The 56117-nt window shown below is 68.5% G+C and carries 54 protein-coding genes and 3 pseudogenes (1 of these 57 running past the window's edge); 34 read left to right on the top strand and 23 right to left on the bottom strand.

The annotated features are described in order from the left end of the window. Window positions 1–1237 carry the 3' portion of a methyltransferase family protein gene (locus ID574_RS52790; protein ID WP_188196667.1) on the top strand. Its footprint begins 326 nt before the window's first position, so the window shows 1237 of its 1563 coding nt (coding positions 327–1563); its start codon lies beyond the left edge, outside the window; its stop codon occupies window positions 1235–1237. Window positions 1238–1477: 240 nt separating this feature from the next. Here the strand turns inward: ID574_RS52790 and ID574_RS52785 are convergent, their stop codons facing one another. Both ID574_RS52785 and ID574_RS52780 read right to left on the bottom strand, forming a co-directional pair. Continuing rightward, window positions 1478–2398, bottom strand: coding sequence for a dihydrofolate reductase family protein (locus ID574_RS52785; protein WP_188196666.1), 921 nt, complete (start codon window positions 2396–2398; stop codon window positions 1478–1480). Next, on the bottom strand, window positions 2398–3600 hold the full coding sequence (locus ID574_RS52780) for a helix-turn-helix domain-containing protein (protein ID WP_188196665.1): 1203 nt from the start codon (window positions 3598–3600) through the stop codon (window positions 2398–2400). Before ID574_RS52780 ends, ID574_RS52785 begins: the two co-directional genes overlap by 1 nt. A gap of 666 nt (window positions 3601–4266) precedes the next feature. Here ID574_RS52780 and ID574_RS52775 point away from each other — a divergent pair. The 8 genes from ID574_RS52775 to ID574_RS52740 all read left to right on the top strand — a co-directional run bounded on the left by ID574_RS52775 (window position 4267) and on the right by ID574_RS52740 (window position 10691). Continuing rightward, on the top strand, window positions 4267–4437 hold the full coding sequence (locus tag ID574_RS52775; RefSeq protein WP_188196664.1) for a hypothetical protein: 171 nt from the start codon (window positions 4267–4269) through the stop codon (window positions 4435–4437). Continuing rightward, a complete protein-coding gene (locus tag ID574_RS52770) occupies window positions 4434–5261 on the top strand; it encodes a hypothetical protein (RefSeq protein WP_188196663.1) in 828 nt (275 codons plus the stop codon). The genes ID574_RS52775 and ID574_RS52770 overlap by 4 nt, the downstream gene beginning before the upstream one ends. 150 nt (window positions 5262–5411) lie before the next feature. Beyond that, window positions 5412–6872 (top strand): ATP-binding protein, encoded by a 1461-nt coding sequence (locus ID574_RS52765; RefSeq protein WP_188196662.1) that lies wholly within the window; start codon window positions 5412–5414, stop codon window positions 6870–6872. Further along, on the top strand, window positions 6869–7309 hold the full coding sequence (locus ID574_RS52760) for a roadblock/LC7 domain-containing protein (RefSeq protein ID WP_188196661.1): 441 nt from the start codon (window positions 6869–6871) through the stop codon (window positions 7307–7309). The genes ID574_RS52765 and ID574_RS52760 overlap by 4 nt, the downstream gene beginning before the upstream one ends. After that, entirely contained in the window at window positions 7306–7662 is a 357-nt protein-coding gene (locus ID574_RS52755; RefSeq protein ID WP_223168003.1) for a DUF742 domain-containing protein, read from the top strand. The genes ID574_RS52760 and ID574_RS52755 overlap by 4 nt, the downstream gene beginning before the upstream one ends. Beyond that, complete coding sequence (locus tag ID574_RS52750) at window positions 7643–8236, top strand: GTP-binding protein (protein ID WP_223168002.1); 594 nt, start codon at window positions 7643–7645, stop codon at window positions 8234–8236. The genes ID574_RS52755 and ID574_RS52750 overlap by 20 nt, the downstream gene beginning before the upstream one ends. Next, on the top strand, window positions 8233–9477 hold the full coding sequence (locus tag ID574_RS52745) for a cytochrome P450 (RefSeq protein WP_188196660.1): 1245 nt from the start codon (window positions 8233–8235) through the stop codon (window positions 9475–9477). Before ID574_RS52750 ends, ID574_RS52745 begins: the two co-directional genes overlap by 4 nt. Continuing rightward, on the top strand, window positions 9474–10691 hold the full coding sequence (locus ID574_RS52740; protein ID WP_188196659.1) for a cytochrome P450 family protein: 1218 nt from the start codon (window positions 9474–9476) through the stop codon (window positions 10689–10691). Before ID574_RS52745 ends, ID574_RS52740 begins: the two co-directional genes overlap by 4 nt. A gap of 781 nt (window positions 10692–11472) precedes the next feature. Here the strand turns inward: ID574_RS52740 and ID574_RS52735 are convergent. Beyond that, window positions 11473–12843 carry an NsdA family TPR-like regulatory protein gene (locus ID574_RS52735; RefSeq protein WP_188196658.1) on the bottom strand — a complete coding sequence of 457 codons (1371 nt, stop codon included), beginning with the start codon at window positions 12841–12843 and terminating at the stop codon, window positions 11473–11475. Window positions 12844–13006: 163 nt separating this feature from the next. On the opposite strand from ID574_RS52735, the gene ID574_RS52730 reads away from it, so the two are divergent. The 5 genes from ID574_RS52730 (at window position 13007) to ID574_RS52710 (ending at window position 20832) form a co-directional block, all read left to right on the top strand. Beyond that, the gene (locus ID574_RS52730; protein WP_188196657.1) at window positions 13007–13180 is read left to right on the top strand and encodes a hypothetical protein; all 174 of its coding nucleotides are present in this window, start codon (window positions 13007–13009) and stop codon (window positions 13178–13180) included. A 103-nt stretch (window positions 13181–13283) separates the two neighbouring features. Then, window positions 13284–16316 (top strand): lantibiotic dehydratase, encoded by a 3033-nt coding sequence (locus ID574_RS52725; protein WP_188196656.1) that lies wholly within the window; start codon window positions 13284–13286, stop codon window positions 16314–16316. Further along, the gene (locus ID574_RS52720; protein ID WP_223168001.1) at window positions 16313–17590 is read left to right on the top strand and encodes a lanthionine synthetase C family protein; all 1278 of its coding nucleotides are present in this window, start codon (window positions 16313–16315) and stop codon (window positions 17588–17590) included. Before ID574_RS52725 ends, ID574_RS52720 begins: the two co-directional genes overlap by 4 nt. A 21-nt stretch (window positions 17591–17611) precedes the next feature. Further along, on the top strand, window positions 17612–19660 hold the full coding sequence (gene fxlM / locus ID574_RS52715; RefSeq protein ID WP_188196655.1) for a methyltransferase, FxLD system: 2049 nt from the start codon (window positions 17612–17614) through the stop codon (window positions 19658–19660). Window positions 19661–19686: 26 nt separating this feature from the next. Continuing rightward, on the top strand, window positions 19687–20832 hold the full coding sequence (locus tag ID574_RS52710) for a hypothetical protein (RefSeq protein ID WP_188196654.1): 1146 nt from the start codon (window positions 19687–19689) through the stop codon (window positions 20830–20832). Between the two features lie 17 nt (window positions 20833–20849). Here the strand turns inward: ID574_RS52710 and ID574_RS52705 are convergent, their stop codons facing one another. Further along, window positions 20850–21020: a hypothetical protein gene (locus ID574_RS52705; RefSeq protein ID WP_188196653.1), complete on the bottom strand. Its 171-nt coding sequence runs from the start codon at window positions 21018–21020 to the stop codon at window positions 20850–20852. A gap of 100 nt (window positions 21021–21120) precedes the next feature. Between ID574_RS52705 and ID574_RS52700 the strand changes: the two genes are divergently transcribed. After that, window positions 21121–21771: a GNAT family N-acetyltransferase gene (locus ID574_RS52700; protein ID WP_188196652.1), complete on the top strand. Its 651-nt coding sequence runs from the start codon at window positions 21121–21123 to the stop codon at window positions 21769–21771. On the opposite strand, the gene ID574_RS52695 is transcribed toward ID574_RS52700, so the two are convergent. Continuing rightward, complete coding sequence (locus ID574_RS52695; RefSeq protein WP_188196651.1) at window positions 21712–22452, bottom strand: class I SAM-dependent methyltransferase; 741 nt, start codon at window positions 22450–22452, stop codon at window positions 21712–21714. The genes ID574_RS52700 and ID574_RS52695 overlap by 60 nt on opposite strands. Before the next feature lie 376 nt (window positions 22453–22828). On the opposite strand from ID574_RS52695, the gene ID574_RS52690 reads away from it, so the two are divergent. Together ID574_RS52690 and ID574_RS52685 are read left to right on the top strand one after the other, a co-directional pair. After that, on the top strand, window positions 22829–22996 hold the full coding sequence (locus ID574_RS52690; protein ID WP_188196650.1) for a hypothetical protein: 168 nt from the start codon (window positions 22829–22831) through the stop codon (window positions 22994–22996). Continuing rightward, on the top strand, window positions 22942–23640 hold the full coding sequence (locus ID574_RS52685; protein ID WP_188196649.1) for a 3'-5' exonuclease: 699 nt from the start codon (window positions 22942–22944) through the stop codon (window positions 23638–23640). Before ID574_RS52690 ends, ID574_RS52685 begins: the two co-directional genes overlap by 55 nt. 95 nt (window positions 23641–23735) lie before the next feature. Here the strand turns inward: ID574_RS52685 and fxlM (ID574_RS52680) are convergent, their stop codons facing one another. Next, complete coding sequence (gene fxlM / locus ID574_RS52680) at window positions 23736–24962, bottom strand: methyltransferase, FxLD system (protein WP_188196648.1); 1227 nt, start codon at window positions 24960–24962, stop codon at window positions 23736–23738. Window positions 24963–25175: 213 nt separating this feature from the next. Between fxlM (ID574_RS52680) and ID574_RS52675 the strand changes: the two genes are divergently transcribed. The 3 genes from ID574_RS52675 (at window position 25176) to ID574_RS52665 (ending at window position 29277) form a co-directional block, all read left to right on the top strand. Continuing rightward, a complete protein-coding gene (locus ID574_RS52675; protein ID WP_188196647.1) occupies window positions 25176–26414 on the top strand; it encodes an MFS transporter in 1239 nt (412 codons plus the stop codon). Window positions 26415–26498: 84 nt separating this feature from the next. Next, window positions 26499–27011: a P-loop NTPase family protein gene (locus ID574_RS52670; protein WP_223168000.1), complete on the top strand. Its 513-nt coding sequence runs from the start codon at window positions 26499–26501 to the stop codon at window positions 27009–27011. A gap of 1078 nt (window positions 27012–28089) precedes the next feature. Further along, window positions 28090–29277 carry a DUF1173 family protein gene (locus ID574_RS52665; RefSeq protein WP_188196646.1) on the top strand — a complete coding sequence of 396 codons (1188 nt, stop codon included), beginning with the start codon at window positions 28090–28092 and terminating at the stop codon, window positions 29275–29277. 208 nt (window positions 29278–29485) lie between these two features. Here ID574_RS52665 and ID574_RS52660 read toward each other — a convergent pair whose 3' ends face one another. Beyond that, window positions 29486–29818 carry a histone-like nucleoid-structuring protein Lsr2 gene (locus ID574_RS52660; protein WP_188196645.1) on the bottom strand — a complete coding sequence of 111 codons (333 nt, stop codon included), beginning with the start codon at window positions 29816–29818 and terminating at the stop codon, window positions 29486–29488. A 1103-nt stretch (window positions 29819–30921) separates the two neighbouring features. Here ID574_RS52660 and casA point away from each other — a divergent pair. After that, on the top strand, window positions 30922–32769 hold the full coding sequence (gene casA / locus ID574_RS52655; protein WP_188196644.1) for a type I-E CRISPR-associated protein Cse1/CasA: 1848 nt from the start codon (window positions 30922–30924) through the stop codon (window positions 32767–32769). Window positions 32770–32828: 59 nt separating this feature from the next. On the opposite strand, the gene ID574_RS52650 is transcribed toward casA, so the two are convergent. Both ID574_RS52650 and ID574_RS52645 read right to left on the bottom strand, forming a co-directional pair. Further along, window positions 32829–33518, bottom strand: a complete 690-nt coding sequence (locus ID574_RS52650) for a hypothetical protein (protein ID WP_188196643.1) — start codon at window positions 33516–33518, stop codon at window positions 32829–32831. Window positions 33519–34235: 717 nt separating this feature from the next. After that, window positions 34236–35033 carry a DUF6042 family protein gene (locus ID574_RS52645; RefSeq protein WP_188196642.1) on the bottom strand — a complete coding sequence of 266 codons (798 nt, stop codon included), beginning with the start codon at window positions 35031–35033 and terminating at the stop codon, window positions 34236–34238. 1386 nt (window positions 35034–36419) lie between these two features. Here ID574_RS52645 and ID574_RS52640 point away from each other — a divergent pair. Together ID574_RS52640 and ID574_RS52635 are read left to right on the top strand one after the other, a co-directional pair. Continuing rightward, window positions 36420–36755: a hypothetical protein gene (locus tag ID574_RS52640; protein ID WP_188196641.1), complete on the top strand. Its 336-nt coding sequence runs from the start codon at window positions 36420–36422 to the stop codon at window positions 36753–36755. 164 nt (window positions 36756–36919) lie between these two features. After that, the gene (locus ID574_RS52635) at window positions 36920–37087 is read left to right on the top strand and encodes a hypothetical protein (protein ID WP_188196640.1); all 168 of its coding nucleotides are present in this window, start codon (window positions 36920–36922) and stop codon (window positions 37085–37087) included. 63 nt (window positions 37088–37150) lie between these two features. Here the strand turns inward: ID574_RS52635 and ID574_RS52630 are convergent, their stop codons facing one another. The 3 genes from ID574_RS52630 to ID574_RS52620 all read right to left on the bottom strand — a co-directional run bounded on the left by ID574_RS52630 (window position 37151) and on the right by ID574_RS52620 (window position 40639). After that, a complete protein-coding gene (locus tag ID574_RS52630; RefSeq protein ID WP_188196639.1) occupies window positions 37151–38746 on the bottom strand; it encodes a hypothetical protein in 1596 nt (531 codons plus the stop codon). A gap of 8 nt (window positions 38747–38754) precedes the next feature. Continuing rightward, the gene (locus ID574_RS52625) at window positions 38755–38979 is read right to left on the bottom strand and encodes a hypothetical protein (protein WP_188196638.1); all 225 of its coding nucleotides are present in this window, start codon (window positions 38977–38979) and stop codon (window positions 38755–38757) included. Window positions 38980–39226: 247 nt separating this feature from the next. After that, the gene (locus ID574_RS52620; RefSeq protein WP_223167999.1) at window positions 39227–40639 is read right to left on the bottom strand and encodes a competence protein CoiA; all 1413 of its coding nucleotides are present in this window, start codon (window positions 40637–40639) and stop codon (window positions 39227–39229) included. A gap of 142 nt (window positions 40640–40781) precedes the next feature. Between ID574_RS52620 and ID574_RS52615 the strand changes: the two genes are divergently transcribed. After that, window positions 40782–41240 carry a DUF6401 family natural product biosynthesis protein gene (locus ID574_RS52615; protein ID WP_188196637.1) on the top strand — a complete coding sequence of 153 codons (459 nt, stop codon included), beginning with the start codon at window positions 40782–40784 and terminating at the stop codon, window positions 41238–41240. A gap of 164 nt (window positions 41241–41404) precedes the next feature. On the opposite strand, the gene ID574_RS52610 is transcribed toward ID574_RS52615, so the two are convergent. After that, window positions 41405–42337 (bottom strand): hypothetical protein, encoded by a 933-nt coding sequence (locus ID574_RS52610; RefSeq protein WP_188196636.1) that lies wholly within the window; start codon window positions 42335–42337, stop codon window positions 41405–41407. Window positions 42338–42507: 170 nt separating this feature from the next. Between ID574_RS52610 and ID574_RS52605 the strand changes: the two genes are divergently transcribed. Both ID574_RS52605 and ID574_RS61135 read left to right on the top strand, forming a co-directional pair. Then, window positions 42508–43563, top strand: coding sequence for an AbiJ-related protein (locus ID574_RS52605; protein WP_223167998.1), 1056 nt, complete (start codon window positions 42508–42510; stop codon window positions 43561–43563). Window positions 43564–43734: 171 nt separating this feature from the next. Beyond that, entirely contained in the window at window positions 43735–43887 is a 153-nt protein-coding gene (locus tag ID574_RS61135; protein WP_223167997.1) for a hypothetical protein, read from the top strand. A gap of 41 nt (window positions 43888–43928) precedes the next feature. Here the strand turns inward: ID574_RS61135 and ID574_RS52600 are convergent, their stop codons facing one another. Together ID574_RS52600 and ID574_RS52595 are read right to left on the bottom strand one after the other, a co-directional pair. Further along, on the bottom strand, window positions 43929–45254 hold the full coding sequence (locus tag ID574_RS52600; RefSeq protein ID WP_188196635.1) for a hypothetical protein: 1326 nt from the start codon (window positions 45252–45254) through the stop codon (window positions 43929–43931). A 202-nt stretch (window positions 45255–45456) separates the two neighbouring features. Then, window positions 45457–45678: a hypothetical protein gene (locus tag ID574_RS52595; protein ID WP_188196634.1), complete on the bottom strand. Its 222-nt coding sequence runs from the start codon at window positions 45676–45678 to the stop codon at window positions 45457–45459. Between the two features lie 82 nt (window positions 45679–45760). Here ID574_RS52595 and ID574_RS52590 point away from each other — a divergent pair, with 82 nt between their 5' ends. Next, the gene (locus ID574_RS52590) at window positions 45761–46624 is read left to right on the top strand and encodes a DUF4145 domain-containing protein (protein ID WP_188196633.1); all 864 of its coding nucleotides are present in this window, start codon (window positions 45761–45763) and stop codon (window positions 46622–46624) included. Between the two features lie 124 nt (window positions 46625–46748). Here ID574_RS52590 and ID574_RS62130 read toward each other — a convergent pair. From ID574_RS62130 to ID574_RS52575, 4 genes and pseudogenes are all read right to left on the bottom strand, one after another. Beyond that, window positions 46749–47072, bottom strand: a pseudogene (locus tag ID574_RS62130) (IS1096 element passenger TnpR family protein); the annotation flags it as partial. A 53-nt stretch (window positions 47073–47125) separates the two neighbouring features. After that, a pseudogene (locus ID574_RS63240) lies at window positions 47126–47299 on the bottom strand (plasmid pRiA4b ORF-3 family protein); the annotation flags it as partial. Between the two features lie 1117 nt (window positions 47300–48416). Beyond that, window positions 48417–49157 carry a hypothetical protein gene (locus ID574_RS52580; protein ID WP_188196631.1) on the bottom strand — a complete coding sequence of 247 codons (741 nt, stop codon included), beginning with the start codon at window positions 49155–49157 and terminating at the stop codon, window positions 48417–48419. Between the two features lie 252 nt (window positions 49158–49409). Next, window positions 49410–49556 (bottom strand): hypothetical protein, encoded by a 147-nt coding sequence (locus ID574_RS52575; protein WP_188196630.1) that lies wholly within the window; start codon window positions 49554–49556, stop codon window positions 49410–49412. 92 nt (window positions 49557–49648) lie between these two features. Here ID574_RS52575 and ID574_RS52570 point away from each other — a divergent pair, with 92 nt between their 5' ends. From ID574_RS52570 to ID574_RS52555, 5 genes are all read left to right on the top strand, one after another. Then, window positions 49649–50059 (top strand): heavy metal-responsive transcriptional regulator, encoded by a 411-nt coding sequence (locus ID574_RS52570; RefSeq protein ID WP_188196714.1) that lies wholly within the window; start codon window positions 49649–49651, stop codon window positions 50057–50059. A 309-nt stretch (window positions 50060–50368) separates the two neighbouring features. Next, window positions 50369–50578, top strand: a complete 210-nt coding sequence (locus ID574_RS52565) for a hypothetical protein (RefSeq protein ID WP_188196629.1) — start codon at window positions 50369–50371, stop codon at window positions 50576–50578. A gap of 225 nt (window positions 50579–50803) precedes the next feature. Next, window positions 50804–51136, top strand: coding sequence for a helix-turn-helix transcriptional regulator (locus ID574_RS52560; protein WP_188196628.1), 333 nt, complete (start codon window positions 50804–50806; stop codon window positions 51134–51136). Then, a complete protein-coding gene (locus ID574_RS62125; RefSeq protein ID WP_262496166.1) occupies window positions 51133–51258 on the top strand; it encodes a hypothetical protein in 126 nt (41 codons plus the stop codon). Before ID574_RS52560 ends, ID574_RS62125 begins: the two co-directional genes overlap by 4 nt. Window positions 51259–51355: 97 nt before the next feature. Next, window positions 51356–51748 (top strand): ATP-binding protein, encoded by a 393-nt coding sequence (locus ID574_RS52555; RefSeq protein WP_188196627.1) that lies wholly within the window; start codon window positions 51356–51358, stop codon window positions 51746–51748. A gap of 95 nt (window positions 51749–51843) precedes the next feature. Here ID574_RS52555 and ID574_RS52550 read toward each other — a convergent pair whose 3' ends face one another. Continuing rightward, the gene (locus ID574_RS52550) at window positions 51844–52194 is read right to left on the bottom strand and encodes an STAS domain-containing protein (protein ID WP_188196626.1); all 351 of its coding nucleotides are present in this window, start codon (window positions 52192–52194) and stop codon (window positions 51844–51846) included. A 347-nt stretch (window positions 52195–52541) separates the two neighbouring features. Between ID574_RS52550 and ID574_RS52545 the strand changes: the two are divergent. Then, window positions 52542–52748 (top strand): annotated as a pseudogene (locus ID574_RS52545) (recombinase family protein); the annotation flags it as partial. 273 nt (window positions 52749–53021) lie between these two features. On the opposite strand, the gene ID574_RS52540 reads toward ID574_RS52545, so the two are convergent. From ID574_RS52540 to ID574_RS52530, 3 genes are read right to left on the bottom strand one after another with little or no spacing between them, the layout of a single operon-like run. Further along, window positions 53022–53723, bottom strand: coding sequence for a zf-HC2 domain-containing protein (locus ID574_RS52540; protein ID WP_188196625.1), 702 nt, complete (start codon window positions 53721–53723; stop codon window positions 53022–53024). Continuing rightward, entirely contained in the window at window positions 53707–54219 is a 513-nt protein-coding gene (locus tag ID574_RS52535) for an RNA polymerase sigma factor (protein ID WP_188196624.1), read from the bottom strand. The genes ID574_RS52540 and ID574_RS52535 overlap by 17 nt, the downstream gene beginning before the upstream one ends. A 44-nt stretch (window positions 54220–54263) precedes the next feature. Next, window positions 54264–54773 carry a hypothetical protein gene (locus ID574_RS52530; RefSeq protein WP_188196623.1) on the bottom strand — a complete coding sequence of 170 codons (510 nt, stop codon included), beginning with the start codon at window positions 54771–54773 and terminating at the stop codon, window positions 54264–54266. Window positions 54774–55370: 597 nt separating this feature from the next. On the opposite strand from ID574_RS52530, the gene ID574_RS52525 reads away from it, so the two are divergent. Continuing rightward, window positions 55371–55607 carry a hypothetical protein gene (locus ID574_RS52525; protein ID WP_188196622.1) on the top strand — a complete coding sequence of 79 codons (237 nt, stop codon included), beginning with the start codon at window positions 55371–55373 and terminating at the stop codon, window positions 55605–55607. Window positions 55608–56117 lie beyond the last annotated feature (510 nt).

Raw genomic sequence — 56117 nt, 5'->3', positions numbered from 1 at the left:
CGGCATCCCCCATTCCGCCCACACCGCAGTGATGAGAGCCGCATTGCGGCGGCGGCGCCCAGTTCGCGACGCGGCAACCGTCCGCCGGCTGCCCAGGCCCGACGACCGGCACCCGGAAGAGCCCATCGCGGCGAGCCTTCACCGGCTCGACCTGTACGAGGCCCTCTACCTGCTGTGCGCGCTGCGCATCCCCGACCACCTGGACGGCGCCCCCGCAACCCTCGACGAGCTGCTTGCCTGGTGCAGGCATGTCTGCGGCGAGGAGGGCAGCGGCCTCGACCTGTCCGTGCAGGACCTCGTGATCCTGCTGCACATCGCGCACGCGCAGCGATGGCTCTATCGAACGCCCGGCGGCGCCTACCGGCAGACCGAAATCGGCCACCTTCTCACCAGCTCCGCCGCCGCGTCCATGCGGCCCGCGGTGATGACGTACGCGCTGCCGCCATGGTGGAAGCCGCTGGCCACCATGGACCAGACTGTCCGAACCGGCACACCGGCCGCGCTTGCCGGCGACCGCACCTTGAACGAGCTCATGGCCGATCAACCGGAAAGCGCCTTCCAGACCGTCCGAGCCTTTCGCGCCTGGCAGAGCGCAACCCTGGCGCCGTTCATCGCCGATGCCATCACAGCCCACACCGACAACGTCCGCACCGTGATCACCATCGGCGGCGGACCGATCCTCCTCGCCGAGATTCTCAACCGCCACCGACGCGTCGACGGCGTCCTCGTCGGACGCGGCCGTGACGCCGACGCCGCCGCCAACCAACTCGCCCGGATCGCGGACTATCCCGGCCGGTGGGGAGTGCCCCACGGCGCCGGCGTGCGCGCCGGGATCCCCATCCGATTCCGCCCCCTGTACGTGATGCCCAATCTGATCTGCCACCTCGACGACCGTGACGGCCGCGAACTACTCGCCGGGGTCGCCGCGGCAATGGACGCATCCGGCCCCGACAGCATCCTGTGGCTCGTGGAGACCGTCATGCCGGAGAACGTCGGACCGCATCCGAGTATCGCGGTGGACCTTCTAGAGATGACACGCACCCGAGGCGGCCGCGCACGCACCATCGCCGAGTACGCCGCGCTGCTACGCAAGGCCGGGCTGCGTATCTCTGGCGACATCGCCGCAGGGCCGCAGACGATCATCGCCGCGCACACGGCGCGCGACCAGCCTCCGCCGATGGACGAACAGCGCTTGCTCGCGACGGTGGCCAGCAACGTGCCGCTGCCGGACTGTTGACCCAGGCTCCAGCAGCGGCAAAGCGAAGCGCGCAACCGCGCCGGTGATGTGATCTTCGCTACGGCCTGGGGTGTTCGAAGGTCGCCGTAGCGTAGCCGCCCTCGAGGTACTGGGTCCGGCCCGGGGGCGGGGGTCGGAGGGGCTGCGTACGCGGACACAGCCCCTCCGACCCACCCATGCCAGGGCACGCTCTCCGTCTGGCGGATGAACCGCGCACAAGCGGGACGACTCCCCGGCGGATCAGACAAGCGAGGCGGCGTCTTCGCTCGGTAGGTCGTCGCGTCGGGCGAGCACTCGCACATGATCGGCCGTCCGCCCGACGTGAACGATACGGAAGCCGCCTGGCAGCCCGAACCCCGCCCCGAACAGACCGGCTTCAGGAGGCTGGTCTGGGCCGGCCACGAAGACGACCGCCTCGTCAATGAGACCCGCCCGCAGGAACGGCTCCGCCACATCGGCGCCGCCGTCTACGAGCAGATGACGGACCCCGCCTCGCGCGAGCACCTCCATCAGGGCGATAGGGTCGCCGCCCTCCCACCGCGCCGGCACGTTCACCATGCCGTGCCCGTGCCGGTCCGGCACGGCCTCCCTCAGCTGGCCGCTCGCCTCCACGATCGCATCGGCTTCCCACAGCAGCTCGCGCGCAGCCGCCACCCGGTCAACGGCGGCGCGCACGCGTCCGCCTGCCACCTCATACGTCCACGTGAGCGTCGGCCTGCTCATTCGCAGGGAATGCTGCCATGCCCCGAGGACCTGCAGTGCCTCCGCGGCCAGGACCCCGGTCTCCACGCTGACCCCGGCGGCCCGCAGTTCGGCGATACCGCCCCGACCCCGGGAGGTGGGGTCGGTGATGGCGACGACCACGCGGGCCACTTCAGCATCCAGCAGAAGCTGCCGGCACGCCGGCGTGTGCCCGACGTGATTGCAGGGCTCCAGCGTCACCATCGCGGTGCCGCCGCGCGCCGACGCCCCGGCGGCCGCCAGCGCGTTGCCTTCGGCATGGGCGAGCCCCTTGCGCTCGTGGAAGCCCTCGCCGACCACGCGCCCGCCCGCGTCCAGGACGACGCAGCCGACGGGCGGGTTCGGGCTGGTCGCGCCCAGCCCGAACGCCGACAGGACAATCGCTCGCCGCATCGCGGCCAACTCGATCGGCGAAGCCATCACAACCCCGCGGCGTTCGCCAAAGCGACCCTCAAGGCCGCGACCTCTGGTTTCTTACGATGGGGCACCAGCGTCTTGTTGACGCCGGCTACCACGCGGGCTATCCGCGACGATCCCGCAGTTGTAGCGATCTTCAGCGCTTGCTGCGCCCGCTCGGCGGCCTGCTCGACCTGGCCGCTATGGGCGTGTGCCGCGGCCAGCCCGGCGAGTGCCATGCCGCGATCGCGCTGGTACACCGGGGCAAGTTTCGGCAGGGCCGCCTCGTAGGCCGCCACCGCCCGCGCATGCTTGCCCAGGTGACTCCAACAGCCGGCGCGTGTCACATCCACGTACGCCGGCGTGACGAAAGCTCCATGCCCGGCGCGGGCGTCGCCGTCATCGTTCACCTGCCCGGCCAGCTCCTGTGCCTCATCCAGCAGGCTCAGGCACAACGTCTCCCGCCCATCCAACGCATGGCCTTGGGCTTGCTGCTGAACCAGAGCGGCCCGCATCGCCGTCGGAAGCCGGTCGACGCGCCGCAACGCCGCCTCGGTCAGGCCGATCACCTCTCCAGCGCGGGCGTCGGCCATGGCCTGCTGGCTGCGGCGGAACATCGTCCAGGCGAGCATGAGCTCATCGTCGGCCTCGTATGCCCACGAGGCGGCTTGGTCGGTCCAGCGCAGCGCCTCGACGAACTCGCCCGCATCCTCATACAGCCAGGCAGCCGACTCGGCGTAGCGGGCGGCCAGCCGTAACACCCTCAGCCGATCTTCGCCTCGCGCAGGCGCCAGCAGCTCCATCACCAAGCCGATCTGTTCCCGGACGCCCGGGATCGTGTGGCGGGGACCGAGCAGGTTGTCGCGCTGCACCAGCAGATGCCACTGGCTGGACAGATGGTCCAGAACGTCGCCCAGGTGCTCATCCACTACCGGCCGCGGCGTGCTGACCGGCCGGTCAGCCTCCGCGGACTTGCGGCGAGGGCGACGGCCGAACACTTCGAGGACCGACACGTCCAGGGCCCGGCACAGCAGCGTCCGGTACATGGGGCGAGGCACATTCTGGCCCGATTCCCAGAAGCGGATCATGCGTGCCAGGTCCGGGGGCTTCGGCAGCGCAGATTCAGGCCCTGCCAGATCGCGAATCCTGGAGGCGAGCTGCTCCTGTGTCAGCAGCTTCTCCGCCCGGGCCGCGCTCAACCGCTCCCACCATCCGAGCGTCTCCATCCGTTCACCTCGCCTCGAGGTCCTGGGCGCAGGAGGATTCTCCTCCTCATCGCCTCCACCAGTGTCTCCTCCTGCGCGTGCCAACAGGCCGCTGACCGCCCCTGAAGAGTGACGGCCATCTCCCGCGACGCCGCGTGTGTGGTGAGCATACGGACGACGACCGCCTGCCACGGCTCATTCGCCCTAGCAAGCCAGCCGTTTACGACCAGGCGCCCCCGGATCTCGCCTCGGCGACCGGCGCAGCGACGTGGACCCCTTATGAACCCGCCGCGGAAAGTGAACCCCTTTTGAACACTGTTGCGACGGTGCTGGCCGGGCTTAGGTAGAGAACATGGACTGCCGACTGCCGGAGAACACGTCGCCGCCGGCGGCGCGCGAAATGTCGGCGGTTTCCGCTTTCACGCCTTTCATCGCTGCACAACAGGAGGAATTGCCGCGCATTACTCCTGATTACTCCTGCTTGATCTCCTTCCGCTGTCCACGCGCGTTGCGTTGTGATGGGCCAGCGGATATTGCCCAACTGAAGAATTCGGGCCCGCCACACCGTTATCGCGTCGGGTGTGACGGGCCCTTGATCGGAATGAGGTCCGATCCAATGACTACCGTAGCCGCAGGCGTTGCTGCCGCCCACCGCTGTTTTCAAATCGCCCCCGGCAGGGGGCACCGATGACGACACCGCCGGCCGCCACGGCGACGAACAAGGACATGGCGGCACAGGACACGACGTTGCACGAGGAACGCGCGTTGGACCCCACAGTCGCCAACGTCGCCCGCATGTACTGCTTCCTCGGCCGCGTGGCCGTCCCACGCCGGAAACAGCGGCGGGAGGCTGCGTGACCGCCACCATGGACCACACCACCTCACCCGACGTGAGCCACGAGCCACCCATACCCGCCCTGTACGACCTTCGGATCGCCCTGGCGGACCACCTCCTGAGCGCCTCGATCGTCTTCCGCAACGGCGAGCCCCACCTCCTCATCGACCAAGCGCCGGTGCTCGTGCACCTCGTCGGCGACCACTTCGCCTGGCGGCCGGCCGATTCGTCGACGCCAGCTGAACTGGCCGGGCAGCACGCGACCGACGACATCGAAGCCGCGGCGGCCGCGCTGTCCAACGACGTCAACGAAGCTCTCGTCCGCCATCTGAACACCCGAACCCACCAGGGCGCACCTCGCGTCGGCGTACCTGGCATGGGTGCGATGGACGGCCACACTCTCTCAATCATCGGCAGGGAGGCGGACACCACACCGGTCCCCTCCGCCACCACACCAGCCGATACCGCAGCCCGAGAATTCGAGCACGCCTGCTACGCGCTGCGGTGCGGCACTCTTCGCTTTCACGATCTGTCCCTCGAGGTGGCCACGGACGCCGAACGAACGTCCGCGGCCTGGGCCACCGGCGAGGCTCTCGCCGAAGCGCTGAATTCGCGATACGACGACCGGGCCACCGCCATCCCGATCAACTGCTGGGTGACGGCCATCTGGGTCTGTCCGGACGTGATCGTGTTGACCGATTCCACCCACTTCGCGTGGCTCCAGCCCGCCCGCACAGTCGAGCCGGCGAAGCTGCGGGCCACACAGGGCCTGCCGAACGCCGTCCGCCTCCTCGCCCGCGAGCGTACGCAGATCATGGTCTCACGGGCGCCGTCGCCGCCCACCTGAGCACCACATGCGGGCCCCGAGCCCGAACAGCCGGTCGGCATCCTTGATCCGCCCATCATCAGCTCCTGGCGAGGCTCAGGTTGTCCGACCAGCGGCCGCACCCGGACAACCTCGCTTACCCCCCCGCCTACGCTGATCAAGGACTGCTCCATGACCTCACCAGAACTCGCGGCCTGGGTGCTGCTGGGCGGCATCGTCCTCATCGTCGTCGCCGTCGTCATCGCCGCCGTTACCTTGTTCGCGCTGATCCTCCAGACGCGCACAAAACCCGCCGCAGTTCAACCCGCCGGAGTACAGATCGTCCCAGCCGCCGCCGAACAGGCCCGGCTGGAAGCGGAGCAGGCCCGGCTGGCCGCCGAACAGGCCAAGCAGGTCGCCGAGCAGGAGGCACAGACGGCCAAGGCCCAGGCGGCCACGGGCTGGCAGTGGTACCACGCTGCCGTGGCCGAGGTGGAGCAGCTCTGCGACCGGCTGAGCGCGATAACCGACATTGAAGCCAGGGAATACGCCGATGTGACCGTCCCCGGCCTGCGCCATCCAGGATTCGCCGGCCAGCCACTACACAAGCACCTTCACACCACCGAAGAGCTGCTCCGTGAGGCCGTGCAGATCACCCGCACACGCATCGCCGCCTCCGCCCGCGCCGGCGTGCGCAGCACCGCCGACGAGGTGCAAATGTTCCTCACCAGGCTCCAGATCAAGATCGACGAAGCTCTGAACCAGTTCTCTCCAGACTCTCCCTACACCCAGAGCCTGATCGGGATCGATCATGAGGCCACCCTCGCCCGGCACAGCGTGCAGCGCCTGCGCATCCTGGCCGGCTCGTGGCCAGGTGCTCAGTGGGGCGACCTCACCTTCCGCGAAATCGTCGAAGGAGCCCGCGGCCGCATCGGCCCCCACGACCGCGTCACCTACCTCTACCGGCGCCAGGAAGGGGAGGCATTGGTCGAGGGTCGGATCGCCGAGCCCATCACCGTCGTGCTGGCCGAGCTACTGGCCAACGCCACCAGCTACTCCAGCGGCCCGGTCGAGGTCCGCATCAACGAAATGTCGACCGGCTACCGCATCGAGGTGGAAGACAACGGCCTCGGCATGAATGCCTTCCAACTGGAAGCGGCCGAACGCCTGCTGTCACAGCGCACCATCCTCGACGTCGCCAGCCTGAAGGACGAAAGCAAGCTGGGCTTCGCCATCATCGGCCGGCTGGCTTCCGAATTCGGCATCAGCGTCAGCGTCAGCCACCGCTCCACATACGGCGGAGTCAAAGCCACGTGCCTGATTCCGCGCGCGTTCATCACCCCAGCTCCACCCGCGCAGGAACCCGCCGAACCCGCTGTGGCCCCCCACCCCGCGCAGCCAGCGCAGGACCAACCGCTGGCCGCCGTCTCCCCGTCTACGGCCAACGGGAACGCCACAACCCCGCTAGGCCTGCCCAGGCGCCGGCGCCGCACCGACGCCGTCCCGTCCAGTCCGGGACTTCTGCCGCAGGAGGCCATCACCGACACCCTCACCCCTGAGGACGCAAGCGATGGTTTTGCCCGGCTGCAGAACGCGCTTCGCCAAGGAAACAACCCCACCGACCACGACACCCAAGGACACGTCCAGCCATGACCATGCAGCCCACCGCCGACACCACCGACGTCACCTGGGTTCTCGACCAGCTTGTAAAAGAGCAGCCAGGCGTCGCGCACGCGCTGTTGTTCACCACGGACGGGCTGGTGCTGGCATATTCGCACACGCTGCAGCGAGCCGCCGCCGAACGCGCCGCCGCAGCCATGTCCGCCGTGAAGTCGCTGCACACCGAACTCACCGCCTTCTGCAGCGTCCCGACCGGACAGGAAACCTCCCCATCATTGCGCTGCGTGATCAGTGACATGAAGGACGCCACCCTGCTGCTGTTCGCCGTCAATCCCCGCACCGGCATCGGCGTGTCCGTCGAGGGCGACTCGATGAGCCGGCAGGTCAGCGCCGCCATCACGGCAACTCTCAAGATGATCAACGGACTGCGTCCGGTGCTAGACGCCCGCGAGCGGAGCGATCCGGCGTGACCAGCCCGCGGCACCGGCGCGCCGGCATGGTGCGCTCCCACACCGCCACTGAGGGCAACGGCACACTTGCCTTGGGTCGTCTCGATGACGCCGCTCTGCTCATCGCCGACCCCCACCGCCCGCGGACCGGCCTAACGGCCCATGCCCAGCGGGTGATGGACCTGTGCCAGCCCGGTGTGCTGTCGGTGTCAGAGGTTGCCTACCACCTCCAGCTGCCCGGAGCCGTCGTCAAGGTCATCGTCTCCCGACTCATCAACAGCGGACACCTCACCGCTCGTGCCCCCTTCGTCCCGGCCGGGCACTACAGCGAGGACGTCCTCTTGGAGGTGTTGCGTGCACTCCAAAAGCTTTGACCACTACGTGCCGGTCACAGCGCAGCCCATCAAGATCGTCGTGCTCGGCCCGTTCGCCGTAGGCAAGACCACCTTCGTCAGCACGGTCTCGGAAATCCAGCCGATGCACACCGAGGAGCGGATGACGCACGCCGGCCAGCTCATCGACAATCTCGACGACCTGCGCGGCAAAACCACCACGACCGTCGCCATGGACTTCGGCCGCCTCACCCTCAGCCAGAACATCGTCCTCTACCTGTTCGGCGCCCCTGGCCAGCCACGGTTCCGCAGCATGGTTCGCTCCCTCATGGAAGGCGCCCTCGGCGGGCTTGTCCTGCTCGACACCCGCCGCATCGCCGAAAGCTTCGACGCCATCGACCAATTAGAAGACGCCGCACTGCCCTACACCGTCGCCGTCAACACCTTCGACAGCGCCCCCTGCTACCGCGAAGAGGACCTCCGCGACAGCCTCGACATACCCGCACACCGACCGCTGGTCACCCTCGACGCCCGCCACCTCAGCTCGGCCAAACAAGGGTTGATCTCGCTGGTCAACCACATCCTCGACCGTTCCCGCATGGAGCACGCCCGATGACCCCAGACGCCGACCCCATCGCGGCCCCCGTCGCACGGCTGCACGGCGACGCCTTCGCCGCCAACCCCGAAGCCGCCTACGACGCGCTACGCGCCGCCGGTCCCGTGGCCTGGGCCGAGATCGCCGACGGCGTCCACGCTCTGATCGTCACCAGCCACCGCACCGCCATCACCCTGCTCAACGACGCCGCCACCTACAGCAAGGACAGCCGCCACTGGACGGCCCTGCAGCAGGGCCTCGTTCCGGCCAACAGCCCAGTCCTCGCCCTGATGGCCTTCCGCCCCAGCCTCCTGTACGCCGACGATGACCGGCACGTCCGGCTGCGACGCGCCATGGACGACTGCCTCGCCCGCATCGACCTGCACAACCTGCATGAGATCACCCAACGCCACGCCAGGGAGCTCATCGCCGCCTTCGCCCACGTCGGCCACGCCGACTTGATGACCCAGTACGCCGACACGCTCCCGTTGCGCGTGTTCACTGATCTTCTCGGCTGCCCCGCGCAGCTCGTCGACCCCATGCTGGCCGCCTGCCAAGGCATGATCGACGCCGGCCCGCAGGCCGAGCAGGCGTCTCACGATCTCGCCCGATGCCTGAACGACATCATCGAATTGAAGACAAGCCATCCAGGCCGCGACTGCACCTCCTGGATGCTGTCACACCCCGCCGAGCTCACCCACGAAGAAATCATGCACCAGCTCGTCGTCCTGATCGGCGCCGGAACGATCCCCACCGCAGCCTGGATCGCCTCCAGCCTGCGCCTGCTGCTGACCGACGACGACTACTCCAGCAACCTCACCGGCGGCGCCGTCACCGTTCGCCGCGCCATGGAACAGGTGCTGTGGGTGCGCTCACCCATGGCGAACTTCTCCGCTCACTACGCCCGCCACGACACCACATTGGACGGCATCGACATCCCCGCCGGGGTGCCGATCCTGATCAGCCACGCCGCCACCGGTACCGACCCGACACTGCCTGACCTCGGCTACGACAACCGCGCCCACCTGGCGTGGTCGGCCGGCCCGCACCGGTGCCCCGCTGACAGCCAAGCCGCAGTGATCACCCAAGCCGGTATCGAAACGCTCCTCGACCAACTGTGGAACCTCGACCTGACCAACCCCGACGTCCCCAACCGGCACGGCCCCTTCCACCAATGCCCCTCCGCATTGGACATTCGCTTCCGTCCCCAGCCGGCAGACGCCTTCGCCACCCCCACCGCGTCCACAGGGAGGTATCCGTGACATCCACGCCCGTCACCCTCGACACCACCGGCACCCACCTGTACGCGCAACTCACTGCTTTACGTGACAGCGGCCCCGCCGTACCCGTACAGCTTCCCGACGGCATCACCGCATGGTCGGTCAGCCGCGGCGACGTGGTCAAGGACCTGCTGACGCATCCTGACGTCTCCAAAGACGCTCGCAAATCCTGGCCGGACTACCGCCCCTACGCCATCCCATGGCTGACGGCATGGGTCGATGTCATCAGCATGTTCACCACCGACGGCGACGACCACAAGCGGCTCAGGAACATGGTGGCCAAGGCATTCAGCGTCCGCCGGATCGAAGCCATGCGCCCTGCCATCGAAACGATCGTCGCCGCCCTGCTCGACGACCTGGCCATTGAACCGCCCGGCCAACCGGTGGACCTCCGCGCCCGCTTCTCCTACCGCATCCCCACCGGCGTCATCTGCGACCTGTTCGGCGTCCCGGACACACAACGCCCCGACATGCTGACCATCATCGACGCCGTCCTGGACACCACCCACACCACCGACCAGGCCGCCCAGGTCCAGCACAAAATGTTCGCCGCGATGCACACCCTCCTGGACACCAAACGCGCCGCCCCCGGCGACGACATGACCAGCCTGCTGCTGACCATCCGGGAATCCGACGGCGACACGCTCAGCGCCGACGAACTCATCAGCACCCTGATCCTCATGATCGGAGCAGGCAGCGAAACCGCCGTCTCCCTCATCGACCACGCGATCGTCGCCATGCTCACGCACCCCGACCAGTTCGCGACCGTCACCACCGCCCCCGAACGCTGGAACGACGTCATCGAAGAAAGCCTGCGCCAGCACCCACCGATCATGCACCTGCCGCTCCGCTACGCCACCGCCAACATCGACCTGGGCGACGGCGTCGTCATCCCCAAGGGTGGCCTCATCTTGATCGCCTTCGGCGCGCACGGCCGCGACCCCGGCGTCAACTCCGACCCCGACGTGTTCGACATCGACCGGGACGGGCGCCAGCACCTCGCCTTCGGCCACGGCCCCCATTACTGCCTCGGAGCACCTCTGGCACGGCTCGAAGCCAGAGTCGCGTTACCCGCCCTCTTCGAGCGATTCCCTCACATGCGGCTGGCCTGCGAACCCGAGTCGCTCCGCCCGCAACGATCCTTCATCGCCAACGACTACCGTGAACTGCCCGTCATCTTGCAGCCGACCCGGTGAGGCGTACCCCTCACAGGCCGACGCCCCTGACCGGCCGAACACGCCCGCCGACCTGGCCACTAGCACCCGGTCAGCGGCGATAAGCGGGAAAGGCGCGCTGCGGTTGGCCGAGTACCTCTCGCCAGGGTGATGACGCCGACGACCCAGTGAAGAACCGCAGGGGAGGAAGCTCGTGCTCCGTCGGCCAGCCGCCGGCGGAGCACGACCCCGCCCATCTGCGGCAAAACGATCTGCCGCAGCACAATGCCCCTCCGAGATCCCACACTCAAGGAGCACGGATGGAACTCATCACCCTCGTCATGCTCGATCCGAACTCCCCGCTGTGGCCCGACACAGAGCCGGATCCTCGACATCGGCCCAGTGCAAACCGATCGATATCGGCGACGCTCGGCCGCGCTCTGGGCCACATCACGAACGCCGTCACGACGCTCCTGGCCCGGCGTTCCAGCCAGCACGAACCCCGCCGTCAGTAAGGCGCGCCTGCGGGGCCGGACTGCGAGCCGTCTCGCGTCCGCCTGCTGTTTCCAGCTGTACGTACACGAATGAGCCGACCGCACGAGAGGCATTCATGCCCGCTCGCCCGAAGCGATGGTTATCTGCGTCGGCAGGAGGCTCACACCCACAAGGGCGTCCATGGAGATCCGTCCGAGCTTCCCGGTAGGGGTCGTCAACCCTAGTCAGCGGCCTGGGAGGCGGGCCGCGATCATGGACGAGACGGCCACGCGTGGGGCTATCTGTTCCTGCAGGATGATGACCGTAGGTGCCCTCCAAGCCGCCGCGGCTACATGAGGGCGGCTTCGCGCAACTCGGCCGCGGCCCGCGGGGAGCGCTGGGCGATGGCATCAGCGAGCTGGCGAGCCTGCGTCATCAGCAGCGGGACCCGCAGGTGCGCAGGCACAGCCGTGATGGCGCCGGCGGCGACCGTCGCCGCCTGGTCGGGCTCACCTTGCCCGGCCAGGTAGCGGGCACGGTCCAGCAGGATGAGGGGCCGGTCCAGGGGGTCGTCGTCAGGGTAGGCGGCCAGCGCTTTGGTCTGCTCCTCCCATGCCCCTGAGTCGCCGATCAGGCTGAGGACCTGTGAGCTGTACATGGTCAGCTCGGCGGGCGGGAAGCCGAAGAACGGCTCTGCCTGCTGCTCGCCGGTCAGCCGGTCGGCGATCGTCTGGGCTTTGTCGAGTTCGCGGGCGGCGAGCTCGTGGTGGCCGAGGCGGGCGTGGGCTCTCGCGGCCAGCCCGGCCAACTGGGCGGCTGGGGCGCTGGGGGTGTCGCCGAGGGTGGCGCGGGCCCGGCCGACGATGGTGATGACCAACTGCGGCGTGGGCCCGTAGAAGGCGCTCATGGCCTGGGCCATGGCGACCCAGTAGCGCTGGGGCGTGTTGCCGGACAGATCCCCGTACCGCTTGGCGGTGTGCAGCCAGTCGCGGGCCGTGCGGTCCTGTTCCAGGTCGGTGCTGACGGCACCGACGAGCCCGCACAACCGTGAGGCGATCAGGTGGAGCTCACGCTGATGCGGGTAGCGGTCGGCGAGGTCGGCGATCTCGTGGAGGTCGGGGGTGAGCGTCTGCAGCAGCGTCTGGGGCGGCATGGTGCCGTAGGAGGCGACGTGCCCGGCCGTCACGTCGGCCCAGTGCTCCAGGTCGCCCGCGGGCAGGACCCGGCGCAGGCCGGCCTCCATGCGCGAGCGTGTGCTGTCCAGGCTCCAGACAACCGGGGTGACGGCGGCGAGAGAGAAGAACTGGCGACGGTCCACGTCGTCCTCCGGTTCGGTCGGCGCTTCCGGAACCTGTCCCACCAGAGTAACGATCGGCTCCTCATCCGCCAGCCCCAGTCTGCCCAAAGGGCAACGGAACCACAGCGCCAGATACCGGCGGTAGAACCTGCCGGGCAGGCCGTGGCCGTTCTCCCATTTGGAGTAGTGCGGGATGGAGGGGCTGGTGCTGGAGCAGGGTTGGCCGTCGTCGGCGGCCAGGCCCCGCACCCCAGCGATCACTTCGGCTTGGGTCTGGCCGGCGGCCAGACGCCACGCCATCAGCAGCGTCGGTGTTTCGGCCTTGTCGTGGATGGCCTGGACGAGTTGCCACGGTGTCCAGTCCTCGGCGGCCGCCGTCGCGCGCAGTTCCGCAGAGATCACGTCACGTGACTGGGGGTCCACGAGCGCACGGTAACACCGCCGCCGATTCCCGCAAGGGCCCCTGCCGATACGGCAGGGGTTACAAGGCGGCCGTAACCCGGTTGCGGGTAACTCGCAATTTTCCGCGCGCACCTGACCGGTTTCTGTTGAGGGGACACACCGTCCCCCGTAAGGAGGAACCGCTATGTCCATGCCGAACGCGCCCCTGTCCGTCCCCGCGGCCACACCCGCCGGGCAGGCGCCCGGGACGCTGCTCGCCGGCCTCGACATGAGGATCGCCGAGACCGGCCCGGCAACCCAGGCGCGCCGGTGCAGCACCGACAACGGGTGCGACACCCAGGCGAACGGCGACTGCTGACCCAGCACCGTGGGGTGGCCGCGGGCGCGTCCTTCTACACGTGCCCGGCGGCCGCCCCCTCCCCCTTGTTGGCCCCCGCCGGCACCCCCGAGAGGGAGTTCTGATGCCCGCACAGCGTTCACAGCGTTCCGGGCGCTGGTATGAGCCCGTCGACGCCGCTCTGCTCCGCGCGACCATCACGAGCCCCGCCGCCCCGGCCTGGCCCACTCGGGGCGATGACGCCGAACCGTGGTGCGCGTGGCTGACCGAGGTGTGGGCAGACGACCACCTCGCGCACGCCATCAGGATCGCCAGCCCCGTCCTGGCCGACGAGATCGCCAAGGTGGCGGCCGGGTGGCGCCCGCGCCCGGCCCGGGCCCGCCGCCTGGCCCTGTCTCTGGCCCGCTACCTGGTGCGGTTGCGCAGTCGCGCCACACCGTTTGCGCTGTTCGCCGGGGTCGCGCCGCTCGCCTTCGGTCACAGCCCGTCGGCCGAGTGGCGCCCCGACGGCCACCAGGTGCGCGCCCGCGCGGGTGCGGTGTGGCTGGCTCTCGTGATCGCCGAACTGGAGGGCGACCCGCGCGTGCGGTCCCGGCTGCCCGTCGTCTTCAACGACCTGGCCGAGGTGCGCGGCGACCGGCTGATCATGACCGTACAGCCGCATGCCGCGATCCCCGCCCGAGCCGCGGCGACGGTGTCGCTCCGGCTGATCCCCGCGGTGCGGATCGTGTGCGAGCAGGCTCGCTCCCCCATCGTTGTGGCCGACCTCGCCGCCAAGATCGCGGCCGAGTGCGCGGGCGCGGAGGAGGGCGAGATAGACGCGATGCTCGCCCAGCTGATCGCCGGCGGCGTGCTCATCACCGGCTTGCGGCCCCCGTTGACGTGCCTGGACGGGCTGGCTCACGTCCTGCTCCAGCTGCACGCCACCGGCGCCGCCGAGGCGTGCGGGCAGCTCGTGGCCGAACTGGAGGACATCCACGCCCGGCTGGACAACCCCACCGCAGCGGACGGGCCACTGGGGGCGCGGATGCGCACGGTGGCCGATGCCGAGCACCCGATGGCCGTGGATCTGCGGCTCGGCTGCGACGTCGTCTTGCCCGCCGCCGTGGCCGAGGAGGCGGCGGCCGCCATCACTGCCCTGGTACGGCTCAGCCCGCACCCGGACGGCAACAAGGGCTGGCAGACCTACCACCAGCGGTTCATGGAACGGTACGGGACCGGCGCGCTCGTCCCGCTGCCGGCGCTGGTCGACCCGGTGTCCGGGCTCGGCTTCCCCGACCACTACACCGAAAAGGGCCCAGACCTGCCCGCGGAGCTGTCGCGCCGTGACGCCGTACTCCTGGCGCTCGCGCAGCAGGCCGCCCTCGACCAGGCGCAGCAGATCACCGTGGATGACGCGTTCATCGACGGCCTGCACCCCGACGGCCACGAGGCGTTGCGGGTGCCGCCGCATCTGGAGGTGTTCGCGGAGGTGTGGGCGCCGTCGATGACGGCGCTGGCCGGCGGCGACTTCCGGATGGTCGTGTCGGGGGTCAGCCGCAGCGGGGTGTGCCTGGCCGGCCGGTTCACCGGCCTGCTGCCGGAGGCCGAGCAGCAGCGCCGCCAACACCTCTACCGCAACCTGCCGGTGGGGGTGCACGGCGCGATGGCCGCGCAACTGTCCTACCCGCCGTGCCATCCGCACCTGGAGAACGTCACCCGAGCGCCGCGCCTGCTCCCGGCCATGGTCAGCGTGGGCGAGCACCAGCGACGCGACGGGCTCACGCTGGAGGACCTGGCGGTCACCGCCGACAACAACGGCATGTACGTGGTGTCGCTGCCGGAGCGGCGCCTGGTGGAACCCGTCGTGGCGAACGCCAGCGCCCGCCATACGATGCCGCCGATCGTGCGGCTGCTGTCGGAAATCCCGCGCGCTCGCCTGGCTGCCACGTCGCCGATGGCGTGGGGCGCGGCCCGATGCCTGCCGTTCCTGCCGCGCGTCGTCTACGGGCGGACCGTGCTGGCGCGGGCCCGCTGGCTCATCCCCGCCGCCGATCTCCCCTCCCGGCAGGCGCCGGCCGAGGTGTGGGCTGAGGAGTTCGCCGTGCTGCGCGACCGGCTGCGCCTGCCCCGGCTGGTGAGCGTGGGCGACTCCGACCTGCGGATGCGCCTGGACCTGCAGCAGCCGATGGACCTGCAGGTGCTGCGCGACCACCTAGAGCGGGCCAGCGCCGCAGCCGGCGCGGTACCGGTATGGGAGGCGTCCACCCCGGCCGATCACGGCTGGTTCGACGGCCGCCCTCACGAGGTCATCATCCCGGTCGCGTCCACCCGCCCCGAGGCACCACCGCCCAAAGCGCTCACGCGGCCCTCGCTTGCGCTGGTGCGGCCGGGGCGCGGTGTCCTGCCCGGCGGCCCCGTCACGTTCGCCAAGCTCTACACCCACCCCGACGCCATGGACGCGATCCTCACCGGCCGCCTGCTTGACCTGCTCGACGACTGGCCGCAGCCTCCCCGATGGTGGTTTGTCCGCTACCGCGACCCGGCCCCGCATCTGCGGCTGCGCCTGCAGGACGTCTACGATCCCGGCCACGCGATCACCCGCCTCCACGACTGGGCCGAAAATCTGCGCCGTAACGGGCTGATCCGCGACATGGTGCTCGACACCCACTACCCGGAGACCGCCCGCTACGGCGACGGGCCCGCGCGCGAGGCGGCCGAGGCGTTCTTCGCCGCCGACTCGGCCGCCGTCGTTCGCCAGCTGGCCGCGCTGCACACCCACCCGGCACTGGCCGTGACGGCGGCAGGCATGGTTCACCTGGTGGCCGCCATGACCGGCAGCAAGCAGGCCGGCCTGCGGTGGCTGATCGACCACGGCAACATCGGCCCCGCCCCTGCCGCCGGCCGCGATGTCGTCCGCGCCGCCGTTGACCTCGCGCTCGACCCGGCGGGCGTCGCCAAAGAGTGGAGCGCCCGCGACGACGCAGCCGCCCTCTACCGCCGCCAGGCCGACGCGGCCGACCTCGAACCCCTGGCGGTGATCCGGTCGCTGCTGCACATGAACCACAACCGGGCGCACGGCATCGACCCCGACCACGAGCGGGCCTGTCACCGGTTGGCCCGCGCCGTCGCCCTGGCCTGCACCGCCCGTAACGCGACCGGCGGGGGCAGCCGATGACCACGACCGCTCACGTCGCCATGCGCCTGGCAGGGGCACGGGTGGCCGCCGACCAGCTCGCCGCCGCACTCGCCGTGCCACCGCCGCCCGACCCCGCCGCCGGCTACGACCCCGACAGCCCCCGCTGGCACGGCCAGTCCCTGTCGGTGGGAGCCCCCGGCATCGCGATCCTGCACGGCATCCGCGCCCTCGACGGCGCGGCCGATTGGGCGCCCGCCCGGGCCTGGCTGGCCTGCGCGCTGCGCGAGTACCTCGCCGCCGGGGGCGGCGCCGGTTTGTGGCATGGCGCTCCCGCGGTCGCCTTCGCCCTGCACACCGCCACCCCGCCCGACCAGAACCGGCACCTGCTGCAGCGGCTCGACGCCGCCATCGTCCCCATGGTGCACCGCCGCCTCGAGGAGGCAGGCCGCCGCCTCGACGCCCGGCTGCGCCCATTGCCGGGCGAGTTCGACCTAGTAAACGGCCTGACCGGCCTCGGTGCCTACCTCCTGCACCGCGCCCCCCGCCATGTGGAGGCGCTGCGCGAGGTGCTGGCCTATCTGGTGTGGCTTACCCAGCCCGTACCCGCCGACGATGCGGCCGGCGCCGACGCCCCCGGCTGGTGGACCCCTCACCTGCCAGCCGGTCACCCAGGCCGCCCGTTCGCCGACGGCCACTCCGACCAGGGCATCGCCCACGGCATCTGCGGCCCGCTTGCCCTGCTCGCGCTCGCCGCCCGCGCCGGCATCACCGTCCACGCCCACCACGAGGCGATGGCCACGATCTGCGCATGGCTCCAGCAGTGGCGCTACGACGGGCCCGCGGGACCCTGGTGGCCCGAACGCATCACTCTCGCCGAGCTCCGGCAGAGCCGCTCCCGCCATCACGGTCCGGCCCGCCCGTCGTGGTGCTACGGCACGCCCGGCATCGCCCGGGCGCTGCAACTGGCCGCCCTCGCCCTCGATCACCCAGGCCAGGCGCGCGCCGCCGAGGACGCCCTGCTCGCCTGCATCACCGACACCGCCCAGCTTGATCGGCTGGACACGCTCGGACTGTGCCACGGCTGGGCCGGCATGGTCGCCTCGACGTGGACGGCCGCGGCTGAGGCCACCACACCCGGCCTGGCCCAGTCCCTGCCGCCTCTGGTCGACGCGTTCCTGCACCGCGCCGCCACCATCGTCCCCGGCCAGCCGCCGGGCTTGATCGACGGCGCGGCCGGGGTCGCTCTGGTCCTGCACAGCATCACCACCCCTGGCCCGTGGCGAGGCTGGGAAACCTGCCTCCTGCTCGCCTGACCGAAGGGAGACATTCCAGCCGTGGACACGATCAGCCAATGGCGTGAGGTCAGCGTCTGGGCGGCCACCTGGCACAGCGCCGAAGACCTGGCCGCCCGCACGCTCGGCCCCCGCTTCGACGAGCTGGAGGCCGGCGGCGTCCTGGCCGGATGGTGGTTCATCCGCAAGGGGCTCGAATGGCGCATCCGCTACCTGCCCGCGCCCGGCCGCGACGACGACGCGCGCACCGCGATCACTGACGCGCTCGTGCCGCCCGACGGCCGCCTCGGCCGGTGGACGCACACCATCTACGAGCCGCCCGTGCACGCCTTCGGCGGCCCGGAGGTGATGGAGGTCGCGCACGAACTGTTTCGCGCCGACAGCCGCCACGTCCTGGACTACATGCGCCGCGGCGGCGGCCACCGCCGCGAACTCGGCGTGCTCCTGGTCACCGCCATGGCCAGGAGCGCGTCCCGCGACTGGTACGACCAGGGACACCTGTGGCAGCTCATCGCTGAGGAGCGCACCGCGCCAACCGCCCCGCCCACCCGGGAGGAGGCGGCCGCCGTCCATGACCTGCTCACCGCTTACCTGCCCCACGCCACCGCTGCGGCGGGCGCCCCGGCCGAGTGGCTTGAGGCGTTCGAGCAGGCCGGGGCACGCCTGTTCGCCCTGGACCGGGCCGGCGTCACCAGCCGCGGCCTACACGCCATACTCGCCCAGCACGTCCTGAGTGTCTGGAACCGCCTAGGACTCGGCGGACAGGTTCAGGCAGCTCTCGCCTGCACCGCGGCCGCCGTGGTGCTCCGCCCCGAAACCGTCCTGCCGGAGCCGCCGAACACCTCACCTGGCGAAGGGACGCGGGCTACATTGGGCGCGGTGACCAACACCCACACCACCACCGACCCGGCCCGTCTGCGTCAGCAGCTCGTCGACCACATCAAGGGGCGCGGCACCTTCCGCACCACCGCCGTCGAACGCGCATTCGCCACCGTGCCGCGTGAGCTGTTCCTGCCAGAGATCGACGTAGAGGACGCGTACGCGCCCAAGGTCCAGATCACCAAACGGGACGCCGGCGGCAGCGCCCTGTCATCGGCCTCCGACCCGAACCTCGTCGCCACGCAGGCCGAAGACCTCGACGTGCGGCCCGGCCACAAGGTGCTGGAGATCGGCGCCGCCACCGGCATCAACGCCGCCCTCATGGCCGAGCTCGCCGGCCCACACGGGCACGTGGTCACCATCGAGATCGACGAGGACCTGGCTGAGCGTGCCCGCGCCGCGCTGCAGCGAGCCGGATACGAGCACGTGGAAGTCGTCTGCGGTGACGGCGCCGCGGGTTGGCAGCCAGGTGCGCTGTACGACGGGATCGTGGTGACCGCCGGCGCCTGGGATATCTCGCTCGCGTGGTGGGCGCAGCTCGCGCCCGGTGGCCGCATCGTCGTGCCGCTCCGGTTGCACGGCAGCGGTCTGACGCGGTCGATCGCCTTCGACCTCGCAGCCGACCGCCTGAGCATGGTGGGTAGCCACGCCCGCGTGTGCGGGTTTGTGCCTCTGCGCGGAGCCGCCGCGCACACCGCCGCCAGCATCCCGCTCGACGACGACGTCGCCTTGAACGTCGACACCAGTGACCCCGCCGACGCTGACGCGCTCGGCCGCGTCCTCACCCACCCTCCCGTCGAGCTGTGGACCGGCCTGTACGTCGGGGATCATGAGCCGGTCGAGCACCTCGACCTGTGGCTTGTCACCCACACGGGCGGGTTCGGCCGTCTGTCGGTCAGCCCGGCCGCGCGCCGCGACGGCCGCCTCTCGCCGGCGTTGCGTTGGGCCGGTGCCACCGTCTACGACGGTGGCACCATCGCCTACCTGGCGTTGCGCGAGCACGGCCCCATCAGCAAGGAGCTCGGCGTCATCGCCCACGGCCCCGACAGCCGCAAGCTCGCCACCCGCCTGGCCGAGCTGCTCCAGCAGTGGTCCCACACCCGGCCGGCCCGGCCTCGCATCACCGCCCACCCGGCCGCCACACCCGACGACCAGCTGCCCGCCGGCTACCGCGTCAAACGGCCGGATACCCGTCTGACGATCTCATGGTGACCGCCACCTGAAGGAGGCACGCCGGTATGACCGCCGCCCCGGACGCCCCGCCTGCTCTGTCGGATGTGGCCGCACGCCGCTTCCCCCTCATCGCCCGCACGCAGGTCATCGGCCGCCCGCTGCCGGTCCGGGCCGAGCAGATCCGGGCCCGCGCCGGCCAGGCCGCAAGCGGCGGACCTGATGCGCTGCTGCGGGCGTGCGAGGCGCTCAACCTGGCCGCCTTGGTGGCCAGCGACTGCGGCATGCCGGACCTGGCCCGCGCCTGGTGCTGGGAGCAGTTCGACCTGCTCCACCAGGCGCGGCCGCACCCCCTGGCAACCGCCAAGCTGGCGCTGCAGCCCGTCATCAACCTCGCCCGGCTCCACATCCGCGACGGCGACGGCGGCACCGCCTGGCAGCTCCTGCACGGCCTATTCACCGCAGTCCACGAGCAGGCGGCCGCCGACTTGGACGGCCGCACCGTCGCCCTCGACGGACTCACCAGGGCTGACGATGTGCGGGAGTTGTGCGCGTGGCTATGGGAGGTGCTGCTCGCCGACGGGCTGCGCGCCCTTGCCCGCGCCGGCCGGTGGGAGCAAGCCCTCGTCCAGGCCGAGCAGCTACGCGGCATCGGCACCCGGTTGGGGGACGGCCGCCAGATCGCCATCCTCGCCCGCTGCCTGACCGGCAGACCCGACAAGGCGCTCCACGTGCTGCAGGACAGCGACGTCGCCGAGCCGTGGGAGGAAGCCGTCAGCTCGTGCCTGACCGTCTTCTGCCTGCGGGCGGCCGGTAAGCCTGCGCAGGCGGCGGCGCAGCGGATGGCCGGCCGTTACCTGGATATCGGCCACGAGCCTGCGCTCGCGGCTTTCACCACGCGGCTGGGCCTGGTCGTCATGGACCTGCTCGACGATGACCGCGCCCAGGCCGCGGTGCATGAGCGGCTTGTCGCCCTGTCCGTATCGCCCGGCGGCTCCTACGCTGCCCGGGACGTGCTCGGTCACTCCGCCGCGGCGGCGCTCCTGACGGATCGGCAGGCCGCCGACCTCGCGCGGGTGGTGGAGGCCTCCGGGCTCGGCCAGGGCCACACTCCGACCGATGTCTACGATGCCGTGGCGGAGAGCATGAGGGCGGCGGCCGCCGCACTGCATACACACGGCCGGGCAGCAGCGGGCGCCCGGATGAGGCCGTAAGCGGGCCGGGAGCTGGATCACTTCGACCAGATCGGCCAGGTCGACGTGGGTGGGGATCTCCTGGACGCGACGGGTGTAGGCCAGGCTGCTAGGCGGCCGCGTACGCGCTGGGTGATGCGGTAGCAGGCGCGCTGGTCGAGCACGATGACCTCGACTTCTATGTCGTCGGGACTACGCCAAACCACCACGCCGAAAAATTATACAAAACAGACATAACGACACAATTGGGGCCGCGCGGCGCAGTCGCGCGTTGGACCGATCGCCGCGTCAACAACGGAGGTAACCCGCGTGAGTCATGACCTCGCCGACCTGTGGCCGCTGTTCTCGCTGCGCGTGACGACGCCGCGGCTGGAACTGGCCGTTCCGGACAACCGCGACCTGCTCGCGTTGACCCACGCCTCGGCCGACATCCAGCCACCGGGGAAGCCTCGCTACCAGCAGGCTTACCTGTACAAGCCATCACCGGAGCGGGAGCGGCACCTGCTCCAACGCCACTGGCGGGCACTGGCGCACTGGCAGCCGACGAGCTGGAAGCTGCACCTGGCCATCCGGGTGGACGGAGCCGCGATCGGCATGCAGGACATATGGGCGACCGACTTCGCGGTCGTACGGTCCGTCGAGACCGGATCGTGGATCACCCGCCAACATCAAGGCAAGGGCTACGGAACCGAGGCCCGGGCCGCCGTACTGAAGCTCGCGTTCGCCCACCTGCACGCAGTGGAGGCGCACACCTCATTCATCGAAGGCAACGCGGCCTCGGAAAAGGTGTCGAAGAAGCTCGGCTATGTCCACAACGGGCAGCATGCCTACCGCCGTGACGACGCCCGCATCGTGGAGCACCGCATGCTGCTGGAAGCGGTGCACTGGCAGCCGAACCGGCTACCCGGCGTTTCCGTCCACGGGGTTTCCGCCTGCCTGGAGCTGTTCGGCGCGACCTGATCCGTGCCGAAACTGCAGCTGCACGTGAGCCTCCACGATGAGCGTGCCCACACAACCTGGCTCGGGGGCGGGTTCCACCCGGGCGCGCACACCGCCGAAACCGCTCGCGGCCAGCTTCCGCTCCCACACCTCAGGCTCGTATGCCCACCGGTAGATCCACGTCGCTGGCCCGGCGAAACCGCTGCCGTACATGCCCTGGACGCCGTAGCTGCCTGGGACGGGTGGTGCCCACGAGAACACCAGCCGGCCACCCGGGGTCAGACACTTGCGGACGAGTGGCATCCACTGTTCGGGGTCGGTGAACCAGAGCGCGCCCCAGATGCTGTAAATGGCCTCCCACCGGCGGCCAGCGTGAGCCAGGAAGTCCAACGCGTCTGCCTCGACGTAGCGCGCTTTCGGCAGGTGCCCCCACTGGGCGCGGGCGCTGGCGACCATCACGGGCGACAGATCGACGCCGGTGACGTCGATGCCTTTGGTGGCCAACGCCGCCACCGCATGCCCGCGGCTAGAGCCAAGTTCGAGCGCGGTGGCGGGCTCGCCGAGGATCTCGTCGCCGGGGCCGTGGCCGTCGTACTGACACCAGCCGAAGGCGTTCTTCAGAGCGTCCTCGGGAGCGGCTGCCTCGGGCCGGCGGCTGGCGTAGTGGTCCCAATACGCTGTGACGTTGGTGATGGCGGGCATGATCGGCACCTTGGGGCGCGGGTGACAGGACCCGCGTCACGGTATCGCCCTGAGCGCGCTGATCGTTGCGGAATTAACCACGCTCCTGGCCACGTGCATGGGGAGGTCCCGGACGCCCTGTGCGCAGACCAAGTACGTCGCCGCGCTCAAGCCGCGCTGCTGGCCGACCTGGTCCGGGAGGTGCCCGGCCTGCGCCGAGTTGTCCCGGCCGACGGCGACGAACGCGACCGCTACAGCGCCTGCCGGCAGATCACGTTGCCCGAACTCCGGGCGTTCGCCGCCCGCCTGCGCCAAGCTGGGGTGCCGGACAGTGTCGGCACCTCCGGGCTACCCGCCGCCTCAGCTCACCCGGCCTGCCAGGAGATGACCCGGCCACGTGCCCGCCGCCCAGCAGGTCGTCGACCGCATGCTGGCCGTGCCGCTGCTGTCCACCGACACCGAACATGACCTACGCGTACGCGCCGAGATCATCGAGCAAGGGGCGACCATATGGAAACCACCGGCCAGCCATCCCGCGCATCCTCGCCGGCCGACCCGCTCCTGAACGACCCAGATCTGATCCGGCATACCTACATCGTGATCGACTTCGAGGCCTTGACCCCAGCCGGACGACCCGCCGTCCCGGTGGAGGTGGCCGCGCTGGCCCTCACCGTCAAGGACGGCGACCTAGCGGAACTGTGGCGATACCAGGCGCTGATGGCGCCGCCACCCGAGGTGCCCGTCACCGCGTTCGATGCCCGCCAGACCGGGCTGACCCGCGAGCAACTGACCGACGCCAAGCAACCCAGCGACATCATGGCTGAGCTGGACGCGCACTTGAACGCGCCGCCGTATCGGCTCGTCGCCCAACACGCCCCCACCGAAGCCGGGCTGATCGCCCGCCAGCGGCCCCACTGTCCCGCTTTGGCCGTGACCCCGTTGCTGGACACCGTACGGTTGGCGCGCGTGCTGTACCCGGAGCTGACCTCGCACAGCCTCGACGCGCTACTGTGTTTCCTGCGCATCCCACGGCCAATAGACCGGCATCGGGCAATGCCTGACGTGGAAGCAACCGCGGAGGTGTTTCGCCGCTTGTTGGCCGACGGTCAGAAAGCCGGGTGGCGAACGCTGCACCGACTGGAGGTCGTTGCTGGTCTTGCACCCAAGAAGCTACGCGCCCCTGAAGGGGATCAGGAGGAGCTGTTTTGACCGCATCAGCCAGTCACCAGCGCGAGAGTCTCGCTCCGCAGCGCCGCCGGCGGCCAGCAGCCTGGCGCTCAGCGCCGAAGGCGGGAAGCGATTGCCTACCTGTTTGACGGCCACAAAGTCTCGATCTTGACATGGCGCTTCGTCACGACCGCCCCTTCGGGGATGGGCTGGACCGACTCGATCAGGTAGATCGTGTACCGCGGACCCGGCCCGTGCCGGTGATCGCGGTCCCATACCCGTACGAGGTCGGCCAGGGCCTCCGCCACGGCCGAAGCGCCAGCACCGAATGCGTGCGTGCTGATCTCGATGCGGTTCTCGTCCGGTTTGCGCTTGGTGAGATAGGCGAAACTGCCTCCATCCACGACGGCGTTGCAGTGCGAGGAAATCAGCGGGGCGCCCAGGAGGTCGGCCATCTCCTGATCGTCCCTGTCGATGGACAGCACACAGGAGCCGCCCAAAGTCGTGGACAGCCACGTCTGCAGGGTGTCGACCGACTCATCAAGGCCGACGGTGACTCCCGTCCAGGCTCGCTCTTCCCCGGCCTCGAACGCCCGCTCCAGCGTCTCGGCATCGGTGGGGCACGGCTCCTCATCGAACCGGAGCCGGACCCTCCCGCCGCGCAGCGGCACCGACGTCCACGGTCTTGCCCCCGCGCCCTGCATCGCGACAAACCCCGCCAACTCCTTCGAGGTGCTCACCAGGCGATCGCCGCGCTTAATGAAGCCGATCACCCGGGTGAAGCCTCGCACCCGCAGCGGCACCACCAGAGAGCCGCCGTCGACGAGCTGCGCAAACCATGCTGGCGCAATGTCCGCAGCCTCCACCGTCACCACGATCGCGTCGAACGGCGCGCGCTTCGCGCACCCCTGGTCTCCGTCGCCGAGCACCACGGCAACATGCGGGTATCCGTTCTCGTCCAGCAGGCGGCGAGCCCGGCTGGTGACATCGGCGTCGATGTCCATGGTCGTGACCTGACCGGTGGAGCCAACCAGCTCCGACAGCAGGGACGCGAAGTAACCACCTGAACCGATCTCCAGCAGGCGCATGCCGGAAGCAATGCCGGCCTGCTCGATCATGCGCGCCTGGATCTGCGGCGCTGAGACAGAACTGACCGTAGTGACCCCATCGGCCGCCCACTTCGTGCGCACGACAGCCTCAGGGTCGTAGGCCTCCTCCAGGCTCGCCTCGGGCGCGAACGCATGCCGGGGAACGCGCAAGAAAGCTTCCGCCACCGCGTCCCTGCGGATCGCTCCCATCTCACGCAGCTGGCTGACCATGGCCGCACGCATCGACTGGCCGGAGTCCACATCGAGGGTTGGCATCTGCTCACCGTAGCCGGGGACGGTTCAGCCGAGCGGCACTTCTGGCCACCTGCTCCAACCCCTTGGCGGAACTATGTGACAGCGAATCCCTTGGCCGCCCTCACCGCCTGGGAGGGGAAGCCGACGGCGTCCCTCGCCGCCACGGTGCCCGCGGTCTCCAGTCGTGTCATTTTCCGGATGGCAGCGGCCAGGCGCCAATACTGTGAGCGGGTCATGATGCGCCAACGCCTGGTCGACAGCATAGAAGTCGTTCGCGTCAATGGTCGCTACCGCCGGTACGCGCTGGCGCGGCTCTCCTCGACCATTGGCACGACCGTGGCGCCCTTGGGGGTGGCATTCGCGATCATCGAGACGGGCGGCGGGGCCGCCGCGTTGGGGCTCGTGCTGACGAGCGGTCTGGTCATCTTCATCGGGGTTACTCCCGTGGCAGGGGTGGTGGCCGACCGGCTACCACGTCTGTCGATCATCGTGGTCTGCCAGCTCGTGTGCGGTGTGGCCCAGCTTCTTTCGGCGGCGCTGGTGCTGACGGAGGCTGCGACGGCATGGTCCCTGGCCGGGCTCGCGATGCTCATCAGCGCCGCCGAGGCGTTCTTCCAGCCTGCGGCCAAAGGCTTGGTGCCGCAACTCGTCCCACCAGGGCCGATGCTGAGCCACGCGAATGCGCTGCTCCAGATTTTCAGCAACGCCGTCGCGATCATCGGGCCCGGACTGGCCGGCCTCGTGATCGCCTGGACCAGCCCTGGGATGATCATCGCCTGGGACGGCCTCACCTTCCTGGTGTCCGCCGCGGTGTTCCTCACACTGCGCCTCCCGCCAACCCCGAGGCACCAGCGGCAGGGGTTCATGACCGATCTGGCGGAAGGCTGGTCCGCCTTTACCAGCCGCCCGTGGCTGCTGGCGCTCACCCTGTTGAGCGCACTGACGTCGGCCTCATGGGCAGCCGGTATTACCTTGATTGGGCCGCTCTACGCCACCCGATACCTCGACGGACCAACCAGCTGGGGACTCGTGCTGAGCGCGGTTGGGACAGGTCTAGCCTGCGGGTCGATCACCTCGCTGTTGTTCCCGCCGGCACGCATAGGCCTGTTGATGTGCGCTACGCCGATCCCGGAAGCGCTTCTCCTGACGAGCATGGCAACGAACGCTCCGCTTCCGGCCCTCATAGGGGCGGGAGCCTTGACCGGCGCCGCCGGAACGCTCCAGCTGATCACTTGGACCTCGTACTTGCAGGAAGTCATCCCCACGGAGCAGCTCAGCCGCATCGTGGCCACGACCGCGACCATCGGCACGCTCCTGGTGCCCGTCTCATACGCCACAGCGGGGCCGCTCGCCGACGCGGTAGGAGTTCGAGTGGTACTCGCGGGTTGCGCCGCTCTGGTCGTTGCTGGCGCGGCCGCCGCCTTCTGCGTCCGCGACGTACGTCGTCTGGCCAGGAACGCCGACCCGTCATGATGGCCAGCCCGCTACGCCGCGCACTCGAACCGATCGGCGCCTATGCCCAGTCCTAGACCACGGTCGCAACTATCGTGGGGCCTGATGCGCATGCGGAGGGTCGCCGTCGTTGGCTGCTGCGGCAGCGGCAAGTCCCATATTGCCCGCGAACTGGGCAAAAGGATGAACGCCCCGGTGGTCCACCTGGACGCCATGTACTACGACGACGAATGGAACCCCCTGCCACCGGAGAAGTTCGAAGCCCGCCAGCGGGACCTCGTGATCGGCGAGAGGTGGATCGCCGACGGCAACTACAACGCCACCCTTCAGATACGGCTGGAGGCCTGCGACACCGTCGTGTTCGTGGACGTGCCCACCTGGGCGGCGCTATGGGGCATCTTCTCCCGCCAGATCAGGCACGGCGCTGGCCAAGACCAGGCCAGCGGCATCTACAACCGCATCCACTGGGGCGTGCTGCGCTACGTGGCCACCTATCGGCGCACGATGCGCCCGCGGGTGATGGCCAAGATCCGACAGCATGCTGGCCACGCCCAGGTTGTCGTCCTGACCAGCCGCCGCCGCGCCCGCCGGTGGTTGAAGCACATCACCGAGGATTGAGGACGCGATCGGCTACACCAGGTGCAACCTGCCCCAAACCCCCCGCAGGCGTTTCCACGCGACGGTGTGGCAATCTCGCGTCATCAGCCGATCAATGCGCCGGTGACTTACCTGGATGCCCCTCTACTACGACGACACCGGCTCAACCCCTTCGGCGACCGGGCACTGAACCGGGCGTTGCACCAGATCGCCCTCACCCTTGAGCGCTGCGATCCCCAAACCCGCGACTACCTGGCCAGACGCACCAGCGGCGGCAAAACCCGACGCGAAGCCAGTCGCCATCCCAGCAGGGGCTGGCGTGCGGGCCTAGCCTGCTGGTGTACGTCATCGCCTCCCAGGTGTGCTCACGCTTCGACCGGCGCCACTGGTCTCTGCTGCGCTTGCGAGCTGGACACGGAGTCGGCAACGGATCGTTCGTGCCGGACGGGGGTCCTCAACCCCCGGCGAGACCGAGATGACGACGGCATTGGTCACTCCACTCGTCGCTTTGCTCGCCCGGTGACTATTAGTCAGGATATGGTTGACAAAACCACGTCAAACCTACACTCTGGACGTTTCAGGAAGCGAAGTGACAAGTCGAATGTGCGGAGGATGCGAGCCCATGCTGGTCGGCGCCTGTCATGGCTGGCCAGCAAGATGAGACACTTCGGGGATCCCTGGCTCTACGCCTTCGACGAGGAAATGGCACGGGCGCAGATGGAGCGTTGCTTTGATCGCCTGTTCGAAGAGTGCAGGAGGCAGAAGGCTGCACGCGGATCAGCAACGCTGAACAGCACGGATGAGGACCACACCATGCCGGAGGCCGCGCAGGGGACCGACGCTTCCGCCCGCGGGAGGACGGGATGGGTCTGGGCCCCATTCTGTCCGGAGCAGGGGACGCGGCGGACGAGGCGACTGATCAGGAGATGACGCCGTGAAGGCCAAGAGCGATGCTCTCTTGGATTGCAGCGCGCGAGCGACGTCCGAAGATCGCGGCATGTAGAGCAGGATGCTCACGAAACGTGTGGACGGCATGAGCGAGCGAGCACACATACAGGTCCGACGACTCCCGGCGCAGCTGGATGGGGCGAGCCCTCATATGGTGGAGCTTGCCGGGCAGCGTGTGGCACTGGCCAGCCTGCGCCGAGTTCCGGAACGCTTCAGCCGTCTGTTCGCAGCGGCCAAGGCGAACGCCGGGTATGGCTTGTGCTTGTGCATCGATCCGCCGTTACGTCTGGTGATCCGGGCTAGGAAGGGCCGCTACCACTTGGCCGGCTGGCCCGGCGAAGGCGACAAGCATGCCGCCGGTTGCGACTTCCACAAGATCATGCAGCTCTCCGGGCGGAGCAGCTACACCGCTGGAGCCATCGAGGAAACCGAGCAGGGCACCCGGGTCCGCCTGGCCATCCCCCTCCACCTAGGGCCAGGCCGAATGGCCGTAGCTCGAACCCCGCCCCCAACCTCTGAGGGCGTGCCATCGGCGACACGCCGGTCAGTCGGACTTCTCGGGATGTTGCACCTGGTGTGGCAGGAAGCAGGCCTGTCGGAATGGCGAGAACCAGGTCGGCGCAGAACATGGAGCGACTGCCACCAGGCATTACACCGCGAGGTGGTCACCTGCGCTGTTAACGATCTCCCCTTGAGCGCGGTGCTGTATCTGGTACCGCCGTATCGGCCTGAGAACGCCAGCGCCACCATGCAGGCATTCGACCGCTTCTGCGGTGAGCTTGGCACACGCGGCCGCACAACTCGCCGAGGCATGATCTTGGGCGAGATAAAATTGATCGAGCCGACCACGTACGGGCACCGCATCGCGCTGCGCCACCAACGCACGGCGTTGTTCACCGACGCCCAACTCCTGGGGCGGGTCAGACAATCCTACCGCGCTGCCTTCTCCGCGGCAATTCCGGAGCAATCCCGTCGCATCGTGCTGGCTGTCGTCGAGCGCACCGACCGAGGATATCTCCGTGCGGTCGATATGGCGGTGATGCTGACCAACGCACAATATCTGCCGGCGGAGTCCAGCCACGAAGTGCGCATGGCCGACCATCTGGTCGCGGCCGGTCGGGCTTTCATCAAGCCGTTGCGCTATGAAGCGGGCACCGCCGTATTTCCCGACTTCGTCTTGATCGACGTGGAGCCGAGGCTCTGTGTCGAGGTCTATGGTGTACGGGGGATGCAAGCCTATGAAGAGCGCAAACGCGACAAACGCGCCTACTATGCGGCCGCCGGCATGCCTGTGCTGGAATGGGAGGTAGGTGAGCCGCTACCAGATTTGCCCGGCTAGTTTGACACTCAACCTCATCCACAGTCACCGCGAATATAACGGCGGGGAAGCCTTCGACGACGGGTGGTCTGGGCAATGCCGGGTGCCTGCTGAAGAGAAGTAGGCCCCCTTCCGAATGATCGAGCGAGGGCATGCGCAGGTCAGTGGCGCTTCCTGGCGCCTGGTGTGATGTTCCGGCCTTGCGCGCCCTCAGCTCGTACCGTTACTGCTATTGGCTGGCTTCGTACTGCTCCACAACGGTCGCGGCGATGCGGCCGCGCTCGCTTACCGGCAGGCCACGAGCTTTGGCCCATTGCCGGATCTCTGCACTCTTTTCACGGCTCATCGCGCGACTGCCGCCGCGACCACGACGACGAGTCGGCGCCGGGGCCGCGCGGCGCGCGTTCTGCACAAAAGGCTTGAGCGCGTCCCTGAGTTTTTTGGCGTTCAAGTCGCTGAGGTCGATCTCGTAGGAGGAGCCATCGACCGCGAAGCTTACGGTTTCATTGGCCTCGCCGCCGTCGAGGTCGTCGATGAGGATCTCCTGAATCTGTCTGGCCATTGCCCATCCCATCGAAAGGTGTGTACTGCACTGGACTCCCCAAACATAGCGGTATTGGCATGCAATCGTGAAGGAGGTCGGTGAATGTCGAAGAACTTTTGACGTGTACTGCATCGACAGCATCTTCGCTCATGTGTCCCTGGGAATATTCGATGCCTTCGGGGTTGGCCCCGGGGGACGAGTGAGCTTGCCGCTTCTAGCGGCCCTTACCGGGCGGGAGGCGCGGGGCTGGTAGCGTGAGGAAGCCACAGAGCGTATTGCCGCACGAGTGCGTGTCACATTCTGCTCTGCATTCCACACCTGGAGGTTCACAGGATGGTGCGGAGAGCTGTAGAGCATGGTGATCAGGAAACGGCTGCCGTGCCGGCACTGAAGGTAATCGAATGGGTGTGGCGGCCGAGCCTCACTGTGTAGCGGTGAACACCCGGGTCGCCACGGCGCTTCACTGCCCCGTCCGAGGCCGCTCCAGCGCTTGACCTGGGCTAGGAAGCGCCTGGCTGCTGGCGTTCTCGCCAGCGGGAGATGCCGGTTTCCGTGGCTCGTTTCAACTGCCATGACCCGGCTCACTACCTTGCCCCCTCTATGAGGCGCAGCCAAGCCGTTGTTGATCTACACTGTAAAAGGCATGGCCGTTCTTGAGCCAAATCGCGACGGGTGATGCGTGCGCCGTTCGGGTGGTAGGAAGGAACGGGCTTCGCCCGTGCGCCTCAAGAAGGAGCCCAGTGGGTTATCGTTTACACGGCTAGCGAGGCCCGGAATGCCTTCTCCGCCGTAGTGTTCCCTTTCGGCTGGAGCAGCAAGACCAGCACTCGACGACGTGGCCGGGGGCCCGCATCTCGCCCTGGAGGTGCTTACCGCGCGGTATGCCACGGGCGCGACCCCTGTGCAGTGCGACGTCGACTCGCCACGCTGGAGGTGAGCGAGGCTTTGAGAGATGATCTTGTCGGGCACGTAAGGCAAGCAGGCTCGCCGGGACTGCCGCGCTGGTGGAGCGGTGAGGTCGACTAGCTGCGATGAAGCTGCTGCGTTCGTGACCGGTTCCCCTACGCCCCACGCTTGGAGGGTAATATGTCGACCTCCCGTTGAAGGGCCTGGAGGCCATCGTGAACGATGAACGTCCCCGCGCCGTCAAACCCACCTCGCGCTACCGACGCGGAGCCCGAGACGACCCCGAAGCACGCGCGGCACACAACGAGGAAACCCGCCAGTGGCGACGCCAGCAGGCCGACGCCGAGTTTCCCCCCGCCACCCGCGCCCAGCTACTGCGCGACCTGACCGAGGGCACATCGCTCGCCGACGCGGTCCGCCGGTCGAAGACCCGCCTGTCCACGTCCATCGTCTGGGGACGAGCGCGCTGGGACACCGAGTTCTCCGACACCCTGGAGAAGGCGTTGGCCGCCAATTGCGCAGGCGGCCCCCGGTGCGGCACCGACCAGGGCTACAAGAACGGGGGCCGGTGCAAGCGCTGCCGCGCCGCCCACCGCGGCGAGCCCGGCACTCGACAACCGGAACCGCCGCCAGCGGCCACCACTCCGGGATTCGGCCTCGTGGACGAGCCGTGGATCGAGGCGTACACGGTGGACGGGCTCAAGCCCGTGACCGTGTCACTCCGGCAGGCGCTGACCGGCGCTCATGAACTGGCCGATCTCGGCTACCAGGACGGCACGGTCAACGTGGCCGTCCAGCGGCTGCTGGTGGCCATCGCGCATGAGGCCCTGTCGGCACCGGGCGATGACCCGCGCCGCTGGGCGGCCATGTGGCAGGCCGGGCAGCTGCCCGCCGACGAGCTCGGCGCGTGGCTCGACGAGCACGCCGCGGCGTTCGACCTGTTCTCCCGTGACCGGCCGTTCGCCCAGGTGCCCGGCCTGGAGGTGCCCGCCGACCCGCGCCCGATCTCCTACCTCACCGCTTATGCCCCGCAAGGCGCGGGCGCCGGGTTCATGTTTCACCCGCCGTCCGAGCTGACGCCAGCCCAGGCCGCGTCCTGGCTGCTGCACTGCCACGCCTACGACGCCGGCGGCATCCGGACCCGCGCCGGTGGCGGGCGCGAGGCCGGCACCCCGGCCGGGCCGCTCGGCTACGCCACGCAGATCCGGCTCGTCGGCTCCACCCTCGCCCACACCCTGCTGCACGCGCTTATCCCCGGCCTGGGCGGTGGGCAGACGTGGTGGAACCGCACGCAGGCGCCGGGCCGCCGCAAAGACCAGGTACCGGCGGTGCCCGCCGATCTGCTGTGCTGGCCGTCGCGCGGAATCCTGCTGTTCCGCGACCCGGACGGGCTTGTGCGCAGCGCGCACATCACCGCGGCCGACGATCGCCCGGCCGACGCGATCGACCCGTACGCGGGCCAGGCGTGGACCGATCCGGAGGACACGCTGGACGCGCCGCCACCACGGATGCTCGCGCCGATCTTCACCAGCAAGTCGGAGCCGGCGCCGATGGTCGCGGCGCTGCGCCAGCGGGTCGCCTCACAAGCGGTCAGTCCGACCGAGCCCATCAGGATGGAGCTCGTCGGGATTCGCTACGACAAGTGGCGCGCCACCATTCAAGACGCCGGGGTGTGGCGGTCTGGGAAGACGACGGCCGCCCACCTGACACCGGCAACCATGGCCGGGCGCGCCGTCTCCGATGCGGTCGCCGACGCCGGGGTGGCGCTGAAGCTGCTGCGCTGGGCCGCCAGCGAGCACATCAAGCGCATGCCCGCAACGCGGGCCGAGCGGGCGCGGATCCACGCCAACGAGGCGATCCGCACGGCCTGGATGAACGCCGGCCGGGAGCTGGCCCTGGTCCTCGGTCCAGGGGTGCCGCGCAAGCCCTGGGAGGAGCATGTGTACGAGATGGGCGACAGGGTCGGCGAGGAACTGAGCCGCCGCTGGCAGGCGCTGGATTTCAAGGCCGCCGCGCGCATCGAGCAGGTCGGCGGCCTGCTGCGCTCGAAACTGCGGGCCTGACACAGGCGATGCCGCCTCCTCTGTCCAAGGGGCGGCATCGTATGCGTTGTGCCGGGGCGTCATTCCTTGTCCCAGGTCCACGCCTCACGGTTGACGATGTTGTAGAAGTGGCTGCGGGAGACGCCCAGCCGATCGGCGATCGCTTTGACGTCCGTCTCGCGCCCGCGCCCGATCAGCTCGTATTCGTACGCCTCCCGAATGGCGTCGCCGTGCTCGATCAGCACGGCTTGCTCCTGGTGGGCGGCGATGGCGTGCAGCAGGTGGGTGCCGTACACCTTGCCCAGCGGCCGGTCTTCGATGTCGGCCGCGTGCTGGCGGGCGCGCTCGAACGCGGCCTCGGTGGCGTCCTCGCGGTCGTGCTGGCGGCTGTAGCCGCACTCGCCGTTCAGCCGCCAGGCGACGTACCAGGTGAGCTTGTCGAACCGGTCGGCGACAGGGACGACGGCGATCTCGTCCACGGTGCCCTCGCCCATGTCCATCTTCCAGGAGAACTCGTTGGAGTACGGTTCGCGCCCGCCGAGCAGGAACTCAGTGACGTCGGTGGTGAACGCCTCGCGGGCGGCCGCCTCACTGGGGTGGGTGGCTGTGAAGAATCCGGCCGGGGCGGCGCAGTAGGAGACCCATGTCCCCTCATGGTTGATGAGAGCGAAGTCGTGGTCGGCACCGGGGAACTGCTCGTCGTCGGTCAGGCCGGGGTGCCGCCAGACGTCGCCCAGGTCGTCCGTGGTGATCTCGGGGGTGGTGTTCATGGAACCCTCCAGCAACGAGTGTCTATTAAATTAGACACTCACATCGTGTACCCCTCCTTCTTGAGTGTCAAGCCGGTTGGACACTCGGGCTTCTCTGATCCGGAATTGACGAACACCAGGTCAATCGAGGCGGCCTCGGCGACCTCGTCCCGCTCGTCCCAAACTGGACACTAGCGGGACCCACCCCTACACCGGGCTCGTCGACAACGGCACCGATACACCGAGGTATCCGTCTACCGAGCCGGTCACGATGGCGGGCACGCCTGCATCTACTACCAGCGGTACACCCGCGACGGCGCCGGATAGGCGACCCCTTGAACGGCATGCGGCCGGGGGAGCCGGGTCACTGGCAGGTAGCGCGGGCCTGACGAGCTGCCGCGACGGCCTGGCGCACGACCACGGCGCGCAGGGTGGCCGCGACCCGGCGTCCGGCTGGCCCGTCTGCTGGGCGAGCGTGGGTGTGTCGATGAGCTGCGCGCCCGTACGGAGGCAGGCGACTGGTACGCAGCCTCCTCCCTACTCCTTGCCGCACTGGAACAGGCAGGGCTGGAGGCGGAGGCGGAGCACGTCCGCCGGTGCGGGCTAGGCTTTGCCGATGACTAACGATGAGGGAGACGTGCCGAGAGGGAGGTGCACCAGCGACTCCCTCAACGCGCTTCAGCTGCCGTCGACCCGGTCAAGGCTCCGCGGCGGTCATCCCGCGATATGCCAGAGAGGTCAACCGTCACCGCCGCCAGCGGCGGACGGAGCGCGGCTTCCGTCGATCCCCTGCTGCTGCGGGTGCGGGACGACCTCGAACACCTTGTAGCGATCCAGGGTGGCGATGTCGGCGTTCGCCTGTACGATGCCCTGGCCGATCAGCCACAGCAGGGCCTCGCGCACCGACTCGCTGCCCAGAAGAGTCCTTTTGGAGAGTTTCTCCAGGCTGCTGGTCAGGCGCATGTGCCCGAGCCCGACCAGCGACACGATCCGCTCGGCGGCATCTCCGTGTCGATACCAGCCGTAGCGAACCGCTTCGTGGGTGGCCTCCTCGGCTGGCAGGCGCAACACCTGCGATGGCAGTGGCGGGTCAGGGGAGAGGCTGTAGGTGGTCGGGCTGGCGCCGGGCTGCGCGTTGATCAGGCGGCAGGTCAGCATGTAGGTGAAGACGTCATTCACGCTGGCGAGCGTGCCGGCGCCCACGCGCGCCGCCGCTTCATCGATCCGCGTGCGACGCTGCCTGGGGTCTTCGGGGTCTGCGTCGGATGGTGACATTAGCTGATTGAGCTGGGCAGCGATGTGGGCCAAGTCCAGATGGGCGTAGGGCTGCAGGCGATCCCACGCCGGTGAAGCCCATCCGCGATCGTCGATGATCATGCCGTCAAACAGCGGCAGTCCGGCCAGGATGCCGCGCGTGACTGGGGCCTGACCCACGATGGCGGCCCATTGCAGAAAAAACGCGATGCAGGTGTCGGGGAGCCACCGCGCCCAGTTCCGGCCAACCAAGACGTCGTCGGCATCGACGGCAGCGGTCATGCGCCCCTCCCGATGTCAGCAGCTGAGGTCTAGTGTTCCGTCCCGCGGTGATCGTTGGCTGGTGAACCAGGAAAAGCGGGTAGTCCGGTGTGTTGCTGCACCGGGGCTGCCCGGCGAGTGGAGAGTGTTTGTCGCGGTCGGCGCGGGGCCTCAACTGATGGCGTCGCTGGGTGGGCTCTACCCTCGTTTCATTATGGTTTGTTCTCATTCAATCGCAGTTCATTCCATTCCACTTATTGTTGTCGCTTGTCGTGGGTGTCCCATTAGCCTTTAATGGCGATTGGACGGGCGACGACTGGTCCCTGATTCCGAGGCGGCTGTCTGTTGAGTCCAGGTGGGCGTCGAAGCACGTGAGGGTCTCCCGCGGCAACGGGAGGCCCTCTTGGGTTCTTGACCTTGCCCTTCCACCCGCGTCACGGTGCGGGTCGCGAACAGGATCACATGTCTGGTTGCCACCAGCGCTGGGGGGCGGCCGCGAAGCCGCGGCCGAGGTACATACCACGGCCTATACCGGGTCAACGCCGCCGTGACTGTATTGGCGTATCCGCCCTCTCCTACCTCGGTGCACCCAAGTCCGCTCCGCGAGGGCGTCTGGCGCCGCCGCGGTCAGGCAGGTCGCGGCGACCTCGTGGGAGAGCAGCTTGGAAAAGCAGCGCCGAGCCGACCGGGATTCCGCGAAGCATGTGACGCTAAGCTCGCCCGCGGCCCGCTCTCCGGATGCGGTTGCCGCCCACCACCCCAATGGACCGACCAACATCGGCGATGGCGCCTCAACTAACTGCGCCCGCCGATGGCGGCGCTGTGGCTATCGTCGCGAACATCACCGTTTGTCCTGGAGACTTCATGATCGCTACGGCTCCTGCTGGCCCGGTCGGTCGGCAGATCCTCTACGACGTCCTTGACGGCGCGGCGTTGGTCCGGGTGACCGCGCCGTATTCCTCCCATCACGCCACGCGGGCCCACGGGCGTGCCGAGATGGCCGGGGACTCATGAGGATCGCGCTCACCAGGCGCTGGCGAGGGTACGCGGCGATCCTGGCGGTCGGGACCTTCGCCGTTGGCACGGACGCCTTCGTCATCGCCGGCATCCTCCCCGAGATCGCTCGGTCGCTGGACGTCAGCGTGGCCGCGGCGGGCCAGCTCGTCACGGTCTTCGCCATCGCCTACGCCGTGCTGGCCCCGGTGCTGGCCACGCTGACCGCGGGCTGGTCGCGGCGCGTCGTGCTGACCGCCCTCGAGCCTCTGTTCCGAACCGGCATGCGAGGATCATGGACAACGACGAAAACCAAGCCACCCCGTCACCCCCGCCGCTCGCCGAGCCGACCGCGCCCCCTACACCGTTCCTCAGCGCCCGGACGGCTGGCCCAACTTGCTCGGCCGCCGCCCAATGAGAAGCGCCGACCGAGTCAAGATCCGCGAAGCGCTCGACGCCGGGCTCCCCGAAGGACGGCTCACCGCTCCCGGCCCGTTCCTGTGTTACCTCACCATCGACGGCCTCGACCGTACGACCGACCAGCGCAAGCTCATCCGGCTACGCGGCCGGGTCCATGCCGCCGCCCGCGTGGCCGCCGAAGGACGCCACACCACCTACCACGCCACCGATTCCGCCATCACGATCGGGATCCAAGGTCCCGACGCCCAAGAACGTATCAACCAGCTCCGCAACGCCCTGTCCAAGCTCACGACCAAACACGGCTGGACCATCCGAGACGAACCCCGCTAACCAACGCCTCATCGCTTAGCGGGAATTTTCGGCCAGTCCAGGACCCCGCCAGGCAGCGCGCAGGCGCGGTGCGCGCCGGGGCGCTCTTGACACCTCATAAGAGCAATTCGGCAATTGAGCTCTGACCGTCGAGCGATGGACGGCTGGCCCATCGGGGACGCGTCATGGAGAACATGAGCGAGCGGAACCGGGAAAGCGACCAGGCATCGTCACGACGGCTGCAGTCGGCCGCCGATCGCACCGGCAACCGGGAGTTGAAAGAGGCCTCCCGACGGATGCAGTCGGTCGTCGACCGGCGAGAGCATCAACGGCGCCAGGGCCGGGGACGCTGAGCGTTCTTTCGGCAACTTCGCGACAGCACCTGATGGGTGGCGTTCCTCCCGAAACCGGGAGGATCAGCGCCCCTCGTCCGCCTCGGCGGCACGCAACGTGGCCATCACCTCGCCCAGGTGAGCCAGCCCCACAGCGATGATCGCGTCGTGGATGCTGGTCTTGCTCCACTCCCGCCCGCTCACCACGGCGATCTGGATCCGTGCGGCCTCGGCTGTCGCAGCGGTCTTGTCGCTGACGAGCAGACGTGGGACTGGGGGCCGCTTGGCTGCCATGGTCCAACTCCTCATGCCGATTCCAGTCGAGGGGCACGCGCGTCCATGCGATCCACACGGAACCCGTCGATGCCGAGCCGCGATGGGATCGGGGGCGGGCGCGATGTACTCGGCGACGGCCCGGCGGCACCAGGCGGTCACGTTGGGGGCCCGCTCGGCTTCGATCTCGCTGTCGAGCTGGGCGCCTGCGATGCGCTCGGCGTCGGCAGGCGGCAGGTGCCGGGTGGTGAGGTCGTCCAGGGCGTGACGGATCGCCGTGCGCTCAGGGCCTCCGGGCAGGGCTCGGCGGGCGGTGTTCAGGGCGCGGGCGATGGTGGCCTGCCCCACGTCGAGGACCTGGCGGTACTTCTTCCCGCCCTGCGCCAGGCGGTCGGCCGCCTGTTCCCGGGTAAGGCCGCCCCGCTCGGCGAGTGCGTCGACCAGAGCGTCCTCACGGGCGCGGCGCGCGGCGTCGATGAGCTGGGTGCGTTCGGCGAAGGTGGTCTCGGGGAACCGGCCGCGCAGCTCGCGGCCTTCCTGGGTCCAGTCGTGCTGGTCGCGGTCGGGGTGCCGCGGCCTCCACGCCTCCGCCCACTCATACGGGCCGCCGGCCCCGATGCCAAGATTCTGGGCGATCACTGCCGTCTGCCAGTTGGTCCAGACCAGGGTCCTCCAGCCGGTGTCGGTCCACACGATGAGGGATGAGTTCGGCGGGTTGCTCTGGCGCCGGTACCAGGCGGGCTCGGGGATCTCCGACCGGTGCGGGGAGGCCGGGCGTGGGCCGGGCGCGGTGGCGGGGCGGGGTCGCTCGGGAGCGTCCGGGTCCGGGAGGTAGGTGTCCGTGGTGCGGGAGACCTCGCCGTTGTCGGTGCCGTGCTCCACGACATCGGCGCGTGCGTAATGGTCGCGATACGCCATGTACGCGCGGGCGATCAGGCGGGCGTCGTCCCGGGTCGTGCACCAGCCCACCGTCTGCCACCCAGAGGCGCTGCCGCCGTAGTCCTCGCCCAGTACCTTGCCCTCGTGTCCGAGGTCGTGCCAGACCGCGACCTGCCAGCGCAGCCCCGGCGTCGGCGCGAATTCCTGCGGCGGGTCCACGATCTGACCGGGCTCCTCCACCGGCCAGCCGGTGTGCGCCCAGATCCACCGGCCGTCTTCGTGCAGCCGCGCCCACTCGGGCATCGCCACCACGGTCACGGTGCCGTCGGCCGCGCGCACCGGCACCGGCACCCGGGGCCCTCGGTTGGTTGCGGTGTAGCCGGAGCGGTTCGGCCCGTACATGGTCTCGCGTAGCACGTAGCCGTCGACGGCGGCTTCCACCGACGCCCACCTCCGCCACTGCGGGCGGACGCCCTTCTCCTCGGCGTACGCCCGTGCCTCGACCACCTCCGGGTCCGGCTCGGCCATGCGCACCGTCAGCGGCTCGCCCTCGGCCGTGAGCGCCCGCAGGCCGTCGAGGACCAGACGCTCGTCCTCGGGCAGTGCCGTGTCGTCGAAGAGCGGGAAGCCGACGGCGTGCGTGACGCCCGAGCGGCCGGGTCCTGGTCATGGTCGAGAGCGCGGGCGGCCGCGTTGTACGCCTCGCCGGTCTGCGCCATTCGCGCCCTGATCGCCTTCATGCGGGCCTTGTCTGCGGTCATGATCGGCTCATTTCTCGGCGGGTGCCCACGTCACTCCGCCGGGCTGCGATCAATTCGCGGGCGGGCTGGGAGTGAGCCGGTGTCGCGCGAGGCGGTGCCCCTTGTCCTCGTTGCCGACGGGCGACGTGGGCGCCGAGTGGCTCGGAAGCGGGCAGGCGCGAAGTCTGCCACTGGCACCCACAGTACGCCGTGCGGCAGACAGTTTCAGCTCAGTTCGGAGCTGTCGGCCCATCCGCCGTGGCGTGTGTCAGAGCAGAGCGGTTTGCTCATGGTCGGGCAGGTTGAAGTGGGTGACCAGGTCGGCATCAACAAGATCCATTGCGATGATCAGCGCCTTCTCGCGGGCGTTGCGCACAAAGACCCGCGTTGAGGTGGGGAGTCGGCCCAGCGAATGCGGGCATGGTCTGACCACCCCGTACAGAAGGCGACCGGTGTGGACGGCGATGCCGTACCCGTGCTCGCGCTCGACTTGACCGGAGACAGGCAGCGCTCGTGCGGCGCGCTCACTCACAGCCAGCGCCGCGACATGGTCCAGAAGTTCGGTGAGCTGAGCTGCGGACACCCCGCTCCACCACTGCTGTGCGGCCGCTTGCTCCCGGCGGTCGCGTTCACGGCGTGCGTGCTCTTCCCGCAGGGCCTGTTCCTCCTGCTGACGCTGCTGTTCACGGCGTTCTGCCTCCCAGACCGCGCGCTGACGCTCCAACGCGATCGTCATCTGGCGGTGCCGTTCCTGGGCCTCGGCGCGGCGCTGCTCTTCTTCCCGGCGTTGGCGCTCACGCTCGGCCTGCTTGCGGTGCTCATCAGCCTCACGTGCGCGCTCCTCCCGGGCACGCTTGGCGGCTTCCTGCTGCTGGCGCATGGTTTCGTGCCGACTCTCCGCCTCGGCGGAACGCGGTGTGGTCCACGACGCCGAACGCCGCATGGTGGCGTTGCTGCCCGGTAGGTGGATTCGCCGGTAACGGAGCCCGATGGTGTGGAAGACCAGGTCGCCGGCCAATACCCATCGGACGAAGGTGGTGAGGGTGACGTCGACCTGGGCCCAGCCGCCGCGGCCGTAGTCGAACCTCGCCAGACCGTCGTGTACCTTCCACTGTTCGGCGTCTGTCGGTTGGCTCGCCGGGGTCACAGCGATCGCAGGGACCGTACACAGCCACGGCACGCGGTCGCGGGAACTGACCCAGCACACATGGACCTGGTCGGCGGCATAGCGGTCGGTGCGCATCTCGATGTCGTCGTCGGTGATCGGGGAGAGCTGCGCCTCCCACGCCATCCGCTGGCCGCCCGCGGGAGAGGTCGCCATCACATCGGCCCGCCAGGCCCCGTCGGGCGCCGGCACTTCAAGCTCAGCCGACCAGCCCGCACGGCGGATTGCCTCAGCCAGCACACGCTTCAGTAGATGATGATCGGCCGATTCCATCGACAGCTGGCAGTGTGGCGAACGGCCGGGGTCGTGCGCGAAGTACCGCATCCGCCGTGGTGACAGCTTGGCGTGCACGCCGTGACCGCACTCGGGGCAGGTGAGCCGGGTCCGGGGTTGGGTTCGGTAGACGTGTTTCCACTCCAGACCCTGACCAAGATCAGTGAGCGTGGCATCGATACGTCCCCGCTCGGGATGAACAGCCGTGAACGCCATATGGCCCCCGTCGCAGTTGATGTCCAAGGGGGAAGTGAGCCGACGGTACGCGCCGCCACTGACATTTCTCGGAGCTCACATGGTCCGTCGCGCGTTGACAGGCAGCTTGACCGGCACTCTTTACAGGGCGTGCTTGCCATGATGCGCGCCGTGCGCGCATCATGCTGGGATGAGCAAACTTGGATCTTGGTTACAAGCCTGGTGGCGAGGCGGCGACGGGCCTGATCCGAAGGAGGCCCCGCAGGGGCCCATGGAGATGTTCGCGGTGCAGAGGCTGTACGACCGGTACGGCCAAGAGATCTACGCGCGCGCGGCCGCCGACCCGGCCTTCAGCGCGGCGATCAGCGAGGAAGTGGCAGGGTTGCGAGAGCTGGACGACAGCGAGCCGCGGCTGTCCAAGCTTCTCGCCGGCAAGCGCGGCAAGGCCGCCCTGAACTCCTACCTGCTGGGCCACACCCACGCCATCCTCGCCTGCCTGCTGGAGGCCGCGGTACGTCCAGACGCTCGCACGCCCGCCGCGGGCGACCCCGACTTCGCGGCCGTGCGCCTGGGCGCTCTGTTCCATCTGGCCTTCGACGGTGGTCTGCTGCAGTTGCACCGAGGCGATGCTCCCCGATCGGCGAGGTGATGACCATGACCGCTCCCAGCCGCCGACCGACAGCAGCGGCTCCGCCTGACGCCCGCTCGTCCTTCCACTGAAGCAGGATCACGGGCATCGCCCATGGTCCTGCTTAGCCAAGCGGCGCTCGTCACGGCCCTCGAGACTGATCGGCCATTCGAGGATCTTGCTCTTCACCGATAGGGCCGCTCGTCGTCCTCATCATCCCCTTCCGGCATATCAATGGTGATCTCCAGGCCAGCGGCTTCCAGCTCATCAGGGTTGTGGAGCTGCAGGCCGCATGCGCCGCATGCAAAGCTCTCTGCCTGAAGGAATCTCCAGGCCCCGTCGATGTAGGAGTGGTAGCCGCCTTCACCGTCGGGTTCGACATCGACGGAGACATCGACGTCCTCGCGGCCGAAGCAGGACGCCCCGTCGTCCCCACAGGCAGGGCACGTGACGTCGGCATAGTCTGCGCCGTCGGCGTGGTTGATCCAGGAGTTCGCCTGGCGAGCTTTAATCACCGCCGCGTGCTGTTCCTCGGGGATCTTCGACATCAGGTCGTCGAAGTGGCGTTTGGCCCGCGCCATTCGGCGGCGGACGTCCTTCTCGACCTCGTGGAGAGTTTCGGAGACCAGCGACTCCACCAGCTCCTGATGAACACCCCACCGGTCGGTCGCGGGGACTTTGAGTTCCTCGAAGAGCCGATCGCTCAGCCGGACGTAGCTCGCGAGGATCTGCTGGGTCTCCTTCTCCTCGAGGTAGCCGACGTGCACGACGCCGTCGCGGACGTCGATGAGCTGCCTGACCTGGTCCTGTGGCACCGTGATGCCACGAGGAACGGCCTGAACGCGCTCGACGGCGACCCGGCCGCTGATTGTGCGCGGCCCCTTGCTGGGCTCCTTTGCCCTGGCACTGTGACCGATGAGGTGGAGCAGCGAGTCGAGCTGCCCGTTCTTGATCTCCATGAGCAATGCCGGGTGCAGGCTGCACAGATACGCCTTGCACAGGTGCTCCAGGCCGATGGCTGCGTTGGTGAGGATGACCCTGGTGTTCCTCTTCGGTGTATGCCTTGAGCGCGCGGGAGGCAAAGTCCTTCGCCGAGTCCAGGAGCTGGTCGCGATCAACAGTGGTCACCTGAAGGACGTTAGTGATCGATTCCTGAAGATCGCATCTGACTTCTTCCCTTCTCTGGAGGAATGTCCCACCAGATGACCTTGATCGGGTCAGGCTTGAAGCGGGGAGGTGGGCTACTGCCTCCTGACAGGCCTGTGCGGCTTTCTGCCAGAATCGCGGGATGGCGCGTGGACTGGATCTGGAGGCGCTGCGCGGGCTCGTCGCTGGCGTCGTATTCGACCTCGCGTCCCACTCGCATCGCGAGCTGGGTCCGATCTGCGAGGGTCTGGGAGTGTCGGTACCGGACGAAGCCTTTGGCTCAAAGCGTGACCGGATCGGCCAGGGCCTCGCCGATCTCGCCGATGCCGACCTGCCGATGGTGGCCGAGCGCGTCCTACAGCAACTGCAAGTCTCCCCGGCGACCCGCAACATGATCCAGGATGTCTTATGGGCAGGCCACGGCACCCTGGAGATCCCCGCACGGACCCGGCGTGACATCGCCCGAGATCTCGATCTTGCCGATTTCCTCCCATATTCCAGCCGGTTCAAGGCCCTTCTAGCCCGTTTATGGGTCTTGGATAACGGCCCGCTTGACTGGCTCATCGAGGCCGGCGCGACGCTGAGTGCCCAGATCGACCGGCACGTCTTCCGCAACCCCGGCGATTGGACCGCTGAGGATCTATTCGAACAGCTCAACGCGTTCGAGGCGAGTGACACCCGGTTCGGCCTCTTCTTGGAAGGAATGGCCAGCGCGGAAGTCCTCCCCGACGAGCCCGCCCAACGGCGCGTGGTCGGCATCATTAACCCCCACCTGCAAACCCTCGGAATCGAACTTCGCCAGATCCGGTCCGAGGGCGGCTACCCCGTATTCGGCATCGTCTCGACCCAGTCCGCACGCTCACGACAGCCCAAGAACCTGATCTTCGCCACGACAGCCAAGCCCGACATCCGCTTCCTGAGCGCCGTCGACAACGACATTGAGGTCCTCAACCCCGACGACGTACTCGTCTACGACCGGCCCGTCACCGCTGACGGCATACTCTGGCGCGACCTGCAGTCATGGTGGAAGGAGACCCGGAACCTGCCCACTGACAAGGCCGCAAAGGACTCCCTGTACGCCAGGCTCGGTTCCTGTCTGCCGAACAACTCCGATGCCCAACGGAACCTGTTCACGCTCTACCACGAACTCCACGGCCCGAATGTGCCTGGGCTGCCCGCCCTTCTGCCCGAGGTATAGCTGCATTGGGATCCCAAGACCGTCCGCGAACGCGGGCCTGAGGCGCTGCTCCGATTCCGCATGGACTTCCTGCTCCTCCTCCCTCGCGGCCAGCGCGTCGTCCTGGAGGTCGACGGTCGCCAGCATTACTCAACCAATGGCAGACCCGATAGCAGCAAGTACGCAGCCAGCATGAGAGGTGACCGTGACCTCAAGCTCAGTGGATACGAGGTCTTCCGCTTCGGCACCGACGAACTCGACGATCTCGCCCGGGCCCGTCCCTTGCTCCAGCGGTTCTTCGCCGACCTGTTCGACAGGTTCGACGTCACCCCCTCTACCGGTTGATGCCGTCTGGGCCTCTCGGCATCTCGGCGCGCGGGCAAACCCTAGGATGCGCCGGCCGCCCGCTTGCCCTCGCTCAGATACCCGTGCGCGGTGAGTAGCCGCTCGAAAAATTCGCGCACCATCACCCGAGCGCGGTCTGCGGAGCGGAACTCATCGCCGCCGAAACGCACCACCTCGTAGCCGGCCAGGTACAGCTCCCGGTCCTCGGCGACCATCTGCGCGTACAGCTTCGGGCTGGCCTGCCTGCCGACCGCGTAGTGCTGGACGCCGTCGATTTCGATGACCAGCCGTCGCCGCCCCCGGAGCAACATGAGGAAGTCCATGCGCTGACGGGGCAGCGGGCCCACCGTCTTCCGCCGTGCTCGGGTGTACGGGTCGTAGTGCAAGTACACCTGCGGTACCAAGGCCGGCAGTTGAAACCCGTGGACCTTGAGCAGCTTGGCGTACGTCTGGAACATCAGCGTCTCGGGGCCCGGCTCGTCTGACTCGGCACGACCGGCGTCGAGCGAACGGAGTAGGCGAAAGTAGAGCCAGTTCGCGGGACCCTGATCGTCCATGTCCGTCGGTGGTTGCGTCTCTGCCCACCACGTGACCAGGTCCTCCCAGCTCAAACCAGCGTCGCCGAGGGGCCGGTCGTACACCAGGCAGTACTGTCCGTTGGCCACGATCTCGATGGTGTTGCTGACCGCGTCAGCGAGCACCAGGTCCGGTTTCGGCCCGTCCGCCGCGAAGATCAGATTCTTGAACGTGCTGCTGACCCCGGAGCGCTTGCCGGCCAGCACTTGCAACAGCCCCCAGAGCTGCGGCAGATAGTGCTCCTCGACGACTCGGGCGCCGAGCTCGCACAGCTGGTCCTGGGTGTAGTGCGAGATGCGGCTCCGCACGTACGCGCGCTTGCTGTAGTGGGCTTCCTCGCCATCGCCGTCATCGAGCCCGAATGCTCCGCACACCGCCGGCAGGTCGTACGAACGGACGGGATGAAGCGCGTCGGCGATCGCATCACGCAGCTGAATGGTCAAGGTTCCGGTGCCGCCCAGCTCAGCCTTGGCGAAGGGGTCGGCCAGCATGGCGGCGACCGTCACCTCATGGCGGGGACCACCGCCGAAGGTCATCGTCTTGTCCATCACCTTGTCCATCTGTGTGGCGATGGCCTGTAAGTCAGCGGGCCGGAACAGGTCCAGGAAGATCGGACGCACTCGCAGCACCACGGTCTGTGTCTCGTCCCAGGGTTCCCAATCGGCCGACTCGGCATCTTGCACCAGCGACAGCAGCCGCGCCGCGCGCTGATTGCCGGCTTGCAGCAGAAGCTCGGAGAGCGTGGTGAGCTCTCTAGTCCACGACCCAGCACCGCCCTGGCCACTCAGCATGTCCATCACTGTATGACCTCAAGCTGACGATCTCTCAATAGCCGAGGATGTTCCGGTGGACCGGTCCGCAAACCGGGCGGCGCGGCTGCAAGTCGTCCAAGACGATCCAGGAACACGGTCACCGCGCCGTCGTGCCGGTCGCACGCCTACTAAATGGCGGAGAATGTCCCACACATGCGTGCTCGGGGGTCGGGCTGGCCGGTCAGGCGTCGCTGTCGAGTCGGCCGTCGCTGTGGTCCCAGGTGATCCCGCCGTTGGCCGTCTCGCTCATGATGACGAACACTGCGTAGCTGGCGGCCGCCGTGTCCTCGGCGCGGCCGATGGCTCGCGCCAGGTTGGTGATGGCTCGCCGCCCGGGCGAGGTGTCGCAGCTGGCTAGGATCGCCGTGTCGCCGCTGTCCGCCCGGTGGTTGCCTCGCACCATGTGCGCGCTGAACGATCGTTTTCGGGGCGATCGCTGCCAAAACCGGAGGCGTCGGCATTCCAGGCGCGGCTATGGTTCCGCTGTGGACCTTCAGCAGGAACTCGACACCCTCGCGTGTCCGAGCTGTGGCGACCAACAGCTGATCCTTGACGCCCGCAGCGAGGGCTACGCTTTGGCACGCTGCAACGCCCCTGCCGAGTACGGCTCGTGCGGCCAGGTCGTCCTCTACGTGAGGCTCCTGTCCGGGTTGCGCCAGATGTGGCCTCCCGCGCGTCCCGCGTTCGAGCCTTCCATCCCCACCGCGCTGGCCGACAGCCTCGCCGAGGCGCAGGTGTGCCACGACAGTGGAGCCCACACCGCCGCAACCATCATGGTCCGGCGGCTGCTTGAAGCCTTGTGCGCCGATCACGGCGTCAGCCCGACGACCGCCAGAGGCGGATTCAAGTCGCTGAACACCAAGTTGCAGGAGCTCCACACGAGCGGGGTGATCACCGGGCAGCTCTACGACTGGGCGATCCACCTCAAGGACGTCGGCAACGACAGCGCTCACGACACCGACTCGCGCGCGTCGTTCGACGACGCCGCCGACGCGATCGCGCTGGCGCAGCACATGCTGGGTCACCTGTACGTCACTCCGGCCCGCTATGCCCAGGCCAAGGCTCGCCGTGATCGTGAACAGGCGATCAAACGACTTCCCATCACCGACGTCGCCTACGTGGTTGACCTACAGGAAGACGGCGCGCTCCAGCTGGTGAGCCTGTGCCCTGAAGCAGTCTCGCAGGGTGCTCAGGGGCCGCTAGCCGAGGTATGGGGAACCGATCATGGAGATCCCGCCGAGTTCCATGGACTGCTAGAGGAACTGCACCGAAAAACCGCCTCCGCCCTGACCGCGCGCAGTTGGCGGCTCGGCCAACTCGTCCCCAGGTCAGGCAGTTCCACCCAGTGAGCCGCTGGCATAGCCGCTGAGCTGGTGTGACGCCGCTGGCGGCGCTGCAGGCTCCTCAGCCGCACCAGCAGCGCATCCTGATGCTGTACGGCCAGGTGGTGGCCGTGATGATCCGCGACGCGAGCTACTGACGCGCCGGCGGCCACCAGGTCCAACCCTTGCCGAGCTCGGCGAGCTCGGCGTTAACCTCCTCGCGGTCCCAGACCGTGCCGTCCCAGCGGCTGGTGCCCAGCACGTTGCGCGCGTGGCGGTACTTCCAGCCCTTCTTGTGCCGCAGCACGCGCAGCAGGTCGGCGAACCCCTCCGAGCCGCCGCTGTCTTCGGGCGGGCAGGCGCGGCCGCCGACGCTGCAGCGCGGGTAGAGCGCCTTCGGCCCGGGCTGGTGGATCTTCTCCACCACCAGGTCGTGGTCCCAGCAGTCGCCGAAGTCATAGCGGTAGGCCAGGTGCTCGCCCGCCTTGGCAGCAGGCGGGCCAGCGTCACGTCATACTCGCTGGAGGCGTTGTCGCCGTATTCCATCCAGTCCTTGGCGAACAGGTGCAGGTGGTAGTTCTGCCAGCCCATCGCGATCTGGATCACGTTATGCAGGTCCAGCAGGCTGGCGACCGACGGCACGTGGATACGCCGCCAAACCTGCGGCTGGACGTCTCGCAGGGCCACCTTGAGCTGGTGCACGGTGGTGACCACAGCGGCCGCGGCCGCCGGCGGGTCGGCAGGTCCGCCCGGATCCTCAAGGTCGAGCCTGTCGTTGATCACCAAGGTGAGGCGGGGCCGCTCGACGCCGACATCATCGTGCTCGCTTTCCTCGAGGCCCGTTGTGATCGGCGCCGTCTCCGTCGCGGGCAGGTCCTCGGGGTCGCCGGCGTCGACGTCGGCGTGGGCCAGGCAGGCGTACCAGGACGACTGCCCGTAGAGGGAGCGGCTGGAGACGGCCCGGGCGCGGCAGGTCACCAGCGGCCCCTGGACGATGAAGCAGCGCCCATGCCCACACTTCCCCTGACCGGACGCCGGCGCGTCGGGCAGGTCGAGACACCGCGAGGCAGTTATAGATCTACAAAGTAAAGGCAGTGGCCGTTCTTCGACGAGATGCAAAGGGTTATAGCACTCCGTTCGGGTGATAGAAGGAACGGGCTTCGCCCGTACGCCTCGATCAAGCTGGTCGGAATGATTATCCTTTACATGGATATCGACGTCTGAAACGCCTTCTCCGGCCGTGGGCGTTCTCCTTTAGCCGGACCAGGGTGGCGGCCATGCGACACCTGCCACAAGGGCGAGAGTGCGGTCGGGATGTGCCGCTAGGCAGGCGCCGTTCCGGGTGACTCACCGTCCCTCTTACAGAGATCTGTCGCCAAACAGGGCGAACCGCCCGGAACGCGCCTTTCTCGGTGGTCCACGAGGTTGCCGAGATCGCAAAGCCTACATATGCGTGCCTCCGATGTGGGCAGGAATGCGGCGATTTCGCTGTACGGTTGCGCACCGGCGTGCCGTTGCATCGCCTCGCAGGAGGCGCAGAACCCGCCCGGTGTTGTTGGTCAACTAAGGATGAGAACGGCACATAGCACGAAGTGGCGACAATCGGCGGCGATGCTGAGCCAGGCCGAGTCGCTGCTGGCAATGAACGGCAGAGGGCCGCGGCGAGTGCTAGCGCCCCTGTTTGGTCTACAGAAGCCCGTCGTGGCCCGGGACGGCATGAGCCGTCCCGATGCTGGAGTAGCTAGTCCGTCATGGGCTGGCCACCTTGCCCGTCCAACAGTCGCCAGATGCACGATTTGCCCCGTGCTCACTCGCCCGTCTACACGCCAGTCGGACGCGGACGTTCATAGGTGAGCTGCCACAGGCTGGCGTCCTTGACCAGCGGGTCGGCGTCGACCAGCCTCCCCGGCCCGATCAGGTGCGTAGACTCATCGAGCAGCGCGCCCAGCAACGGCCACACCAACCAGCCGATTGCCCGATGCTGGGCGAGGAAACGGTCAGTGTCCGGGCCGGCGAGGTGGGGCGGGATGTTGGCGCGGATGTCCTGCTCGGACCAGGCCAGGGTGGGTTGGTCGGCATGCATGATCACCGGGAAGAGCGCGTCCCACCCGCGTCCGAGATCGACCAGGAACCGCAGTTCCGTGCGATCCGCCTCGGTGTCGTGCTCCAGGTGGAGGTACGTACCGTACACCCCGTTCGATGCACCGTCTGCGTTGGCGACGGGCGTCACCACGTAATAGCACGCCCCGCCCAGCACCTCCAGGAGCCGCGGGCGGGAGATGGGCAGGTGGACGCCTTCCGGCGGGGTGGACGAGGCAGCGGGCACAGCTGCGTCGGCGACGTCGGCCGAGGGGACGACGATGTGGCGGCCGACGAGCTTCCATTGCGCTACCGCGGCGACCCGGGCGATGTCGCCGACGGCCGCCGGGCCACGGCCGTGGCGTTGCACGAGCGCGGCGGCGGCGCCCATCGGCAGCCAGCACCATTCGGGCCAGGAGGTCGTCGCCGGCGAGGTGCTGGCCACCGCCATCCTGACAACAACAAAAGGCTCCTCCACCACTGCGATGTGATCTCCATCCACGGCCCCAGCTACCGACTCAAGAACATCGAACAAGCCAATCGCCTGAGCTGGTGCACATATCTCCGTACTCGGTGGAGCACCCAAAGAAGTACGCGGACATGTGGTGCCGGTCATCGGTTGCGCGAGCGCGGGCGTCCCCAGCAAGGACGTGGTTTCCCGCGGATGCGCCTTACCTAGCAGGAGGGCGACCGGCCGCCGGCCGCGCACGAAGCGCGGCCGGCGGCTGAGGAGTCAGGTGACCTTGGTCATCTCCAAGCCGCAGCAACAGGTCGGGTTGCGGTCTCCGCCCTTGCCCGGAGCAGCGCCCTTGGTGACGGTCACCTCGCACCCGCACTCTGGATCTGGACAGCGGTAAACCTCGCCTTCACGGAACGGCATACCGCTCACCTCCTTCGGCGTTCTGCCTGCTCATGAGGCAGGTTAGAACCTGGACCCAAGGTGAAGTTCAAGGCGAAAGGGGGGTGGAGCAGATGCCACGAGCAGGACTGACCATCGGGCAGGCCGCCCAGGCAGCCGGGCTGACCCGCAAAGCGGTGCGGCTCTATGAGGCCAAGGGGCTGCTGCCACCGGCCGGACGCAGCGCGACCGGCTACCGCCTCTATGACGAAGCCGATGTCGAGCTGCTGACCTTCGTCCGGCGGGCCCGCACGCTGGGCCTGCACTTGGACGATATCGCTCAGGTGCTCGCCGTCCGCGACAGCGGACACACGCCATGCGCTCGGGCCCGCCAGGTGCTGGACCGGCGCCTCGCCGAGATCGATGAAGCCATCGCCGACCTCCTGGCACTTCGAGAGAGCCTGCTCCACGCGCACCGGACGGCAGCCAACCCTGGCGAAGGCGTCTCTGCCGTCTGCCCGATCATTGAGGATGGAATCGAGTAGCGGCCGCTCGGAGGCCTGGGGCCCAGAGGTGATGACGTCTGCGACTGTGACCGGGGCTGCTCGCTGAAAGTTTCCAGGTCATTGGACTTCATAGTACGGCTTTAGTTGATGTCCGTCACGGATTGTGATCGCCGCCGCCGGTGCGCGCGGGCCGAGGCGGATCGGCTGAGAAGCCGTGTTCGACTCGTCGCCCTCGTCTTGGATGTCCGGCGCGCGAGCTGTCCGCGAATCCGCCCGCGCCCAGCTGGTGGGAAAAGCCGGCCTCGGCCCGGAGCGCCGAAGGCCTCCTAGCATGGGAGTGGAGGGGGGATGGTCTGCATGCACCTTCGCAGCACCGCCGCCGCGCTCACCATCGGAGCAGTCGTGGGCGTTCTAACCGGCATTCCGTCCGCAGCCTGGACACTCGCCCAGATGCCCGCCGATCCGCCGAGGACCGGCGAACATGACCGCATGATGGCCGACTGCCACCGGATGATGGGCATGGGTGAGCACACGGAAGGACACGATTCGGCTCAGTGAAGCGGAGAGGGATCCACCACCTGAGCTCTGCACCTCAAGATCCCGGCAACCCTCACGTTGTCGGGATCTTCGGGCTTCCGCCGGTCTTTCCTCTTGGATGACGCCGTCATCGCCGTAGAGCAAAAGATCACCTGAACCTGAATTCCTCACTTAGACTTCAGCTATGCTGGCCTGCGCCAGGCCCGGACGCGCCCAGACCGTCCTGAGGAGAGGACATCGCGGGCCATGAACGACACCGAACGGCAGTCCACCTGGACGTTTCTAACCAACCACGCCCAGGTGCTGCGCCTCATCGCTGACGACCCGCACGCGCGCATCCGCGACATCGCCGCCAGAATCGGCATCACCGAGCGCGCTGCCGGCGGCATCGTGAACGACCTGGAGGACGCCGGCTACATCGAAGTGCGGCGCGAAGGCCGGCGTAACCGCTACACGATCGTCCCGGGCCTGCACCTGCGACATCCCAGCCAGCGCACCATCCCCATCCAGGCCCTCCTGGACCTGTTCAACCAGCATGACCCCGGCGACGGCGATCCTGCCCATGCTCCAAGGGCTTGACCATCACCGGCCTGCGCACCGCCTTCCAGGCCGAGGCCTCGGTCGAAGAGGCCATCCAGGTCATCCACGCACCACCGGCCCCGGTGGCCGAGCCGTCTCCCAGCGAGCCCGCGCCCGCCTGAGCCTCTAACCCGCTGAACCGCCCGCGCTGTCCCGCATGAGGCAGTCGGCGATGGGAAGATTGGCAGAGTTCGTGCAGATGAGGGAGAGGTGGCGGGCATGGACGAGCATGCCGTACTGCAGTGCCCGATCACCGCGGACCTTGGGACGCTGCGGGATCAGGTGCGCGACTTTGCTGCGGCGGCCGGCTTCGCCGGTACCCGGCTGGATGACGTGCTGCTCGTGGTGGGGGAGGCGACGGCGAACGTGCTCGAGCACGGCAGCGGCTCCGGCACCCTCCTGGCGCGCGCCGATTCCGGCGGTCTGGCGGTCGAGGTGGTCGATCCGGCCGGCACGCTGACCAATGAGCGGTTCCAGCACCACGTCACGACCCCGCCGCCCATCGGCAGACCGGGAGGACGGGGGGGTGGGGGTTGTGGGTCATCGCCCGGTTATGCGACGAGGTCAGCCTCGATCACCCCGACGGCGGGAGCCGCTTGCGGCTGCGCTTAGGGCCGCACCAGGTGACCGCTTCCATACCCGGACGCGAACCGCAGGCCGACCCGCAGCGCCTGCCCGATGACTCACCCGCAGACGAGCAGGCACCCTCACCTGCGAGCCGGCCAGGCGGCGGCCTGCGCGAGGCTGGCATACGGCGGGAACAGATCGACCAGCTGCGTGATGGTCAGCAGCCGGGCGAGCACTCCATGCACACCGATCAGCCGGACGGCGCCGCCCCGTTCTTCGGCTCGGCGCTGCCCGCTGACCAGGACCCACAGGCCATGGGAATCGCGGAAGCCCAGATCGCGGGTGTTGATCACGATCCGGGGAGTGGGCTCGTCCACGAGTTGGTCGAAGACGCGCAGCAGGCCGGGCCGGGTCTGATGGTCCAATACCCCATCAAGGGCGACGAGGGAGAATCCGGGCCGCTGCTCGACAGTGATCGTTAACTGAGTCATGGCGGAAAGCTATGGGGTCAAGCCGGACGCCACACGACCACAGTGAGACACGCGACCGACGCCCGGCGCGGCAGATCAACCTCGCATCCCCCTACCCGGATCTCGCACGCTAACCACGGCAACCGGCCCGGATCATCGAGCACTTGCGGTCTGTCTCCTTGCCTGACATGCCTGACAGACCTTCAAACGGCTGATCAGCCACTTCGCTTGACAACCGAAGATAAGGGATGTGGTCGAGGGGCTCGGATCTCTCCAGCTACTGACGATTTCGTGTCGCGACTCACTGACGCTCTCGTGTCGCCGCCACTGACATCGCACGTCGCAGGCCGCTGACATTCTCCGGCCGCTTGGCAGACATCAAGGAGACCGCCCCCGACCAGGAGGTCATCATCACCGTCCACGAACTCAAGCGCCTGGCCCGCAACGCCGCCGAGCTGATGACCCTGTCCGCCCAGCTCCAGCGTGCTGGCGTCCAGCTTGAACTCCTCACCGGCCCGCTCACCGGCATCTACGACCCCAACGGCATGGGCGCGATGTTCTTCGCCGTGCTCGCCGTCGCCGGCCAGCTCGACAAACAGCCGCCACCACGGGCCCCGCCCGGTAGAGGCAGTCCCCGGCTGGCTGTCTACTCGATCTTCTTGACCATGGTCTTGCTGCACAGCAGGTCGGGCTCTGCTGTCCAGCGCAGCGGAGCGGGGCCGTCTTGGTCACGTTCGAGCACACCCGCACGCCGAACCAGGCAGCAGCAGAGAGCTCGCGCTCGCGAAACGGCATGTCGGTGTCCGTGTCTTTCCCCAGATCGTTCATTCGGCCCGGGGCGGAACCTGCTACCGCCCCTCTCGCGTCAGCCCGAGCGCTCGTCCCACGGTCAGCGCGGTGGCTGGGTCGGCGGCGACGGCCAGCCAGGAGGTGCCGTCCTTGTCCGCGCACAGCATCGACGTGCCCTCGACCTCGGCCAGCCAGCTCGGCGCCGGCTTCACGTCCCGGGCGCCTGCCGCGCGGGGAAACGGGCGACTGGAGGCGATCACCACGATGTGGCGGCCGTCGGGCGCGGCGTAGCTGTAGACGGTCGCCGCCATCTCGCCCAACTCCTCCTGGGCCGTGCCACGCCAGGCGTAGGCGCCGATGCGGGGCAGCGGCGGGCCCGGCTCCTGCCAGACGACGAGCGACTCGGCGCGCTGCAGGTCGGCGGCGGCCACGAGCGGGGCCGGCTGCGTCTGGGTCAGCCGGGGCGCTATCGCCAGCGCGACGGCGATCAACACCGCCACCGCGGCGGCGAGCAGCAGTTGCGGCCAGCGCCCACGCTGCGGCTCGGTGTCCAGTTCCGCCACGGCCCGGATGCGCTCGCGGGTCGACGGCGGGGCCGCCACGCGCAGGGACTCGGCCAGCATCCGTCCCTGCCGGGCGATGGTGGCCTCGGTCCAGCAGTCGCGGCAGTCCAGCATGTGCCGCTCGAACCACAGGCGGCGCAGCGCGCCGAGCTCGCCGGCTAGGTAGGCGGCGGCATCGCGCTCAGGATCGTGGCGCACCGGACTTCACCTCCACGGCGGCTTGGGCCAGCTTCTTACGCCCCCGGTGGACCCTGGCCAGGACGGTCCCGCGCGGGGCGCCGGTGATGGCGGCGACCTCGGCGGCGGTGAACCCGCACAGGTCCATCAAGATCACCGCGATCCGCTGTTCCTCGGGCAGGCTGTGCAGGGCCGCCTCGATCACGCAGTGGGTGATCGCCTCGCTTGCCACGTCGGCCTGCCCGGGCGGGTTGAAGCCGGGCGGCCACGGCACTTCGGCGTGGGTGGCGCTGCGGCGCAGCCGGTCGCGGCCCAGATTGAGGCAGATGGTGGCCAGCCACGGGGCGGCCTTGCGCGGACGGCGGCCGTCGATCCAGGCAGCCCACGCCCGGGCGTAGGTCTCCTGCGCCAGGTCCTCGGCATCGGCCGGCGACGGCGTCAGCCTGCGGGCCAGGTTGAAGACCACATCCGCCGCGGGCATCGTCGCCCGCAGGAACCGCTCCTGCCCTCCGCTCATGTCACCGGACCCATGTCACCATGCTCGTTTCATCGAGGCCGGGGTCAGCGGGCCTGAGCCCGCTCCGCCGGGCCGATGGCCAGCAAGCCCTCGCCGCGGCGCACGCCGGACCCATAGAAGAAGAACGCCAGCACCGTACCGAACACCACGTGGGCGAACAGTTCGAACGGCTGGTTGGCGTCGCCGAAGACCGGGAACAGCAGCGGCGAGAGCACCAGGAAGTTGACCACGTACAGCAGCGCACCGTACACGGTGCCGACCAGGGCGGCGGTGCCGTTGGTGCGCAGCATCGGCGCGATCAGTGCGAACACGATACCGAAGACCGCCGACAGCATCAGGTGCACGGCCAGGCCGACCCAGATGCTGGTCTGACCGGCCATGATCGCTTCCTTGCCACCTTGGACGATACTAGCGATCATGTGCAGGGGCATCTCGGCCTTGCCGGGCGGCTGGGTCGAGGCAAACCACATGGTCACCCCGGCGAAGATCAGGCCGGACACCACACCGCCGATGACACCGCGGATCAGCCGGCCCAATAGAGGTTCAGCAGCCATGACGCTGCTCCTTTACGACCTCGTCCCCATTTTGCTACCCCTACGGACGGATGACAGGCGGCGCTGATTGCACCCACCACAGGTCGATTCCCTCAAGATTTGTTCAGGGCGTGTGGCCTCGGCGCTGACACCACAGCGCCCTGCGCCTCAGCCGCCACTCGATCCAGAACCGGCTCGCTCACTGGTTTCGACACCTCGGAAACACGTCTGCCCGTACACCGACAGAGTGCGACATACAGCTCACGATCGATCTGGCCATCAACGGCGATTCGCTCTTAGTGATCGGACAACTACTGATATGTAGGGGTGGTGTGGAGTCGGCTTCGGGGAAGACGGCGACTCCGCGACGGCGTGGGCGTCGGGCCGCCGACCAGGGGAAGGCTGGACGTCCACGCCACTTTTTGCCTGCCAGCCGGCCTGCGGCGGCGGCATGGAGTGATTCCGTGCGCGCAGCTGGCACCACCGGGCTACCGCATAGGCGTGCCTGGGGCTGGCAAGGGCGTGGAGCGCAGCTGCCGGGTGGCGCGACCAGCCGACCGGCGGACAACCGGCTGGCGAGGTCGACCGGGCCCGGCGAAGACAAGAAGGGGGAAACAGATGGATCGGACACAACAGGAGACCGGCGGCGTCACCGGAACCCTGGACAAGGACTACAACCTGATCTGGTTCGTTGAGCAGTGCCTGAGCAATGTGCTGCGGCTGGAGAACTACATCGCTGATGCCGAACGCGCTGGGGATGGGGAACTGGCCGGGTTCTTCCGCCGTGCTCAGGGCGAAAGCCGTAAGGGAGCCGAGCAGGGCAAGGAGTTCCTGCGCCGACGCCTGGCCGGATGACGCTGCGGGATGTGCCGGTGCGGGAGCTCGTCAGAGCTGCTGGCGGCCTGGCTGCCCCGGGCGTGGTGCGGGCCGGCCGAGCGGCTCTGGTACGGGCAGCATCGGCGTCCCACACCGTCGCCGATCACCTGGTCGCCGACTGGCGGCCTCGCCGATCGGCGTAAATGGGAGGCAACAGGGGCACTCGTGGCGGTGGCCTCATTTCGGTGTTGATCGCGCGGGGCAACTGATCGTTAGATCAGGACATCGCGTGAAGGGGGCCGGGTGCCGTCACGACGGACGGCTCTGGGCCTGGCCGTCTTGGCGGGGGCGCGCATCGCACCCGCCAAGATCTGTGTCCGCCCGCACGCGCAATTGGCGGGGTGCCGCCAATGCCGGGGGACTGAGGTGCCCCGGATCTTCCGGACAGGTCCCCAACTAAGGTTGAGGGAGAACCGGAAGGGAAGGCTGTGGCGGGGCGTAACCGACGATTCAGCCAGGAGTTCAAGGACGAAGCGGTCCGCATGGTGC

The organism is Nonomuraea sp. SYSU D8015, from assembly GCF_008065375.1.
Taxonomy (GTDB): Bacteria; Actinomycetota; Actinomycetes; order Streptosporangiales; family Streptosporangiaceae; genus Nonomuraea.
Note: the sequence above shows the minus strand (reverse complement) of the source record. Positions and strands in the feature narration are given on the sequence as shown.

Coding starts and splice junctions, on each gene's coding strand:
- ID574_RS52665 (WP_188196646.1), top strand. CDS start 28,090: ATGGTGGAGCTTGCCGGGCAGCGTGTGGCACTGGCCAGCCTGCGCCGA.
- ID574_RS52640 (WP_188196641.1), top strand. CDS start 36,420: ATGAGAAGCGCCGACCGAGTCAAGATCCGCGAAGCGCTCGACGCCGGG.
- ID574_RS52615 (WP_188196637.1), top strand. CDS start 40,782: ATGAGCAAACTTGGATCTTGGTTACAAGCCTGGTGGCGAGGCGGCGAC.
- ID574_RS52685 (WP_188196649.1), top strand. CDS start 22,942: ATGGAAACCACCGGCCAGCCATCCCGCGCATCCTCGCCGGCCGACCCG.
- ID574_RS52745 (WP_188196660.1), top strand. CDS start 8,233: ATGACCCCAGACGCCGACCCCATCGCGGCCCCCGTCGCACGGCTGCAC.
- ID574_RS52730 (WP_188196657.1), top strand. CDS start 13,007: ATGTCCATGCCGAACGCGCCCCTGTCCGTCCCCGCGGCCACACCCGCC.
- ID574_RS52530 (WP_188196623.1), bottom strand. CDS start 54,773: ATGGCTGCTGAACCTCTATTGGGCCGGCTGATCCGCGGTGTCATCGGC.
- ID574_RS52650 (WP_188196643.1), bottom strand. CDS start 33,518: ATGAACACCACCCCCGAGATCACCACGGACGACCTGGGCGACGTCTGG.
- ID574_RS52765 (WP_188196662.1), top strand. CDS start 5,412: ATGACCTCACCAGAACTCGCGGCCTGGGTGCTGCTGGGCGGCATCGTC.
- ID574_RS52525 (WP_188196622.1), top strand. CDS start 55,371: ATGGATCGGACACAACAGGAGACCGGCGGCGTCACCGGAACCCTGGAC.
- ID574_RS52710 (WP_188196654.1), top strand. CDS start 19,687: ATGACCGCCGCCCCGGACGCCCCGCCTGCTCTGTCGGATGTGGCCGCA.
- fxlM (WP_188196648.1), bottom strand. CDS start 24,962: ATGCCAACCCTCGATGTGGACTCCGGCCAGTCGATGCGTGCGGCCATG.
- ID574_RS52600 (WP_188196635.1), bottom strand. CDS start 45,254: ATGCTGAGTGGCCAGGGCGGTGCTGGGTCGTGGACTAGAGAGCTCACC.
- ID574_RS52670 (WP_223168000.1), top strand. CDS start 26,499: ATGCGCATGCGGAGGGTCGCCGTCGTTGGCTGCTGCGGCAGCGGCAAG.
- ID574_RS52605 (WP_223167998.1), top strand. CDS start 42,508: ATGGCGCGTGGACTGGATCTGGAGGCGCTGCGCGGGCTCGTCGCTGGC.
- ID574_RS52575 (WP_188196630.1), bottom strand. CDS start 49,556: ATGCCGTTCCGTGAAGGCGAGGTTTACCGCTGTCCAGATCCAGAGTGC.
- ID574_RS52535 (WP_188196624.1), bottom strand. CDS start 54,219: ATGAGCGGAGGGCAGGAGCGGTTCCTGCGGGCGACGATGCCCGCGGCG.
- ID574_RS52555 (WP_188196627.1), top strand. CDS start 51,356: ATGGACGAGCATGCCGTACTGCAGTGCCCGATCACCGCGGACCTTGGG.
- ID574_RS52630 (WP_188196639.1), bottom strand. CDS start 38,746: ATGGCCGAGCCGGACCCGGAGGTGGTCGAGGCACGGGCGTACGCCGAG.
- ID574_RS52565 (WP_188196629.1), top strand. CDS start 50,369: ATGGTCTGCATGCACCTTCGCAGCACCGCCGCCGCGCTCACCATCGGA.
- ID574_RS52625 (WP_188196638.1), bottom strand. CDS start 38,979: ATGACCGCAGACAAGGCCCGCATGAAGGCGATCAGGGCGCGAATGGCG.
- ID574_RS52760 (WP_188196661.1), top strand. CDS start 6,869: ATGACCATGCAGCCCACCGCCGACACCACCGACGTCACCTGGGTTCTC.
- ID574_RS52785 (WP_188196666.1), bottom strand. CDS start 2,398: ATGGCTTCGCCGATCGAGTTGGCCGCGATGCGGCGAGCGATTGTCCTG.
- ID574_RS52560 (WP_188196628.1), top strand. CDS start 50,804: ATGAACGACACCGAACGGCAGTCCACCTGGACGTTTCTAACCAACCAC.
- ID574_RS52775 (WP_188196664.1), top strand. CDS start 4,267: ATGACGACACCGCCGGCCGCCACGGCGACGAACAAGGACATGGCGGCA.
- ID574_RS52595 (WP_188196634.1), bottom strand. CDS start 45,678: ATGGTGCGAGGCAACCACCGGGCGGACAGCGGCGACACGGCGATCCTA.
- ID574_RS52725 (WP_188196656.1), top strand. CDS start 13,284: ATGCCCGCACAGCGTTCACAGCGTTCCGGGCGCTGGTATGAGCCCGTC.
- ID574_RS52550 (WP_188196626.1), bottom strand. CDS start 52,194: ATGACTCAGTTAACGATCACTGTCGAGCAGCGGCCCGGATTCTCCCTC.
- ID574_RS52720 (WP_223168001.1), top strand. CDS start 16,313: ATGACCACGACCGCTCACGTCGCCATGCGCCTGGCAGGGGCACGGGTG.
- ID574_RS52660 (WP_188196645.1), bottom strand. CDS start 29,818: ATGGCCAGACAGATTCAGGAGATCCTCATCGACGACCTCGACGGCGGC.
- ID574_RS52675 (WP_188196647.1), top strand. CDS start 25,176: ATGATGCGCCAACGCCTGGTCGACAGCATAGAAGTCGTTCGCGTCAAT.
- ID574_RS52635 (WP_188196640.1), top strand. CDS start 36,920: ATGGAGAACATGAGCGAGCGGAACCGGGAAAGCGACCAGGCATCGTCA.
- ID574_RS52570 (WP_188196714.1), top strand. CDS start 49,649: ATGCCACGAGCAGGACTGACCATCGGGCAGGCCGCCCAGGCAGCCGGG.
- ID574_RS52695 (WP_188196651.1), bottom strand. CDS start 22,452: ATGCCCGCCATCACCAACGTCACAGCGTATTGGGACCACTACGCCAGC.
- ID574_RS52645 (WP_188196642.1), bottom strand. CDS start 35,033: ATGACCGCTGCCGTCGATGCCGACGACGTCTTGGTTGGCCGGAACTGG.
- ID574_RS52780 (WP_188196665.1), bottom strand. CDS start 3,600: ATGGAGACGCTCGGATGGTGGGAGCGGTTGAGCGCGGCCCGGGCGGAG.
- ID574_RS61135 (WP_223167997.1), top strand. CDS start 43,735: ATGAGAGGTGACCGTGACCTCAAGCTCAGTGGATACGAGGTCTTCCGC.